At 62.2% G+C, this 57,533-nt stretch carries 53 protein-coding genes, 1 tRNA gene and 1 pseudogene (1 of these 55 running past the window's edge); 35 read left to right on the top strand and 20 right to left on the bottom strand.

What is annotated here, in order from left to right; genetic code table 11:
* Positions 1-910, top strand: the 3' portion of a protein-coding gene (locus F3J10_RS01150; protein ID WP_167240651.1) for a UbiD family decarboxylase. 662 nt of this gene lie to the left of the window's left edge; only the last 910 of its 1,572 coding nucleotides appear in the window; its start codon lies beyond the left edge, outside the window; the stop codon is at positions 908-910.
* 180 nt (positions 911-1,090) lie between these two features.
* Positions 1,091-1,765, top strand: a complete 675-nt coding sequence (locus F3J10_RS01145; protein WP_167240649.1) for a LysE family transporter — start codon at positions 1,091-1,093, stop codon at positions 1,763-1,765.
* Between the two features lie 79 nt (positions 1,766-1,844).
* On the opposite strand, the gene F3J10_RS01140 is transcribed toward F3J10_RS01145, so the two are convergent.
* On the bottom strand, positions 1,845-2,141 hold the full coding sequence (locus F3J10_RS01140) for a hypothetical protein (RefSeq protein ID WP_017920475.1): 297 nt from the start codon (positions 2,139-2,141) through the stop codon (positions 1,845-1,847).
* A 415-nt stretch (positions 2,142-2,556) separates the two neighbouring features.
* On the opposite strand from F3J10_RS01140, the gene F3J10_RS01135 reads away from it, so the two are divergent.
* Positions 2,557-3,486 (top strand): DUF2520 domain-containing protein, encoded by a 930-nt coding sequence (locus F3J10_RS01135; protein ID WP_167240647.1) that lies wholly within the window; start codon positions 2,557-2,559, stop codon positions 3,484-3,486.
* A gap of 75 nt (positions 3,487-3,561) precedes the next feature.
* Complete coding sequence (locus F3J10_RS01130; protein ID WP_013696880.1) at positions 3,562-4,125, top strand: YggT family protein; 564 nt, start codon at positions 3,562-3,564, stop codon at positions 4,123-4,125.
* A 105-nt stretch (positions 4,126-4,230) separates the two neighbouring features.
* Here F3J10_RS01130 and crcB read toward each other — a convergent pair whose 3' ends face one another.
* The 9 genes and pseudogenes from crcB to F3J10_RS01085 all read right to left on the bottom strand — a co-directional run bounded on the left by crcB (position 4,231) and on the right by F3J10_RS01085 (position 14,323).
* Entirely contained in the window at positions 4,231-4,617 is a 387-nt protein-coding gene (gene crcB, locus F3J10_RS01125) for a fluoride efflux transporter CrcB (RefSeq protein WP_013696879.1), read from the bottom strand.
* A 250-nt stretch (positions 4,618-4,867) separates the two neighbouring features.
* A complete protein-coding gene (locus F3J10_RS01120; protein ID WP_167240645.1) occupies positions 4,868-5,221 on the bottom strand; it encodes a hypothetical protein in 354 nt (117 codons plus the stop codon).
* A 169-nt stretch (positions 5,222-5,390) separates the two neighbouring features.
* Positions 5,391-6,317 carry an Imm72 family immunity protein gene (locus F3J10_RS01115; protein WP_167240643.1) on the bottom strand — a complete coding sequence of 309 codons (927 nt, stop codon included), beginning with the start codon at positions 6,315-6,317 and terminating at the stop codon, positions 5,391-5,393.
* Positions 6,318-6,563: 246 nt separating this feature from the next.
* Positions 6,564-7,013 (bottom strand): hypothetical protein, encoded by a 450-nt coding sequence (locus tag F3J10_RS01110; RefSeq protein WP_167240641.1) that lies wholly within the window; start codon positions 7,011-7,013, stop codon positions 6,564-6,566.
* Between the two features lie 102 nt (positions 7,014-7,115).
* Entirely contained in the window at positions 7,116-7,409 is a 294-nt protein-coding gene (locus F3J10_RS01105) for an Imm72 family immunity protein (protein ID WP_080630939.1), read from the bottom strand.
* A gap of 71 nt (positions 7,410-7,480) precedes the next feature.
* Positions 7,481-8,803: pseudogene (locus F3J10_RS01100) on the bottom strand (IS5 family transposase); the annotation flags it as partial.
* A 164-nt stretch (positions 8,804-8,967) separates the two neighbouring features.
* A complete protein-coding gene (locus tag F3J10_RS01095; RefSeq protein ID WP_167240638.1) occupies positions 8,968-9,837 on the bottom strand; it encodes a T6SS immunity protein Tli4 family protein in 870 nt (289 codons plus the stop codon).
* A gap of 80 nt (positions 9,838-9,917) precedes the next feature.
* Positions 9,918-11,648, bottom strand: coding sequence for an alpha/beta fold hydrolase (locus F3J10_RS01090; protein ID WP_167240637.1), 1,731 nt, complete (start codon positions 11,646-11,648; stop codon positions 9,918-9,920).
* On the bottom strand, positions 11,645-14,323 hold the full coding sequence (locus F3J10_RS01085; RefSeq protein WP_167240634.1) for a type VI secretion system tip protein VgrG: 2,679 nt from the start codon (positions 14,321-14,323) through the stop codon (positions 11,645-11,647). Before F3J10_RS01085 ends, F3J10_RS01090 begins: the two co-directional genes overlap by 4 nt.
* A 616-nt stretch (positions 14,324-14,939) precedes the next feature.
* On the opposite strand from F3J10_RS01085, the gene F3J10_RS01080 reads away from it, so the two are divergent.
* The 3 genes from F3J10_RS01080 to F3J10_RS01070 all read left to right on the top strand — a co-directional run bounded on the left by F3J10_RS01080 (position 14,940) and on the right by F3J10_RS01070 (position 17,581).
* Positions 14,940-15,014: transfer RNA gene (locus F3J10_RS01080), tRNA-Gly, on the top strand.
* Positions 15,015-15,122: 108 nt separating this feature from the next.
* On the top strand, positions 15,123-16,496 hold the full coding sequence (locus tag F3J10_RS01075) for a site-specific integrase (RefSeq protein ID WP_167240632.1): 1,374 nt from the start codon (positions 15,123-15,125) through the stop codon (positions 16,494-16,496).
* A 107-nt stretch (positions 16,497-16,603) separates the two neighbouring features.
* Positions 16,604-17,581, top strand: a complete 978-nt coding sequence (locus F3J10_RS01070) for a replication initiation protein (protein WP_167240630.1) — start codon at positions 16,604-16,606, stop codon at positions 17,579-17,581.
* Positions 17,582-17,711: 130 nt separating this feature from the next.
* Here the strand turns inward: F3J10_RS01070 and F3J10_RS01065 are convergent, their stop codons facing one another.
* The 3 genes from F3J10_RS01065 to F3J10_RS01055 form a co-directional block, all read right to left on the bottom strand.
* A complete protein-coding gene (locus F3J10_RS01065; protein ID WP_167240628.1) occupies positions 17,712-19,511 on the bottom strand; it encodes a hypothetical protein in 1,800 nt (599 codons plus the stop codon).
* 397 nt (positions 19,512-19,908) lie between these two features.
* Positions 19,909-21,207 carry an MT-A70 family methyltransferase gene (locus F3J10_RS01060; RefSeq protein ID WP_167240626.1) on the bottom strand — a complete coding sequence of 433 codons (1,299 nt, stop codon included), beginning with the start codon at positions 21,205-21,207 and terminating at the stop codon, positions 19,909-19,911.
* 70 nt (positions 21,208-21,277) lie between these two features.
* Positions 21,278-21,781: a hypothetical protein gene (locus F3J10_RS01055; RefSeq protein ID WP_167240624.1), complete on the bottom strand. Its 504-nt coding sequence runs from the start codon at positions 21,779-21,781 to the stop codon at positions 21,278-21,280.
* A 54-nt stretch (positions 21,782-21,835) separates the two neighbouring features.
* Here F3J10_RS01055 and F3J10_RS01050 point away from each other — a divergent pair, with 54 nt between their 5' ends.
* Complete coding sequence (locus F3J10_RS01050) at positions 21,836-22,654, top strand: hypothetical protein (protein WP_167240622.1); 819 nt, start codon at positions 21,836-21,838, stop codon at positions 22,652-22,654.
* Positions 22,655-22,656: 2 nt separating this feature from the next.
* Here F3J10_RS01050 and F3J10_RS01045 read toward each other — a convergent pair whose 3' ends face one another.
* Entirely contained in the window at positions 22,657-23,808 is a 1,152-nt protein-coding gene (locus F3J10_RS01045) for a hypothetical protein (RefSeq protein ID WP_167240620.1), read from the bottom strand.
* A 269-nt stretch (positions 23,809-24,077) separates the two neighbouring features.
* Here F3J10_RS01045 and F3J10_RS01040 point away from each other — a divergent pair, with 269 nt between their 5' ends.
* The 5 genes from F3J10_RS01040 (at position 24,078) to F3J10_RS01020 (ending at position 30,374) form a co-directional block, all read left to right on the top strand.
* Positions 24,078-25,379, top strand: coding sequence for a protein kinase (locus tag F3J10_RS01040; RefSeq protein WP_167240618.1), 1,302 nt, complete (start codon positions 24,078-24,080; stop codon positions 25,377-25,379).
* Between the two features lie 30 nt (positions 25,380-25,409).
* A complete protein-coding gene (locus F3J10_RS01035; RefSeq protein WP_167240616.1) occupies positions 25,410-26,516 on the top strand; it encodes an AAA family ATPase in 1,107 nt (368 codons plus the stop codon).
* On the top strand, positions 26,516-27,868 hold the full coding sequence (locus F3J10_RS01030; RefSeq protein ID WP_167240613.1) for a hypothetical protein: 1,353 nt from the start codon (positions 26,516-26,518) through the stop codon (positions 27,866-27,868). Before F3J10_RS01035 ends, F3J10_RS01030 begins: the two co-directional genes overlap by 1 nt.
* A 749-nt stretch (positions 27,869-28,617) precedes the next feature.
* A complete protein-coding gene (locus tag F3J10_RS01025; RefSeq protein WP_167240611.1) occupies positions 28,618-29,025 on the top strand; it encodes a DUF971 domain-containing protein in 408 nt (135 codons plus the stop codon).
* Positions 29,022-30,374: a relaxase/mobilization nuclease domain-containing protein gene (locus F3J10_RS01020; protein ID WP_167240609.1), complete on the top strand. Its 1,353-nt coding sequence runs from the start codon at positions 29,022-29,024 to the stop codon at positions 30,372-30,374. Before F3J10_RS01025 ends, F3J10_RS01020 begins: the two co-directional genes overlap by 4 nt.
* Positions 30,375-30,503: 129 nt before the next feature.
* On the opposite strand, the gene F3J10_RS01015 is transcribed toward F3J10_RS01020, so the two are convergent.
* The 3 genes from F3J10_RS01015 to F3J10_RS01005 are packed head-to-tail and all read right to left on the bottom strand — an operon-like array spanning position 30,504 to position 32,979.
* Positions 30,504-31,133: a hypothetical protein gene (locus F3J10_RS01015; RefSeq protein ID WP_167240607.1), complete on the bottom strand. Its 630-nt coding sequence runs from the start codon at positions 31,131-31,133 to the stop codon at positions 30,504-30,506.
* 50 nt (positions 31,134-31,183) lie between these two features.
* Entirely contained in the window at positions 31,184-32,101 is a 918-nt protein-coding gene (locus F3J10_RS01010) for a hypothetical protein (protein ID WP_167240604.1), read from the bottom strand.
* A gap of 26 nt (positions 32,102-32,127) precedes the next feature.
* Positions 32,128-32,979, bottom strand: a complete 852-nt coding sequence (locus tag F3J10_RS01005) for a hypothetical protein (protein ID WP_167240602.1) — start codon at positions 32,977-32,979, stop codon at positions 32,128-32,130.
* A 116-nt stretch (positions 32,980-33,095) separates the two neighbouring features.
* On the opposite strand from F3J10_RS01005, the gene F3J10_RS01000 reads away from it, so the two are divergent.
* Both F3J10_RS01000 and trmB read left to right on the top strand, forming a co-directional pair.
* Complete coding sequence (locus tag F3J10_RS01000) at positions 33,096-33,338, top strand: helix-turn-helix transcriptional regulator (protein WP_167240600.1); 243 nt, start codon at positions 33,096-33,098, stop codon at positions 33,336-33,338.
* A gap of 397 nt (positions 33,339-33,735) precedes the next feature.
* A complete protein-coding gene (trmB, locus tag F3J10_RS00995; RefSeq protein WP_060006038.1) occupies positions 33,736-34,512 on the top strand; it encodes a tRNA (guanosine(46)-N7)-methyltransferase TrmB in 777 nt (258 codons plus the stop codon).
* A 114-nt stretch (positions 34,513-34,626) separates the two neighbouring features.
* Here trmB and F3J10_RS00990 read toward each other — a convergent pair whose 3' ends face one another.
* From F3J10_RS00990 to F3J10_RS00980, 3 genes are all read right to left on the bottom strand, one after another.
* Complete coding sequence (locus F3J10_RS00990) at positions 34,627-35,457, bottom strand: undecaprenyl-diphosphate phosphatase (RefSeq protein ID WP_025102054.1); 831 nt, start codon at positions 35,455-35,457, stop codon at positions 34,627-34,629.
* 85 nt (positions 35,458-35,542) lie between these two features.
* Positions 35,543-36,130, bottom strand: a complete 588-nt coding sequence (locus tag F3J10_RS00985; protein WP_167240598.1) for a DUF1439 domain-containing protein — start codon at positions 36,128-36,130, stop codon at positions 35,543-35,545.
* A 14-nt stretch (positions 36,131-36,144) separates the two neighbouring features.
* Positions 36,145-36,441 (bottom strand): YkgJ family cysteine cluster protein, encoded by a 297-nt coding sequence (locus F3J10_RS00980; protein WP_025102056.1) that lies wholly within the window; start codon positions 36,439-36,441, stop codon positions 36,145-36,147.
* 169 nt (positions 36,442-36,610) lie between these two features.
* Between F3J10_RS00980 and hemN the strand changes: the two genes are divergently transcribed.
* From hemN to ureG, 20 genes are all read left to right on the top strand, one after another.
* Positions 36,611-38,002: an oxygen-independent coproporphyrinogen III oxidase gene (hemN, locus tag F3J10_RS00975; RefSeq protein WP_025102057.1), complete on the top strand. Its 1,392-nt coding sequence runs from the start codon at positions 36,611-36,613 to the stop codon at positions 38,000-38,002.
* Between the two features lie 67 nt (positions 38,003-38,069).
* The gene (locus F3J10_RS00970) at positions 38,070-38,327 is read left to right on the top strand and encodes a hypothetical protein (RefSeq protein WP_167240596.1); all 258 of its coding nucleotides are present in this window, start codon (positions 38,070-38,072) and stop codon (positions 38,325-38,327) included.
* 219 nt (positions 38,328-38,546) lie between these two features.
* Positions 38,547-39,200 carry a protein-L-isoaspartate O-methyltransferase gene (locus F3J10_RS00965; protein ID WP_025102059.1) on the top strand — a complete coding sequence of 218 codons (654 nt, stop codon included), beginning with the start codon at positions 38,547-38,549 and terminating at the stop codon, positions 39,198-39,200.
* A 28-nt stretch (positions 39,201-39,228) separates the two neighbouring features.
* Positions 39,229-39,552, top strand: a complete 324-nt coding sequence (locus tag F3J10_RS00960) for a rhodanese-like domain-containing protein (RefSeq protein WP_025102060.1) — start codon at positions 39,229-39,231, stop codon at positions 39,550-39,552.
* Positions 39,553-39,998: 446 nt separating this feature from the next.
* Positions 39,999-41,303 (top strand): urea ABC transporter substrate-binding protein, encoded by a 1,305-nt coding sequence (gene urtA / locus F3J10_RS00955; RefSeq protein ID WP_025102061.1) that lies wholly within the window; start codon positions 39,999-40,001, stop codon positions 41,301-41,303.
* A 75-nt stretch (positions 41,304-41,378) separates the two neighbouring features.
* Positions 41,379-42,992 carry an urea ABC transporter permease subunit UrtB gene (gene urtB, locus F3J10_RS00950; RefSeq protein ID WP_167240594.1) on the top strand — a complete coding sequence of 538 codons (1,614 nt, stop codon included), beginning with the start codon at positions 41,379-41,381 and terminating at the stop codon, positions 42,990-42,992.
* Positions 42,993-42,995: 3 nt separating this feature from the next.
* Positions 42,996-44,177 (top strand): urea ABC transporter permease subunit UrtC, encoded by a 1,182-nt coding sequence (gene urtC, locus F3J10_RS00945; protein WP_025102063.1) that lies wholly within the window; start codon positions 42,996-42,998, stop codon positions 44,175-44,177.
* Positions 44,174-45,040 (top strand): urea ABC transporter ATP-binding protein UrtD, encoded by an 867-nt coding sequence (urtD, locus tag F3J10_RS00940; RefSeq protein ID WP_025102064.1) that lies wholly within the window; start codon positions 44,174-44,176, stop codon positions 45,038-45,040. The genes urtC and urtD overlap by 4 nt, the downstream gene beginning before the upstream one ends.
* Before the next feature lie 23 nt (positions 45,041-45,063).
* Complete coding sequence (gene urtE, locus F3J10_RS00935) at positions 45,064-45,756, top strand: urea ABC transporter ATP-binding subunit UrtE (RefSeq protein WP_013696866.1); 693 nt, start codon at positions 45,064-45,066, stop codon at positions 45,754-45,756.
* A gap of 574 nt (positions 45,757-46,330) precedes the next feature.
* Positions 46,331-48,841, top strand: coding sequence for a family 20 glycosylhydrolase (locus F3J10_RS00930; RefSeq protein WP_167240592.1), 2,511 nt, complete (start codon positions 46,331-46,333; stop codon positions 48,839-48,841).
* A 302-nt stretch (positions 48,842-49,143) separates the two neighbouring features.
* Positions 49,144-49,485, top strand: a complete 342-nt coding sequence (locus F3J10_RS00925; RefSeq protein ID WP_025098772.1) for a PadR family transcriptional regulator — start codon at positions 49,144-49,146, stop codon at positions 49,483-49,485.
* Entirely contained in the window at positions 49,482-50,705 is a 1,224-nt protein-coding gene (locus F3J10_RS00920; protein ID WP_167240590.1) for a DUF1700 domain-containing protein, read from the top strand. Before F3J10_RS00925 ends, F3J10_RS00920 begins: the two co-directional genes overlap by 4 nt.
* Before the next feature lie 56 nt (positions 50,706-50,761).
* On the top strand, positions 50,762-51,532 hold the full coding sequence (locus F3J10_RS00915; protein WP_167240588.1) for a BPSS1780 family membrane protein: 771 nt from the start codon (positions 50,762-50,764) through the stop codon (positions 51,530-51,532).
* A gap of 181 nt (positions 51,533-51,713) precedes the next feature.
* Complete coding sequence (locus tag F3J10_RS00910) at positions 51,714-52,610, top strand: urease accessory protein UreD (protein WP_167234427.1); 897 nt, start codon at positions 51,714-51,716, stop codon at positions 52,608-52,610.
* 234 nt (positions 52,611-52,844) lie between these two features.
* Positions 52,845-53,147, top strand: coding sequence for an urease subunit gamma (locus F3J10_RS00905; RefSeq protein ID WP_025098768.1), 303 nt, complete (start codon positions 52,845-52,847; stop codon positions 53,145-53,147).
* A gap of 8 nt (positions 53,148-53,155) precedes the next feature.
* Positions 53,156-53,461: an urease subunit beta gene (locus tag F3J10_RS00900; protein WP_013696859.1), complete on the top strand. Its 306-nt coding sequence runs from the start codon at positions 53,156-53,158 to the stop codon at positions 53,459-53,461.
* A 76-nt stretch (positions 53,462-53,537) separates the two neighbouring features.
* Entirely contained in the window at positions 53,538-55,244 is a 1,707-nt protein-coding gene (gene ureC / locus F3J10_RS00895) for an urease subunit alpha (RefSeq protein WP_017919632.1), read from the top strand.
* A 20-nt stretch (positions 55,245-55,264) separates the two neighbouring features.
* Complete coding sequence (gene ureE, locus F3J10_RS00890; RefSeq protein ID WP_167240586.1) at positions 55,265-56,050, top strand: urease accessory protein UreE; 786 nt, start codon at positions 55,265-55,267, stop codon at positions 56,048-56,050.
* Positions 56,037-56,717 (top strand): urease accessory protein UreF, encoded by a 681-nt coding sequence (locus tag F3J10_RS00885; RefSeq protein ID WP_025098766.1) that lies wholly within the window; start codon positions 56,037-56,039, stop codon positions 56,715-56,717. Before ureE ends, F3J10_RS00885 begins: the two co-directional genes overlap by 14 nt.
* Positions 56,718-56,727: 10 nt before the next feature.
* Positions 56,728-57,372 carry an urease accessory protein UreG gene (gene ureG / locus F3J10_RS00880; protein ID WP_025098765.1) on the top strand — a complete coding sequence of 215 codons (645 nt, stop codon included), beginning with the start codon at positions 56,728-56,730 and terminating at the stop codon, positions 57,370-57,372.
* Positions 57,373-57,533: the final 161 nt, after the last annotated feature.

Here is a 57,533-nt window from a genome sequence, read left to right as displayed (position 1 = left end):
AGTGGCGGTGGTGCTCGGCGCCGATCCCGCCACCACGCTCGGCGCGGTGACGCCGGTGCCCGACACGCTCTCCGAATACCAGTTCGCCGGCCTGCTGCGCGGCGCGCGCACCGAGCTCGCCAAGTGCCTGACGCCCGGCGTCGACGGCCTGCAGGTGCCGGCGCGCGCCGAGATCGTGCTCGAGGGCTTCATCTACCCGCAGGACGGCACGCCCGAGCCGGCGCCGGCAGGCGCGCCGCCGCGCCCGAGCGGCACGCGCGGCGCGGCCGCCTACGAACATGCGCTGGAAGGCCCCTACGGCGATCACACCGGCTACTACAACGAGCAGGAGTGGTTTCCGGTGTTCACCGTCGAGCGCATCACGATGCGCCGCGACGCGATCTTCCACTCGACCTATACCGGCAAGCCGCCCGACGAGCCGGCCGTGCTCGGCGTGGCGCTCAACGAGGTGTTCGTGCCGTTGCTGCAGAAGCAGTTCGCCGAGATCACCGACTTCTACCTGCCGCCGGAAGGATGCAGCTACCGGATGGCGATCGTGCAGATGAAGAAGAGCTATGCCGGCCACGCCAAGCGCGTGATGTTCGGCGTCTGGAGCTTCCTGCGCCAGTTCATGTATACGAAGTTCATCGTGGTGGTGGACGAGGACGTCGATATCCGCGACTGGAAGGAAGTGATCTGGGCGATCACCACGCGCGTCGACCCGGTGCGCGATACCGTGCTGGTCGACAACACGCCGATCGACTACCTCGATTTCGCCTCGCCGGTGGCCGGCCTGGGCTCGAAGATGGGGCTGGACGCCACCAACAAGTGGCCCGGCGAGACGCAGCGCGAATGGGGCCGGCCGATCGAGATGGACGCCGCCGTGAAGGCGCACGTCGATACGCTCTGGAACGAGCTCGGGCTGTCCTGATCTGTCTCGCCTCGACAGGGCCGACTCGTCTTCTATATGGCGCCGGCTCGCTTCATCGCCCGATCCTCGCGGCGAGTGCCTGATAACAAGCAAGCCGCGGCTCGAGCGCGCTTGCCGAGCCGCGAGCGGCCCTGGTATCGCTCGCGGCCTCGATCATCCACACGTGTTTCCCGAATGACGATGGTGCCTCCTTCCGCTTCCATGCTGTCCGACGGCTTTTTCCTGTCGCTGTCCCTGTGTCTCGACATCGGCCTGGTCAACGTCGCGATCCTCTCGCTCACGCTCTCGCATGGCTTCAAGCCCGGCTTCTGGCTCGGCCTCGGCTCCTGCTTCGGCGATCTCGTCTATGCCGCGCTCGCGCTGGCCGGGATGGCCGTGCTGCTGCAGTTCGAGGCGGTGCGCTGGGTGGTCTGGCTCGGCGGCGGCGCCGTGCTGCTGTATCTGACCTGGAAGATGGCGCGCGAGGCGCTGTTCCCGCCGCCTTCGGCCACGGCAAGCGGCGATGACGCCGACGCCGCGCCCCAGGCCAGCTCGCCGCGCAGTTTCCTGCGCGGGATGTTGCTGGCGATGTCCTCGCCCTCGGCGATCCTGTGGTTCGCCGCCGTCGGCGGCGCGCTGATCGCCAAGGCCGGCGCCACCACCCCCGTCACCGCCTCGGTGTTCCTGGGTGGCTTCTTCCTCGGCGGCCTGGCCTGGACGCTGTTTCTCTGCGGGCTCGCCAGCCAGGGCCGCAAGCGCGCCGGCGCGGGACTGATGCGCGCCTGCCACGTGGTGTCGGCGCTGCTGTTCGCCTATTTCTCCTATAGCGTGATCGTCGGCGGTTATCGCGACCTGATCGTGCACGCCGGCGCCTGATTCCCGCGCCCCAAAAGCAAACGGCGCGGCACGGTTTCCCGTGTCGCGCCGTGTTCACGCGCATCGAGCGCGCGAGGGCTTACCAGCGGCGGCCGTAATAGCCGTGGCCGTAGTAGCCGTGATAGTGGTGCCAGTAAGGCCGGCCGTAGTAACCGCCGACGACCACCGGCGGCGGTGCGTAATAGGCCGGCGCCGGAGCATAGACGACAGGCGGCGGAGGCGGCGCGTAGACGACCGGGGGCGGCGCGGCATAGACCGGGTAGGCCGGGGCGATCGGCAGGCCGATACCGACGCCGATCGAAACGTGAGCCTGGGCGGCGCTCGCGACCCCGAGGCCGAGAGCGGCGGCTGCAACGAAAGGAATGAGCTTTTTCACTTCGATTCTCCTGGCGGCACGTCAAGTTGGCCGGCCACATGAACAGCAAGGAATGCGCTGTTGTATGGACTCCAATGTAGCGAAATCGCCTCCCGCGGACCAAGCGCATTTGTTGCAAATTGCAATTGCGCGGCGCCCTCGCGCCACGCCCGGCGGGGCTTTTCGCGATGCGCCCCGGCCCGCCGGGCGCGCCGGCCGGGCTTCGCGCCCTCGATCGACCCGGCAAATCGGTCAGGATTTCCGATAGACGGAGTCGAATGCGGCTCGTCCAGGGTAATGATTGATTACAAATTACCGCCCGATTCGGCACCAATCGAACGGCCGTTGCCCACGCTACCGAGCATTCGGGCGGGATCCCCGGCTGGCGGCGCAAATACGGGATACTGACGGCTTGCCGATCTTCGCTGCTTCGCCCATGTCACTTCCTCCCGTTCCCCGTCTCGGTTTCATCGGTGCCGGCCGCCTCGGCCGCTGCCTGGCACGACGCTTCGCGCAGGCCGCTTATCCCGTGGTGGCGGTGGCGAGCCGCTCGCCTGCCCCGGCGCGGGCGCTGGCCGAGCAGATCGACGGCTGCACGGCCGTCGAGAACGCACAGGCGGTGGTCGACGCGGCCGACCTGGTGTTCGTGGCCGTGTCCGACGACGGCATCGGGCCGGTGGCCGCCTCGCTGCGCTTCGATCCCGCGCGCGCGCCGACCCAGGCGCTCGTGCATTGCAGCGGCGCCTCGAGCGTCGACCTGCTCGCGCCGGCGGCCGAACAGGGCGTGCAGACCGGCGGTTTCCATCCGCTCTATCTATTTGGCGGCGGCGACGCCGACCTGGCCCGGATCGAAGGCTGCTCAGTGACGATCGAGGCCGGCGGCAGCCTGCGCCCGGTGCTGGAGGCACTGAGCGGCGCGCTCGGCTGCCATCCGCTGGCGATTCCGGCCGGTGGCCGGATGCGCTACCACGCGGCCGCCAACTACGCGGCGAGCTTCGTGCTGTGCGGCCTGGCCGAAGCGGTCGAGCTGTGGCGCACGCTTGGCATGGACGAGGCAGAGGCCTTGCGCGCCCTGCTGCCGATGCTGTCCGGCACCATCGAGACCGCGCGCGAGAAGGGCCTCTCCAATGCGCTGGCCGGCCCGGTCTCGCGCGGCGACGCCGGCATCGTCGAGCGCCAGCTCGACCTGCTCGACCAGATGGGCGGCGATCACGCCACGCTCTACGCGCTGATGACGCGCCGCGCCGTCGAGCTGGCCAGGCGCCGCGCGACGCCGCCAGCCGGGCTCGACGCGGTGGAACGGGGCGTGGACGCCCTGCTCGATCGGCGGCTCGCGCAGGCTGCCCCCGGGCGCCGCGAGCCGTGATAAGGTGACGCCCGATGCATGCCGCCACGATACGGCGGCCGCACGCTACCCGACTGTCAGACAAGGATTCCAACGATGCTCGGCGAGATCGCCCGCTTTCTGCTCAATACCGTATTCACGCTGTTCGGCGCGGCCCTGCTGCTGCGCGCCTGGATGCAGGCGGTACGCGTGCCGCCGTACAACCCCGTCACGCAGGCCGTGCTGCAGGCGACCAACTGGATCGTGCTGCCGCTGCGCCGCGTCATCACCGGTACACGCGGTATCGATTGGGCCAGCGTGGTGGCGGCGCTGCTGACTGCCTTCGTCTACGTGGTGCTGATGATGTCGCTGGCCGGCATGGACGTGCTGTCGATCCTGCCGACCATCGTGATCGTCGCGCTGCTGACCATCGCCAAATGGGCGCTCAACCTGGTGCTGTGGATGACGATCCTGATGGCGCTGCTGTCGTGGCTGAACCCGCGCTCGCCGGCCATGGCGATCCTGTTCCCGCTGACCGCCCCGCTGCTCAATCCGCTGCGCCGCGTGCTGCCGAATATCGGCGGGCTGGACCTGTCGCCGATCCTGTTGTTCGTGATCGTGCAGGTGCTGCTGATGGTGGTCACGCGCGTGGCGATCTCGATGACCTTGCTGACGATGTGATGGCTGCTTGAGCTGGTTTAGGTTTTGATGATCTGGAAAGCGCCGCTTCATGCGGCGCTTTTTGTTTGTTGCGGGTGCAAGTGCTTGGTTGTACGCCGGGCGGGTTCAGGCTGGGACCAGGAAAGTGCGCGCGGTCCAGATGCCCAGGAAGGTCAGCAGGAAGGAACCCAGCAGGTGCACGAAGGCGACCACGGCGGCCCAGCCCAGGCGGCCCTCCACGACGTGCGTCATGACCTCGGCGGAATAAGTCGAGAAGGTGGTCAGGCCGCCCATGAAACCGGTGATCACGAACAGGCGCCATTCGGGAGCCAGGCCAGTTTTCGCGCCGAATACGACGATCGCGACGCCGATCAGGTAGCCGCCGATCAGGTTCGAGGCAAGGGTGCCGAGCGGGAGTTCGGGGAGGATGAGGTTCATGCCCAGGCTCAAGGCCCAGCGGAGCAAGGCGCCCAGGCCGGCGCCGATGAAGATCGCGACGAGGGAGAGGAACAAGGGGGCTCCTGGGACGAGGCAGTGAACATGGGTGAAGCAGCGGCTCTCGCCACTTTAGGCGCTCGCGGCAGGATATGGCAATCCCGCCCAGAGGGCGACGCACAAGCCGACGCTTAAAGTTGCTCGATTGAGGTCGCGGCGGCCACTTTACTGGTGAGGCCAATCAAAAAGCCGCATGTCATGCACCTTGAAACCGCACTGACAAATCATCGCTTGGCTCGCATGGCTCAAGAAAGCTGGCGAAGCGAGTTCATTGCCTTTTACCCTTCGACTCAGGGCGCTCGTCGACGTACTCCCTGGATGCTTCGGCAAAAGCAGTTCCATCAGGATACACATGCACGGTGAGAACCTTGGCGTTGCCAGGTAACTCCGTCAAAACGGCCGTCGCATGAATTCTCTCGCCAAGCCTTGGCATGCCTTCCGAGCCTCCTAGAGAATATTCGATCCTTATCGGCCCCGGCTTGACTTTGATACAGCAGACAACCGAGCCCCCCGCCCCTCCTGGGTGGTAGGCCATGTAAGCACCGCCGGCGTACTGGCTATTCAGCGCGACATCGTAGATAGCGCGAGGCCAATAGTTGTAGATCGCGACATTGAGGTTCATGGATCTCTCGGAACAGGCGGCGAGCAGCAGGAAAGACATCAAGACAGTGAGCAAGCGACAAGCCACCGCATTGATTGTGATCCTTGGCCTCGTTTCCATATCGCAAATTCCGTAGGTAGATCGTCAATAAGCCGCGCCGACCATCGAGCGGTCATTCGTCGGGGACAGGTTAACGATCGCCGGTTTGGACCGGTGTGACGGCTGCAACGTCCGGCTGCGACACACGCGGCTGCACTAGAAAGTACTGCGATTCGTCAGGAATGATGCCATCCGAGTATCGCTTGTCCTCCCACAAAAGCCGCCAGTGCGTCTGGACGACTGTTCTCGATTCATGACTCCTCAGGCCCGGCGCCCTGATATCTCGAATGAGGTAATTGAAGCACCCACTGCCACGCAAGCTCCGGTTGCCGACTGGTACGATGCCCAGCAGCCTGGATCGCTCGACGGCAACGGGCTCCCAAATGCCGTCGCAGGGCACCTTGTCGCCGGACTTGATCACAGGGCCAACGGGTTCAGGCACTTGCTGCAACGCCTTCGGAAAAACCGGATATGGCAGCGTGTAGAAGTTGTGTTCGTAGGCATCTGGATTCAGCAGCGATCCTACTGATTGCAGTTGCGCCCCACGATGGGTCAACTCCGATGATTCAAACGGCGCGTATTCGATCTGATATTCCGATGCATGCAGCAGTTGAGCAAATGCGTCTATCTTCGGTGGATAAGCAGCATTCTGCGCACCACGATCCCAGTAATCAGGATGAGGGAAGAAGTACGCGTTGACGTGCCGATATCGATCAACCGCGTATCGCAGCGGTCCACCTCGCTTCCAGACGAAACGGTTCCCGCGTGACAGTTCAGGCAAGCCGTGATCGTAGGAAGCCAGTATTTCAAAGACAGTAGGCAGATTGTCTGCGGGCAAATACTCCGGGTCATCCTCGGGCCACGTCTTCAGGGCACTTTCATATGCACTCGCGAAGATCGCGAATGCATCGCGCTTGCGCTTCCAAAGCGAAAAACTGGTCACGCGCTGAAGCAGCCAGAAAACCTTGCGACGCGTCGCATCATCCGCCATGTCGTACTGCTTGATCGTATTCGTCATTACAGGCCTATGGTGCTTGCTGTCGAACCTGTCGTCACTGTGGTTTTCCGTGAGCGCGTGGATTTGGACAACCAACTTGCTCTTCTGGAAACCACGACTCCTATATATCGTCACTGGCCACTATGAACTCCCCGCTCGCAGTTTCGCTCCGAGGCGGACAGGAAGGAAGTTCTGAGGGATAGCTACGTTCAGGCGGTCAATCAGGTCATCCCGGTTTCGGCCCAACCATATCGAAAAATCAACTACTCATCTCTTATCCCCAAGCTCCGGCCGCTCGTCGACATACTGCCTAGATACTTCAGCGTACGCAGTCCCGCTCGGGTACACATGCATGGTGAGAATCTTGGAATTCCCGGGCAACTCTTGCAGGACGGCGGTTGCACGAATTCTCTCACCCAACCGCGTGGCGCCTTCCGGGCCACCTAGTGAATATTCAATTGAAATGGGCCCCGGCTTGACTCTCACGCAGCAGACAATTTTCCCTCCCACGTTGCCCGGCTCATACGCCATGAATGCTCCGCCTGCATACTGACCATCGACAGCAACATCATAGATTGCGCGTGGCCAATAGTTATAGATTGCGACATCAAGATTCATGCTGCGCTTCGAGCAGGCCGAAAACGACAATAGGATCATCAAGCCGACCAGCGAGCGATAGATCATTGCATTGATTTCGATTGCCCGTTTCGCTTTCATTTCACCAATTCGAATGGTGGATTGTCATGAAAATCGTCACCAGCGTTGGTGTCGCTTCATGGTCGCCCTCGAGCCTGTTACCCCAATCTTGCGCAAATCGACTCAGACTCCCGGTTGGGGATCGGCATAATGCCAGATGACCATACCCCATGAGGTGTGTCGAGGGCCGGGCATCGGCTCTCCAGCTTCGACGTACACCGAATCCTTCATGGCCGGGCTTTGCCAGTGACCAGTACGCTGACATGTTTCTCCAGGCAAGGCTCGCAGATTCTGCTGCATGACAGCTTGGGGAAAGTAGGTCGCCTCTTCCTCCGGAATGCTACCGTCCTGATAGCGCCTGTCTTCCCACAGTAGTCGCCACTGAACGACATGCTCATCATTCGTACCTTCCAGCATGTACTTAGTCGGACATGCGAAATTCAGGCGGCCGCTTCGAGCTGCGCGCAGGGCGACCTCGTCGCGAGTTGAATCGCGCGCAGCAACCAGCGCAGGTTGAAGCCCGTCGCGCACAGCACCGCATGCAACGCATCACCGATGGCACCCTTGAGCCAGCAGCGCCGCAGTCCGTGATCTTGTTTGACGTGGCCGATGATCGGTTCGACCGCCTGACGTCGCTTGAGCCACTTGCGCTACTTCTCGCTCAGCGTCTTGTACTTGCCGCGATGGATCAGCTTGACGGGCCCGAGCTCGGCGTCGACGCCGCGATAGCCCAGATCGGCCAGCACCGTCTTCGGCTTCGGTTCGCCGGGAACACCCTCCAGCAGGATGCGCGTCTGCTCGAGCTGGGCGGCCAGCGTGTGGCCGTCGTACGGGTTGCCCGTAAAGGTGCGGGCGCCGACGATCAGACCGCTCTTCTCGGTGATCGCCAGGCTCGTCTTCACGCCGAATTCGTAGGGCTGGCGTGCTTTGCCTTTCGAGATGCATTCGACTTCCGGCGCATGCAGGGCATACAGCTTGTTTTTGTCCTTCTTCTGTTGGCGGCAGATCCGCCAGGCCCGTTCGCGCCAAACCGTCAGCGTCGCTTGATACACTTCAGTGGCCGCCGCCATCTTGCGCTCGATGTCGCGCAACAACCGGCCGAGCACGGTGCGCTGTCGCTTGAGGACACGGCGCAGCCGCTTGTACTGCTTCGCGTGCGCGTAGCCGCCGGCGCGACGGCGCAGTATCTTGCCTTCGCGCTCGTACGTCTGCTTCAGCATCAGCCCGGCACGTTGTGCCAGCTTCGCACGCGCCATTTCCAGCAGCCGGCTGTCGGTCGGAAACGCGACCGCCTTCTCTTGCACGGTCGTATCAACGATCACCGCCTCGAATTCGGCGGGCTCGACCATCTTCATGTTTGCCGCCGCCGCGATCGTCGTGGCCAGCAGTTCCTCGACGCCGGCTTCGCCGAGCACCTGGCGAAAACGCCCCAGATTGGTCGGATCGCACGGCAGCCGCGGCTGAAAGTACTCCTCACCGCAAAAATACTGCCAATAGTTGTTCTCCGCCCAGCGCTCGCACACCGACTCGTCGCTCTCATTGAACACGTGCTTCAAGTAGAGCAACCCGAGCATCCGGCGAATCGGCAAGCGCGGTCGGCCCGCCGCACTCACGCCCGCGCCGGCAAGTTGTGCTGTCGCGCCGAACAGATCGTTCACCTCCGCAGCCATGCCCTCACGATTGCGATGGGCGAACAGCGGCGCCATCGTCGCTTCGAGCTGCGCCCACGGCATGCGCGTGGCGAGCACCGCAAGCGCATGGCGCAGGTCGATCATCGAATCAAGGCGGCTTCGGAAGAAATCCTCGGTCATGTCGGCGCGCTCTAGCTCCCAGCTTTTAAGTCAGATCGATATTCGTTCTGGGAGTTCGCAGCACATTCAGCTCCCGGCAACCCTTTGCAGTGCTTGGCTCCACTATGTTTCGCATGTCCGACTAAATAGAAACTTCCAAAATACCAACCAACGGCGTTCGCAATTCAACGACGCTTGAGCGAGTTCAAAATCGCATCCCACGCCGCAAGGAGTGAGCCGACTTCTTGATCTTTAACCGCCTCATAGGAATCAAGCGTTGCGTCAATCCCGGGCTCACGCACACCATCCTCACCAGGCATTGCGGACCATTCGAACGAAGCAGTCTTGGCTGATTTGTCGATGAGATCGTATTCATCACCCTTCCGACCGTCAATTTTTCGTTCTTCACGGCGGACAATCGTTGACGACTGGGACACAAAATTTGCCAGCGGCAGCGGTAGATTTGACATGCGAGAGATAATGTTTTCTTTGGTCCCCTGATCGCCCGAATCAAAGTCAACTCCAAATCTACTTTTGATTTCCGGCAGATTCACCACCATAGTCACAGATTCCATTTGTTCGCGGTCGCCAGAAATAAACCCGCGATCGATACAAATTCCAGCTTCCTTCGGGACATCTAGATTTTCTCGAGGACGAATTAATTGCATCAATTTCGATATAGCGGCTTTCGCCCCGACGACCGAGTCGGACAATACCTGAACGGTGAACGAATACAACACATCGCTCTTTATCATATAGCCATGTATCGTGTGCAAGTCTTGACCGTCTTCCGATATCTGGAAGATCGAAGATTCGGGAGAGCTATTAGGCGAGTCGATCAATTTCGACGCGGCTTTCCCGGTGCCAGGCTGCGCGTCCGCCGCAACTTTGTGCTTCAGCAATTCTGCGTCGGCCGGATACTGCACCTCGATTCGGATACCATTTATTTTCTGCCCAATTTTGAGATCGGTTGCAGATTTCGGAAGATCGATTGTGTAACGACCGACGCAAACAGTGCGCATTGATTCGGACATTGATTGGGATAGGTTACTCATGCTTGAATCCTGATGTCGATTGCAGGCAGCGAGTTGAACAAGAGCAATTGTGAAAATGATCTTGATGTACGCGTTAGCTCTCAAACGTCACCCCAGTCTGCCTTTTGGGCGATCTTCGCAATCGCATATTTTGTGACAGCCATCACGTTAGCCATCTCCGGAAGGTAGGCGCTTTGATGATCAAACCCGTCAAACGCAAATTGTTCGATCGCGCCACCACGTTTGCCCGGCGCTAGGCCCGATTCGTGCGGCACGGTACCATCACCGGGCGACTCTGCATCGCGGATCGAAAAACGGTCCCGTAGATCACCCATCCAAGACGAGTCCGCCACCCGCGCTTCTATTGTCCCGCTACCATTGTCGCTCGTCGGCAATCCGTCCATCGCAAGTTTCTTCAGCTCCGCGTTACTATCGAAGACAGACATGGGTCCTCGCATCGCGAAACGTAACGTCCCAATGTCCCACTGAATCTTACCCCACGCCTTGTGCTCGGAGTCGGAGCCAAAGAACGCGTATGTCACCGGGTGATAGTAGTCACCTAGCGACGCATGAAACTGCTCTGCGCTAGACAAACAGACCATATATTTTGCCCACGCGGGATCGGTTTTGGTGACCACCGTTCCGGATTCGTCATATCTCACGCCAGAGTCCCCGCCCGGATCTAGCCAATCTGGATTTACGAGCCTCCACCAGCGACTACGTTCACTATAAATCGTTTTGTAGGGGTTGCCCTCGATCGGGTAGCTGACACCGCCCGCTCTAACAGTAAGCCATCCACCCGGATAATTTTGGTTCGGGAGTAATTGCAACCCCCCAGGAGACTGGCCTAGAACGGGCGCCACATCCGGGCCATATGCGCCCAGGAACATCCACGTTGCGATTGACTTCAAAACTGTGATCGGGTTGATGGAAAATCCACCCGCCTCATTGCCAGCCCGCATGCGCTTGTAGGCCGCCGGCGCCCCGAGAGCAGGCATGGCTCCATGCAGAATGCCCAGCACCTTGTCTGAGGCATTACCCATCTTTGGATGAACCGCTGCCCGAGCTACCAAGCCTCCCATCGAGTGGGTTACTAAAATCACCTTTTGAACTGCTTTACCACCCCACTTGTCCCGGTAATGCTCGAGAATCGCGTCAATTTCCCGCGCTAGGTCTTTTCCAGACTGCTCATTCGATTGAAGCCAGTTGTACCCCACTGCATGCACGGGATACCAGTACTTCGCAACCTGCTCCAACTCTCGCTTCGTCAAGCGAAGAATCTGATCCTTACCATCCGATTTGACGGCAACGCCATGTGATATGTACGGCGTCCACGAACCATCAACGACGGCCTCATTCTTGGCCGAATCCCATCGCACGACATCGTTCAAATTCGACTCAAGATACTCGAGCAGAGGGCCATAGCTTCCCCAGAAAATAGTTCCCCAGCCACGGGACTGAATAAGCTTAGCCGGGAAACCATTGGTTGCATTTGCCAGACGTTGGCCACCTACATCGATGTCGCGATCCACCTGAACGTTTTCAGGATTAAAGACCTTTTTTCTTCCGGCAGGGTTCAATCCAATAATCTTTGTCACTGCTCCCGTGAGATCCGGCCGCCAGATATTGACGATCTTTTTCGATTGTGTGACGTCTTTCGATTTCAGGTTCGAACCCATGATGCCGGGGACAAAGATCACCGGAATGATCCGATCTGGATGCATCAAACATTCCGCACGAGTCGTCATACTCGTTGGCGATGTCTGCGAATGCCAGACCGGGAGGCCATCCTCGTCGTAGCTGCGCGCTACGGTCCTCGTCTTATCGTTCATCCCTCACCTTCGGGCAAAAATTTGAGGCGCATTCCTTCGATCATCGAACTTTTCTGTACTCCAGTTCCACCGTTCGGGTCGGTCCGGCCAGTAATCACGGACCCATCCGCACGCGTCAGTTCAAAGCGCCGGTTCGCCATCGGCTGACCGGTCGCGTGATGACGAAGTATGAACTCCTCGTCGTGCGGCATGTTGGGCCATTCGTTCATTGACTTCGACAAGGAGGTCGGTCCAGAGAAATTATGCGTGGTGCCCTTGATGTCGATCTTCCCCGGGGCATGAATCTCGATGTTGCCACCCGAGATGCGAATGTACGCACCGCCGGACGTCAGAAGTATCTCCTGTTTCGCAATGGCCTCGACGCTCTCGGTTGCCGCCAGCACCTTCACGGTTTTCTGCGCGGTGACTTCGACATTGTCCGCATGTGCCTGGATCTCAACCTTTCCTTTCGCGGCAAACAGCTTCATCCCGGCGTTCTGAACGAACAGGCTGATCTTCTCCGCAACACTTGCTACCAGCGACTTGCCACTCGAGATGAACGTGCTCTGGCCGCTAACGATGTTCGTTTGATGCTCGCTCGACACATGCGCGGAATCCTGCGTCGACAACGCGATGCCGGCAGGGGCCGCAATCAACATGACCGGCGATTTGAAAACATTCGCGCTGCCCGTACCTCCCCCCGCGGTTGTGCCGCCCGACGATGTTCCCTGCACACTATTCTGAGTCGCATCGGTAAAGGTTTTGAGCGCCTGGTGGCCTTCATCCAGGCTTTCCGCCTGGTGCGTTTGACTCGCCTGCGACATCGCCTCGACCACGGTTTCGGCATTGACGAGTTGTTGCTGGGCCTCGCGTACATCCAGGGGTTGGCTGCTAGCCGACTTGGGATGGGCGGTCAGATATAGACCTTGGGATGCGCGGATCGCACCATACGCATCTGACCTCAAATCGAAGCCAGATCCAAGATACGAACCTCGTGTATTGCCGCTCTGATCGATCAGATAGCCCAAATGCAGCATGCTGTTCGCGCTGCTGCTCATCAGTTGGACCCGGTTCTGACCGGTCGCGTCGTCCATCACCATCTGGTTGTAGCCGCTGCCGCCATATTCCTTGGAGCGGTTCCCGGACAGAATGCCGTTGCTGTGCCACTGCGGGCTAACTTTTCCGTTGTAGACGCGATGCAGGACGATCGGTCTATCGCAATCACCCCCTAGATAACCGACCAGTACCTCTTCACCGACGCGGGGCATATGGACACCACCGTAGCCGCCGCCCGTATCCGACTGGGCCACTCGAACCCAGCACGAAGCACCCGCGTCACCCTGATTCTGTCGGTCCCAGATGAACATCAGCTTCACGCGGTTGAGTTCGTCCGTGTACACCTCCTCACCCTGCGGGCCGGCGACGATTGCCGTCTCCAGGTGCATCTCCGGCTTCTTGTGTTCGAACGGGCTACGGTATGGAACCGTGGTACGTTGCGCCTCGACTTCGACTAGGTAGAAGCCCGCCGAACCGTCATCATGATTGACGAAGACTCCTGAGAATTCCGCTTTTGCCCGAGCCAACTCATCCTGCAAGCTGTGCGGGAAACTGGCCTCCTGATCCGACAGTGGCAGGTTGTTCTCGATGTAGCGCCATGCCTTGATCACGGCAAACTCTCGCTGGCTGGCAGGATCGCGATCATGCTCCGGATGACCGCTCAATTCGAATCGCAAACCCGCATCGATGCCGCGCACGCCACCCGCTCCGGTGAAACGCTTGGCGCGTGATTCCCATTCTTCCAGATGCACTTTGGAAAGATGCTCGCCTCGATCCTGTCGATCGTAGGTGTAGGCCCCCGTGTACTCGTAGACCTCGGTCTGCTCGGGCAGATTGCCCTGCCCAGCCATGGTCGGCAGTGTCGTGCCCTTGGGATTGGCACCCACTGACGGCGCCTTGTAGTCAAACGTGCGGGTTGTATGCACCGAACTCTGCAAAGTCCGTGAACCCGCCCACTGCGTAAACGCATCCACTTCACTGCCAGCGCCGGCTCTGTAAAACTCGACAGGATTGCTTTGTATCTGATCGAGCGAATGAACGTCGTCGGTCATGACCAAGGTATGCGATTTACCATCCTTGTTCTGCCGCCAGAAACCGAACAGACCTTCCTCCTCCATCAACCGATGGACAAAATTCCAGTCAGATTCGCTTTGACGACAATACGAACGCGATGGCAGCGGCTTCGACAATGCAAACTGGAACTGCCCGCTCGCCTGCGGATGGGCGTTGAACACATCGGCGATGATCGCGTCGACGCTTCGATCTTGCCAATACCGCATGTCACGACGGTATTTGAGGAAGTGCATCCAGGAAGCGAACGTCAGCTGATAGCTTGCCTGGCTGCCTTCAGCACCGAGTCGGCGAGCCGTATGGATGTAGCCGTTGATTGGCAAATAGGACTTGTCTGCCTGCAATATCCAAAGCGTCATCGGCTGCGCGATCAGCGTTTTCAGCTCGATGTCGCTGGCCGTCGACACCATATCCAGAGTGACGCGAAAATCACGGCCGAGCTCGGAATAGCTCACGGCGCGACGAGGCACGAGCGCGTTATCCGGCAACGACGGAATGTCCGTCTTCAAGAGACGATCTTGTTGGATCAGCCCACCCTGCAGTGACTGAATCAAATCGGTCAGGTTCATGTGCTACCCGGTTCTTGTTGACGGCAAGCCCGACGAGGCTCTTTCTCTCATAGGGATGCCCACACCCCTTGCTCTGCAATGGCGAGGGCGGCCGCTAGGGCCGTCGCAGCCACCCTCTGAGTATCGAAAGGCTTTTTTAATAATCCACTGCCAGCGATCAAAGCAGCAAACCGGCCACTGATACCTGCCGCCATCATATTGCAAGCGAAGAGAATTTGATTGCGCGTTAGCAGCGCAGGGGAACATTCAGAATCCATTCTGACAAAACATGACATTCATACGCCCCTGTCGGAATTGCGAGGTCATGGTTCGCCAAGGCATCCATCTACTGCCACTGCTGAGCGTCTGACAAGTATCGGAATCGGTTTTTCATGGGGCCAGCCCAACTACGGCAGCCTGGATTCTTATTTTCACGATAACGAAGATCAGGAACAACTCGATCAGCTAGGTGGCAATGCCAAGAAATCCATTCATGCAATTACGACATCTCCATAAGAATATCGCGCGCTTCGATCATGCCGCCCTCCCCCACCCACAAGAACCTCACGAGCCGCAAAACTCCCCGCCCGATCCCTCTTGCCCTCCCCACCCACCTCCCTGTACAATCCCCCGTTCTGCGGGCGTCGTATAATGGCCATTACCTCAGCTTCCCAAGCTGATGACGTGGGTTCGATTCCCATCGCCCGCTCCAAAACCGCCTCAGCCTTATCTGACAAGGCTTTCCGGGTGGTGCTGGAGAATCCAACCCACACGTAGCACCCACAGACTGCTCAATAAATAGGCACATGGAGATCATCCAGTGCCTGTCAAAATCCCTCGTCTCGTCCGCGACAGCAAGACGGGAATCTTCTATTTCCGCTACACCCTTCCCCGTCACCTGGCCGCCCAGATCGACCAGACGAGCATTTATACTTCGCTTCGGACCAGGAACAACAAACAGGCTCGCGCAATGGCCGCGATGCTCAACTATGGGATCGAAATGAGCAAGCCAATCGACCTGAGCAAGGTCAGGGAACTTCTCAAGATCAATATCGCCGAGGGTGTTTTCGAAGCAGATACCGAGAGCGAGCAGGAACGGGGGCTGAGAATCCTCGAACAGATGGCGAAACTGCGAAGCACAGCAGCGGTGAGCCCCAACCGGTCAGAAGAACGGCGCAGCGTGTCGGCCACGGTTATCGAGCCGGTCGCCCAGATCGAAAAGCGGAAATCCCGCAAGATGGGCGAAGTCGAGCCGTTCTATATTCAGGAAATCGACGCCACCTTGCGGCCGGCAACCGTCTACAAGCACAAGCAGACCCTCAAGCTTTTTCTCGGGCAGGCTGGCGATCAGCCGGTTGATGCCTACACGAAGGACGACATCAAGTCGTTCAAGACCCGCATGCTGAATGAAGGCAAGGTTGCTCATACCGTCAACCAGTGCCTTTCACATCTGCGAAGCTTTTTCGCCTTCGCCACGAATAACGGCTACGCCAAGATCGAACAAAATCCGGTAGACGATATGTTTATCAAGCACGCCAAAAACAACATCAAGAAGCGCGACATGTTCTATGACGACGACCTCGCAGTGATTTTCGACTGGACGAACTATCGCAAGCTCGCGATCAAGCCCGATTACTTCTGGGGCCCGCTTATGTGCCTCTACTCGGGCATGCGCATCGAGGAAGCGACCTCGCTCGAACTGAACGACATCAAGGAGCAAGATGGCGTGCACTTCTTTCGCGTGACCGATGCGAAAACAGAGGCCGGCAACCGCATTATTCCTATCCACTCCAAGCTGATCGAGCTCGGGTTTATGAAGTTCGTAAAATTGTCCCAGTCCGCCAAGAATCGCGAAAATGATCGACTGTTCTGGTATCTGGTGGATGGACACAACGGCACGAAGAAAAATTTGTCCCGGCGTTTTTCCGAGTATCTGGTCAAGATCGGCGTGAAAGACCCAACCACCTGCTTCCACTCGCTTCGGCACACTGTCATCACCCGCCTTTCGGCGAGGATGGTAAACGACAGTACCGTCTACCAGTTGACCGGGCACGTCGACAAGAAAAACGCGCATTTCGACTATCTGCATCCATTGCCAATGCTCACTCTTCAAGCCGGAATCGAGGCCCTCGACTTTCACGAGCGAATCGATCTAAACCAGTTCAATCCCTCCCTCGCCTTTACCGTGTTCTGAACGATCGACATGCAATCTCAAAGCCGTATAACGCGATAGTCTTCCAACGGCCTTGACTTCGAGGAAGAAATTTTGTTTGTTAGTCTTATGACTAACAAACAAAATGAATGAACCGACAACTAGAAGACTTCTATAACCATCTGAACGAGGCCGTAGTCACCACCAACGATTTCGCCGAAGGCACCAAGTTTCGCAAACGCGAGAAGGTCGATCAATTCGCCTACTGCGGCCTCAATCCCGTCTATCGGGCATACCTCAGCTTCGACCTAGACCAGCCCGCATCGGCGTTCCGGTTCGAAGATGTCGAACTGCCAGCACCCACAATCATCACGGTGAACAGGAAGAACGGGCATTGCCACATGCTCTACCGGCTCAATACGCCTGTTGCGTATCACAAGAACAGCCGAAGCGCCCCGCAGGACTATTTCGAGGCGATCCAGTTAGCGATGGAATCCCGCCTGTCGGCCGACACCGCCTTCAATCACGCCGTCACGAAGAACCCGCTGCATCCTGCCTGGGAAGTCATCACCTTCCCTACCAGCTTCGACTTGGCGGATTTCACCGAATGGATCGACCTGCCCCGATGGTCGGCCAAGCATTCGGTACCCGAGCACATACAGATCCAAGGACGAAACGACGAACTGTTCCACACGCTTCGCATGTGGGCATATAGTGCCGTGCGCCAGCACGACGACCTAGATGCCTGGTATCGATTCGCACTCGCCCAAGCAGAAGATATCAATGGGCATTTCGACCGACCACTGCCGTTTTCCGAAATCAAGGCCACTGCTCGATCCGTGGCGAAGTGGCATTGGAAAAACCGAAACACCGCTGATAGCCGTCGACATGTGCTGACTTTCACCGATGAAACGGCAACCGAACGCATGCGCAGCGGCGCAGACCACACCAACGCCGTGCGACGGCAAAAATCGCTGGACACGCTGGTCAAAGCAGCAACCGAGCTATATTCCCTCTACGGAAGCGAACTCAGCCGTCGCCTACTTATGGAACACACTGGCATGAACATCAAGACCGTCAGCAAATATTTCCGAGAAGCAACGGCACACCTCCGACTTGGAGATTGATCAACTTGGCATGCAAGTCCGTAGCTGACCCCTTGCCCAGACCGCGCAGATTAGCAAATCTCATACGGATGGGCGATACGTCTCGCTGACGAAAGTGCTGCCTAAGCGGCACGATAACGTGCACCACGCCTCATGCCTTTGCCTCGGCGTGCTCGATTCGATTCCAAAGATCATGAATATGCACAGTGGTGCCAGCTACCCCAAGCGAAGCTGGCATCGGTGTAATACTTGGCACGTGTCCATACTCTTCAACTAGCCGGGCGTGTATATCTCGCAAAGTGCGCTCTGCAGGCCCGATCTCCATCCGCGCGCGAACAAACTGTGGCCAGACTGCCATAGCCAGATCAGGCGCATCGGTCTTGATGCCATAACCTTGCGTTCGAACAGCCGACCTTGAAATGGCAAAGAGAAAAATACTTCGGACTGCTTCGCGGCGTTTTTGCTTTAGCCGCAGAGATTTGTCGAGCGCGGAAATGCCATTCTCTTGAATCCACGACTTCACCTTCCCGGACCAATCTATCAGCTCTGCGGAAAGGTTAACGGCCTTGCTTCGCAGCTGCCGGACATCGTTCGTGGAGTAGTCTTGCCACTTCAGTTGGAAGAGGCCAACGTCACCGGTAAGCCTGTCATACACGACTGCGTCAATGTCAGTCAGGATTGACGATGCGCGACGTAATTTGAGGTTGCCCGGGAAGCATGCATATCGTCCCCCTCTGAACATGCCGTACAGATTTGACCGCATCCAATCCTCTCGATCTGCGGCAATGGCGTGTTCAGTGCGCGAATCCAGCCATTGATGCTGAGTTTTGGCCGCCGTAAAAGGGTTGCGGGTCAGGCACGACACCGGGCGAAGGATAAAGCCGTTGCCCAAATCAAAGAGCAGCGGGATCAGGGGTGTCGAATGATTGGCCAATTTCTTCGCCTGGTCCGATGTCATTGCCACAGTACTGAACGCAGCGCGAACGACAGACTCCGGACGACCGCTCATGAGAGAGATCGACTCTTCTAGGTCAGACCTTGGCCCCCAAATAGTCAAGCTCTGAGGGACCGACACTTGGCTAAATAGGTTTTTGGCGACCGATACACAGCCAAAATGCTTTGCATGAAGGCTGATGAGCGCCGCGCAGACGCTTGCAATTTCCGACCCACGGATGGAGCCCAGCTGTGCGTCAGGATGAATGCCTGATTCCTCGCGCCAAGTCGTCGCCAAGGCCAATGCCTCCGCCATGTAGTGCTTGTCCACCTCGATGCGAGCGTCGTAGGCAACCATGACACCTCGTCCGGTGTCCCACGGTCTCACCAGGGGCTTAATGAGCTCCTCGATGTCTGGTCTGAGCCAACGCTTGACCGGTGCGTTGGCTAGAGCCATGTAGTTCCCCGGCATGTCGGGAAAGCGCAAGGCATCTCGCATCGAAGCCATGGTCCAGCCGGTGCCCGACGACGGCAATCCCGCTTCCGCAGCTTTGAGGCGGTCCAACTCGCTAGCATCGGTGAACTGAGCCCGCGCGTCCTCGTCCATGCTGATTTGGAATTCGTCGCCATCCCTAGCAATTTTCGCGATGCCCCGTTCGCTCATGTCAGCCAGTCTTCGCAGCAGCGAAACCTTGCCAAACTCTTGCATCAGCCCGACGGCGAGGCTGCGTGAATGCTGCGTACTCTCCATGAGAGGGAAGGCACCGCGCTGCTCCAACGGCTCGAAGAGCTCGGCGACGGACCGGTTCCATCCCCAGCACATGAGATCAAACGATTGCTCTTCCCCTTCTTTTCTTGCATTAGTGAGCTTGGAATATATGCTCCAATAGTCCATCGCACGGACGACTTCAATGAATAAAACGAAGCGGCCAAAGGCATCGCTGGGAAGCTGTTTTTGGATGGTCGCGAGGTGGGTATCAGCCAGCTCTCTAAGCGCTTGGGCGACTGAGTCGGTCATGATTCTGCTTCCTGAGGCTACGCTGAGCCTTAATCATATTTTGGTGAAACATTATGGCTCGAAGTCTAAAGCAGCGTGGACGGATTATGGGACTGTGACCGCTTATGGGCCGATTTCACCATTTTTCGACCGGAACGGCCCCAGTCAGGTAATTAGCCCGCATGCTCGGATCGCGTCCGCGCACAGCCGACGGCAGGACACCGCACGAGCGGCATGCAGATCAGCGGGAAATTGAAGTCCAGGACAGGACGACAAGGCAGAAACTCTAGCCCGAAGGGCAAACAGAAATAAAAAAATGGCCGAAGCACATTTCGACCATTCTTGTACTACCTCAATCATCAAGCTACTTATATTAACCGCTCTGCGATGTGCTCATGTGCAGAAGGGCTTTTTACCTCTATGCTGCCTGCGGCACCGGGTCATTGACCGCATCGCCTGCCTCATCCACTTCCACCAGCTCACCCGCCGTCGGCTCGACCGCCATAGCATCGACGATCTGCTGACCGAGCGGCACCGCTGGGCCGTGCTGCACTTCGTTACCCCAGCAGTGCCAACCGTCGCGCGGAACACCACGGCGGAACAGCTCCATTTTCGGCAGATCGGGGTACATCGCCTCGATCACCTCATAAAACTCGTCAGGCTTCTGACTGTGCACACGGCGATCAAACTGGAACACCGACGCAGATCGCGATTCCGCAGCAACTTGGGGCATGCGGTGACCGCGAAGCCCGAACAACAGCACCTCATGGTTCACACGGAAATACTGGCCCATCCCACTGGCCCCTTTGTGCCAGATCGCCTGCGTGATGTAGCGAAAGCCCCAAGCTTCGATAACCTTCAGCCCGTCGGCTACCAACGATGCAGGAACCCACAGAAACAGAGCCGCATCGTCAGCAACTGAATTGCTGTCGCGAAGCAGATCGCAGATCTCGCTCGTGGCCATCGTCGGATAGCCGAGGGTCGTTTCCGCCATATAGTCCCAAGGGGGATCGGCATAGACCACATTAAACGGCCCGACCGTGTGATCGAAGGGACGATTCAGATTGCGGATCGCCTGCACGGCGTTTGCCTGAAGCTTCCGCCTCTTTTCGCTTTCCTCTTTGCGGGCCCGTTTGGCTGCCTCGGTCAGTTTCTCTGCCGACTCCGTCACCAGCTTGTCCAGTTCGTCCTGCGACAGGGTAATCAAAGCCACGGCATTGCTCACATCGAGCCGACCGGAGTCAACTGCTTCGATCAAGCCATCATGCCCAGCCTTGATAACCTTGCTGGCCCGCTGCAACGAATCGACCGACACATCCAGATCGGCTGCGGCCTGCTTCTGGGATACCGCCTGAGCGGTATGCTGATTCGCACCCAAGCTCGTGTTCGTCAGCCTAGCAGCAATCATTGCCCTCTGGCTGTCATCGAGGTGACGACGATGCAGATTCTGACTGACGATATACGATTGCACGGACATTCCAAGAGACGGGACAGCCAGGAAGACCGGATCGATCCCAAGTTCGCGACAAGCCCGCAGCCGCTGGCGACCGTCAACGATCTGGTTGTGATGCACGAGGATCGGCATCTTCTGGCCATTATTCCTAATGTCCTGCTTGAGCTGCCAGAACTCCTCGTTGCGCATGGCCGGAAACAATCCGGTTGCCGGGTGGACTTCAATCTGTTCGTAAACATTCACTTCGTTATTAGTCGTTTTCATATATTTTCCTTTATATTATTTAGCATTCCTACTGTTTTAAACGTCTACTCGCTCTTGACCAGACGATTTCTTAGTTGAATGACACCGTGTCGCCGCGAAACCTAGTCATCATTTCCGCAGCCTCATCAATGATCTGATCGTGGAGCTTCCTCCAGCTCAGACCGGTGTGCCGCCGGTACTCTTCGGTCCGATCGAGCACGATCATGAAGGGTCGCTCCGCCTCAATCTCATCAAAGATCTCCCGATTTTTTTCTTCCATCAGAAGAGCCCCGATGCCAGACTTGTAACTTTCCACCTGAAACACCGGGAAGGATTGCCTCTTGTAAATAATCTGAAGACGCCGGACACGGATCCCCTCGCGGTAGCAATCTACGGCCACAATTTCATAGGTATCGTTCGGGTCGCCCACCTGAAAGGGATCAATTTGGGTTTTCCGATGTGTTTTTTTACTCATAAGATTTCTCCTGTAAGGTTGATGAATATCGCCACCTGATTCAAACCGGTCGGTTTTCCTTGCGTTGTGTCGATGGTGTTCATCATCCGCTGATCCCCCACGAAAACCCAATGCCAGCATGGGGTACCATGCGAGCATCAAAATCGATGGAATCCACTCAGGACGGGCATCTGCATGGCAAAAAAGACGATCGGTCTCAGCAAGTCAAAGCCAACTCAGCAGGGGCAGAAACCCCGAGCAATCTTCGACGGCATGCGTACCCAGGCATGGGTTGCAGACCTGTTCCGCAGGACAGAAGCAAAGGGATATGCGGCGCTTAACCGCACCCTGTTCGGCCACGAGGGAACGAAAAAGATGCCGACCAAGACTCCGGCAAAAAATGTCCCAAAGCTGACCTGGAGTCGTTATGGCAGCGGCGACCGCACGCCGGATGAAGCGGCGATCAAACTGGTCGAGCAACATCCTCTCGCTGCCGGTGCGCGGCGGGTACTTGAGATTGGCCCGGAAGAGAATCGGGACAATGTGCCTCTATGGCGGTTATTCGAGGAGCAGGCAGATTTCGCCCGGTATCTTGATGAAATGCTCTACGAGCAAGGTATTCCACATACGACCGTTTCGCGCACGCAAGCCGTGCTCCATGTTTTCGCTGAGCCTGCCGCATGGGCGGCAGCCAGCCAGAACAGCACTCTCGTCTGGGAAAAGAAAAACTTGATCTCGCAGTCGGCAAAATCCCGGCTCTTCACACCAACACTGTATGGATTCTCGCTTGCGCTAGCTGGTTGGCGTTACGCAATGGCAGATCGTCATCCGACGGAAGCGCTACAGTTTTTGGTGATCTGCCTGCTAAAGGGGCCGGCTGAGCCAGTGCTCAACCGGCACGGCATTCTGGATCGCATGCGCGATCTCGTCGAGGCCATGGCAATTGAATATCACCTGAGCCGACAGGATCTGCCTTCCGCTATCAGTGTTCGTAAGCAGATTGCCAGTACATAGCCCTATAACTTGACTGGCTTTTTGAAGGATTCGTTGCTTGCTTCCTCGTTGACCGGCAACTCACGATTGAGCTTGGTCTCAAGCTCAAAGCGGCTCAACACACGGCGGAACCAAGGACGCTCGCCTCCACGCACCTGTTCACCGATCTTTCTGGCCGTCAGCCTGTCACGGTTGGGGCGGTCGACCGCCAGCCCGTTTTCCAACAAGGAATAGAGCAGATCATCATAGCTATTCCGGCATGAGGCGTCCGGCGGCACAAGGTGAAAAATCCTTCCGTCCGTGTCGGCAAGCAGATGCGAAACAGTTCCGTGGAAGACGACCGTGCCGTCCGCCCTCTCGACAAACGCATTCATGTTGAGATCGTCACCTCGATCGATCAAGATCGCTTTCAACGAACCCAGATCGAGTCGCTCGAGTCCGTGTGCCAGCCACAATTCATACAACCATCTGGCAGGATTGACACGCTGCCGTATGTCGTCCGGCATCTCCTCCATGATCTGTTCGGCAATCCCTGATGCACTGCCCAGCGAACTCCGAAGGAACAGAAGCAGTGCATCCGGCGTTGCAGCAGTCTTCCATTTGTCATAAATGGCCTGCGCCTCGTCCGGCGACTTCTGGACAGTGTTCGCGAAGTCGTTGAGCGCATCCAGAACCCCATGCAGGCTGTCGAACTGATCACGAGTTAACGCTGTAGCTGAATAGGCAGAAATCGCTGGAGTGGCGATCCGCAGGACTTCGTAGCCGCCCGGTTCCATCTCCATTTCACCGAGACTGCCCCAAAAATCCTTTATCCACCCATCGATGATGACGGCCAGAAGCGGATCGCCCCATTCGTAAGTCTCGCCATCTATCTCAAACTGTTCCCTCTTCGCTTGCAAACCCGGCCATGTTGCACGGCGATACAGCCAGTCACGAACGTCACCCGCACGGTAACGAATGTGTCCACCGTCGCCCAAGATATGCCAGCTTTCCAGCGTCGACTGCGATTCGCCAAGCATGTCGGCTAGATCGGACTCCGTAAGCGGTCGCCCAGCAAGCGAGTCCGCTTGAGGAACAGACAGCAACACATCAGCCAGTCCAGCGACATGAGCAGCAGTCAGGGGTTGGCAGGATGGAATCCGATCGAGGCGAATGAGAATTTCGGGGGGTGTCATGTGGTACGTCTTCTGGCACAGATACAGTAGCCTACCGCCTGAGCGGCAAGCATGGCAACGGTCACAAGACGCCAATGCTGGCCTTATCCCCATACGCGATTCGCACCGGCCGGCAGTCGTGGGGCAGATGCACCTCTGCTATATTATCGCGACGTGGGAACCCAGTAACGTATGGTAACCGGCTAGATTGATTCAGGCTCCATCAACAATCGCGAATCGACCGCAAAGGTCGACAACATGACGGGGGTGCTGTGGCGAATGTCGAAAACTTGGCCGGTACCGAGATACAAGGATGGACACTTACTCGGGAGATTGGCCGGGGTGCGGACGGAATCGTCTACGCCGCCTCAAAGGATGGCGCGGAAGCGGCTGTCAAAATTTTTTTTCCTGAGGCGTTGGCGGAAAATGGTCTGCCCGCAGCTCGCGAGCGGTTGGAACTCCAACTCGGACTGATCGGGACGAAACATCATCCGAACTTGGTTGAGGTGTACGCAGGAGGAGAAGACTCATCCCTCGGCACGCTCTTCCTCGTCATGGAACTGGTCCACGGCATGTCCCTCGATAAGCTTATTGGTAAGGTGCCTTCGTCGGCCGTCTCTCGGCTGTTGGACCAACTGGCATCTGCCGCAGAATTTTTGGAAAAAGAGGAGCTTGTTCACCGGGACATCAAGCCCGCGAACATCGTCATCAGCGATGACTTTCAGACGCTAACGTTGCTCGACCTCGGCATCGTTTACCGACTGCCCGGCGAAGATGACCAAGGACGGCTTTCCGGCAAGGAGTTTGTTGCCACGTTACGTTACAGCCCGCCTGAGTTCGTCTGGCGCACCGAAGAAGGGAATGTGGACGGCGCGTGGCGTGCCGTAACTTTCTATCAGATCGGAGCCACGCTACATGACATGATCATGGGGAAGGTTCTATTTGCTGGTCATGACACGCCTAGGGCGTGTCTGTATGACGCGGTGCGAGAAATGACTCCGGTCATTGAATCGAGCGATGTAGACCCGAGGTTGGTGCAAATCGCGCAGGCATGCCTGCTCAAAGATTGGCGACAGCGGCTACAGTTCTTGTCTTGGGACAGTTTCCGTGAGTCAGTGCCTCAGGTAGACGCGCAGCAGCAGGAAAAGAAGATACGGCTACACCAACTGAGACGAGAAGAAGAGCGTCAGTCGTCCCTAAAACAGATGCCTAAGGCACCGGGTCCTACGCGAGAACAGCAGCTTTGGCAGTTGAACAATGCCCTATCACTCGAAATTCGAAACTACTTGCTAGATGCAACCATATTCCCGCTGAGCCAAATCAACGAAGACGCAACGTCGTCTCGCGAATACGTGATCAATGTGCATTTCGACAAAGACCAGTCACGAGGTTTTCAAGCAAATGTGACCTTCTCCGTTTCGACCTGCGTTGACGCTATGTTAGAAGATGCCACAAAGCTCTCCTTCACCGCTACGCAAGACGGCCAGACGTTTGCCTCCTCAGCGTGGACCGAGATGTTTACCGTCGATACTGCATTCACTACATGCAGGCAGGCGTTCCTCAACGCAGTCGAATCAATGTTGTCCATCTAACGGGGGACGCAAATGTCAACGATGTTTTGGGTGCGCACTGATCAGCTTGATGACGAGCAGAGACAGGCGGTGGAAAATATTCCCGCGTCCACGAGCTTTCTATTAACAGGGCCTGCCGGATCCGGAAAGACGAACATCCTCTTGCTCCGAGCAAAGTGGCTTACGCTGAAGAAGCAAAGTGATTTCAAGATCGTCGTATTTACGAACAGCCTCAAACAGTTCGTCGAGCATGGATGCGAGCACTACGGAATCGATCCATTGTCAGCGATCACGCAGATGACGTTTTTCAAGAACGTCCTGCGAGAGTATTCCGTTCCATTTGAGCTCTCCGACGATTTCGAGACCGATAGAAGCATGCTGGCCGGTAAGGTCATGTCGTTGATAGATTCGCAGCGCATATCAGACGATTATTGCGGAACACTTTTGATCGACGAAGCACAGGACTATACAGATACCGAACTTATAGTTTTCCGATCTCTAACCAAGAGACTGGTGCTCGCCTCAGACTCACGGCAAAGCATTTACAAAGTCACACACACGCCGGAACTGATGCAGAAACTCGTAAGCAACAATATCGTAAATCTGCGCTATCACTATCGCAGCGGACTGCGGCTGTGCAAAGTAGCGGATGCAATTTTGACAGACAAAGTCGCATACCCCCGACTACAGGGCGAATGCCGTTACGCTGAGGCAACGCTGCCATCGTCGGTCACATCCGTCCCTTGCCCTACGTTTAATGCTCAGCTTGGCGCTATTGTTGCAAATCTCGAGTCACAACTAGAACTCTACCCCGATGAAAGAATCGGCGTCCTCTTCCCCAAGCGTGATCAGGTAACACAATTTGAGGGACATTTAGCGTTGTCGTCAATCAGCGACCCCAATCAACGCATCTGGGTTGATACCCTTCATGGCGCCAAGGGTTGGGAGTTTCGCGCAGTTCATCTTGGTGGATGCGAAGTTCTTTACAGAATGGGGCCAGTTCAGAAGCGGTTGATTTATACCGGAGTGCTTAGAGGCAAGACGAGCGTTCATATGTATTACAGTGGTCACCTTCCTGGCTATCTCGAATCCGCTTTGGCTGTGCTACAACCTCCTCCGGCAGATCCAGATTTTGATGAATTATTTAGAGGCTCGTGATGTTAAAGCGTAACACTGAAGCCTTGTCCGAAATTTTAGGGCTGGACACAGCGACACAATCCACAGAGGGTGGCGATCTATTTTCGTCGAAGACATTTAACGCCCCCAAGTACCACGAAACACTTCGGACCAAACAGTCAGATAGCCTTCCCCTTCCGAATGTAGTCGTGCCTGCCAATGGAGATGTGGAAGATTTTTTCGCTACTCTAGCCACCTACTATCAAGACAGATCACCTCTGTCCGCGCTAGTGCACGTTCTGAATGGCGAAACCGCTGATTTGCTAACAAGGCGAATCAAGGGATCGGATTTTCAAAAAAAAGTGCCTCAAAAAACCTTTCGAATCGCAAGCGTCGGTGCGATGCTTGGCGAAGCCACCTTATCACGTCTCGGATTGCCGGATGGTGCAGAGGTGACGTACGCAGGATGCCGGAGAACACTTGCGTTTTCCCTTGCTCGCGCCACTCTACTGCATGGCCATACGTTGCCCCCCCATCTTGTCGCGGATAGGTGGATGAGGCTGAGAAAGATTGCCAGGCTGAGAGTATCCGACAGAGCAGTCGAGGCGGTCTTACTCATACACGGCCTTGTCTCTGGTGTTGATGCAACGCTGGACTCGTCCGGTATCACTCGACCGTTGTACGAAGCCCTGCAGGTACTCATCGAAGGTGATCTTGGTAACGATGAAATGCTTTCTGCAGCGCTAATTGAACTTTATCCGGCAATCAGAGTACATCTCGATGATCTTCGAGGTGCGTTCGATGGTCGGTTGAAGGCATTTATGCGTATCGTAGATGCCATTCAGACGCAGTCGCACGGCGTGAGGTCGGACGAAATCGCGGTCGCGTTCTTCTGCAATCGGATTCTCCCGGGATCGTTCTCACACGCCGGCCTTCTTGCGAAAATGATGGAGGTGTTTCCATCGGCGGTAATATGGTATGGATTCCTCTCTGCACTTTCCCCCGCATCGAACTCCAAACGAGTAGATCCAGGGTTGATCACGAAGCTGGAGCGTGATCTACTTGAACCGTTCTCTTTTGAGCAACGTCCTCGCTGCGACATCTCGCTAGAAGAGCTAGAAGTGTTGTCGCGCACTTCTATGAGGCCGGATTTGCTCAGACCAAGTCAGCAGCGGTCGCTTCTCGTTTCGCTTCTTCCCGGGATAGATGTCTATATGCGATTTGGAGGTGAGGACAACGTAGTGGTCGAACGTGTCCGACGGGAAGCTGAAGCTGACGAGCTAAATGCTCGCGCGTCTAGACTAATCGAGGAGGCACTTTACACATTGAAAAAGGCACGGGCAGTAAGTCACAGTGACGATCGTATCAACAAACTGCCACCAAAAAGGCGCTGATAATGCGGATGAAACATGCACACATTTGAGACCCTCTCATTTTATCGGGGCATGTCGAACAAATATAAGGCAGATCAACCTTCGCTGATCGCGCCCCGGCGCGATCGCCGACCCAAAAACTCGTCTGTGCAGTTTCATAACGTTGCCGATGAATGGTTCAAGAACCGCTTCGGCATTCCGTATAGGAGCCAAGGAGTTTTCCTCACTTCGAGGCTTATATCGGCGTCAACGTATGCGGCAACTTCAGCTCACGTGATGCGCATCGTTCCGATTGGCTCATACACTTACTGTTGGTCACCCAAAGTATCCGACCTCTTGTTTGCAGCAACCGACCTAGCGAATTCACCGCGAGACGCGATCGAATCCTACCTGGACTCCGCGCAATACTCCGACACCGAGCTTCAAGACGCACACGAATCGGGTCACGAAGTCATGCTACATTGTGAACGGTACATTGCAATCCCGATTCAGCTATTAGGTGTTACCGTTACCCGAGATAGCAACTCGATCATTTTGACTAGCTGATATCTTGGATACCGCTCAAGCGGTAACCTCACCGTTCGTCGGATTGCCCTTGCATTCCGTAAAAATTCCGGTATTGGTATAGGAAGCCGAACGAAGCAAACCGAAACAAGGTCAACGTTTCACACGATATATCTGGGGTTCCCCCAGTCCCCTGAAAGGCAACAACCGCCGGACAGGATGCGATGCACGGATCGGCTCAACAAAAACCATAACAAGGAGCCAATATGGAACATCAACAACATGCAGCATTAGTCCCAGCCATCAAGAAACAAGCCGGACAGTCCGGCATTGACGGTAACACGCAGCGCCGTGACCGCCGTGTCGAAATTCGCTTCAGCGACGACGAACGCGATCAATTGTCAGACCGGGCTATCGCCGCAGGCTATACCAGCCTCGCCCAGTATCTTCGCGAAACCGTGCTGAGCCCTTCACCCGTCTCAGCTACCAGCGACGAGATGGCATGGTTGCAGAACATCAACCTCATCGGAAATTACGTCGCCGAGATTGCCGTTCGCCTCAACGACGGACATCAGCCGGACGATGAAATCCTGCTCGTGCTCATGCAAACCCAGGAGTATGCGGAGGAAGTTTGGAAGGAAGTAAGACAGCGGAGAGCCACGGGCAAGGCATGATCGTCCGTGTGTTTAAAGCGGGGATTTCGCGTGGCGAGTCCCCAGTCAATTATCTACTGAGTGTCCGGGACCATACCGGTCAACCCCGCCCTGTCGCACCGGAAGTTCTCGAAGGCAATCCCGACGTCACTGTCGCCGTCATCAACAGCATCCAGCGAAAGCACAAATATGTGTCCGGTGCAATTGCTTTCCGCGACAACGAGCAACCCACACGCGAACAAATGCATGAAGTCATACGCTCGTTCAAGCAGACCATGTGTCCGGGACTTGGGCCCGAGAACTTCAATAGCCTCTTCGTCTTGCATCGTGATAAAGGCAACACTGAGATTCACTTCGTTGTGCCCATGATCGAAATGACAACCGGAAAACGGATGAACATCCACCCGCCGGGTCAGCTCAATATCCAGCTATACGAAGCGTTCACGCAGGTCATGAATCACCGACTCGGCTACGCGCAGGTGGTGCCCGACCCATTGAAGCTCGCCTTGAGTGATTTCGAGCGATGCACGGCCGAAGGCAAGACGGACCGCAGCAACAAGCTCTATCTACATAAACGACTGACGAAAGCTATCCGTTCTGGCGAAGTTGTCAACCGCAACCAGCTATGCGAATTCCTGACCGAACAATTTGGGGTCGAGATTACGCGTAAGGGTCAGGACTACCTTTCGATCAAGTTTCCCGGTAGCGAAAAGGCAAAGCGCTTTCGTGGCCCGCTCTACAACGCGTCAGCGGACTACGGCCGGTTGGTTCAATCCGCACGCGACGCGAAGCAGGAACACCGCCAGTCGCCGACCGAATACCGGCAGGCCCAAACAACATTGAATCAGCTTGTCGAGGCCCGTCGTCAGTTCAATATTCGGGCCTACCTGTCGCCGCACATGTTGCGCTCTCAACGCATGCAGATGAACCGACAACTACGACAAGGCAACCCGGCGCAACCCATAACCATAACAACAGAGGAGAATCCGATGATCAAGAAGCCAGTTCCAACAAAAGCCGCTGCTCGCCGTCAAACCGAAATTTCGCCGGTAACAGTTCCACCAGCAATCCGAGACAGATCGGCGGTTCTCGCCAGTATCCAGTCCATCCGTGAGCAAGCGATGAGCGGCAGCAATGCCACGATAGCGACCAGCGACGGCATTGCCGAAATCATTGGTTCGCTCGGCGAAATCGAGTCCGGCATCAACGCGGCTATTTCAGATATGAATCAGGCGAAGAATCCCAAACAGAGGGCCGCCGCTGAACGGCGTATGATTAAGCTCGTTGAACAAAAGCGCCGATTGGAAGTGCAGCTCGGTCAGGCAAAAGCCCGGCAGTTGAATCGTGCGTCCAAGGTGAAAGGCAAGTGACCAAGGAGAAAAAGGCACTCCAGACAGAATGTGAGAACGGCTTAACCACAGATTTCTCGCTCATGGCCTGCAAATGTGGCCGCTTCGAAATCTATGGATAAGCCGGTCATATAGAAAACTATAGCCGGTCTATCGCGAATTTGCCTTGCCTACCGTGGTGCCAGACGCAGGCTTGACCATAGCGACCTTCTTCAAACCACTTCCCACAGCCCGCACGAGCTTGATGAGCAACCACAGCACATTGACGAGCACGGCCCCGAAGGCAATAAACCGCACAGGAAGCGCGCCGATGTGGTGTCGCAGGATATAGTTGATGTCTGGATACGAGAGCAGGTAAACCAGCATCCCAAAGAAGATGATCCCGGCGAAGTTCCTGAGCACAAACCCAAGCATGGACATGGCGCGACGCACTAGCGGACCGACGACGCTTTTAGCCTTCTTTTTGGGAGTGTAGGCGGGCGTAGACATGCCATCATGCGGATAGCTCGATGCCCGATACGTGCCACCAGTAGGCCCGCGATATTGCAGAGGCTTCGCCGTGTTTGCAGTAGCCGTCCGGTTCACATTGGCATAGCTTTTCGCAATCTCGTTAGCGCGATGCACACCCAGCTTGACATGAGCCAGATAAGCGCTCTCACCAGGATTGATGCCAGCCGCCCGTTGCTCCGCATAGCTCGCGGTGATGCCTCCCGTTCCTGGGATGATCATCTGATTCCATTCGTTGTGTTGCACATCATACGGATTCTGGTTATTCGACATTCTCTGACCTCTTCGATCGCTGGATACTCAACACGACAAACGGAAATCCTTCAATACCATTCTTTGGGTGTGCCGCCCTTCGCCTGAGATTGAGCGGGAAACATTTCCTGATGGCTCAGATGAATGAGGGTGTCCAGATGGTAGACATCACCCCAGACCAAGTCCGCGTGATCGATTTCCACGAGAATGGTTGCATCCGAGCGAAGCGGATTGTCTGATTCCCACTTCGCTTTTTTCAAACGCACATAGAAAGTCACGGGGACTTCGAGGTTGCCATTCTGATCGCGAGACGCACCCACCAGATTTTCAATCTCGCGCGCTTTGCTCTCGCCCACTGCCTTCGTGAGCTGAGCCACGGGAGCATCATTGGGGTTCTCAAAATCGTATTCCCGTCTGATGGTATGAGCACCCGTGCCAAAGCTGATGCCAGCCGAGTTGTTCGTGCTCACCGGGATATTGATATGCACGAGGTAGATCCCCTTTGCCGGGTCAGCCAGGTTCAAGACGGCACCATGATTGACCGTGATCGCAACCAGCCCATCCTTGCCCCACGGCAAATCCTTGAGCTTGTCCGCGTTGGCCTTGATGATGTCCTGCTGCTTGTAGGCATTGTTTTCCTTCCACAACTCGGGAATGACAAGCCGGGCGACCTGAATCGGATCGACGTTAGGAATGCTTGCGAAATTGCGAACGAACACCCTTTCAAAATTGTCGATGTAGTCGGGCGGAATCTTGCCAAGACCGGAGCCGTCTTTCTTGTTGTAGGCCATATTGACGGAGGCGATGACATCACCCGAACCCGTATCCTGCTTCACGGCGACTTTCTCAACCGGCACGGTTGCTTGCGCCTGGATATTCGCGTTCATATTGCTATTACTATCGCCGGAAGTCTGCGTATCGTCTTTGTGCGAGCATGCCGACAGGGCGGCGATAACCGTAACAGCGATAGCGATTACCTTGAGTTTCATAGTGTTGTTTCCGGTGAATTGTGCTGTCATCGTGCAATTGCCATGTTCGCGATGACCGTCATCGGCGGATTCGCATACAGCGTTTTCAGAACGGGATAGGCCCGGTCGGTGCACAGAGCCCCGTTGCAGTTTCCGCCGCTGCCCTGACCAAAGCCATCAAAGTGATTCGTCAGCCCGAGCGCATGCAGCAGCTCGTGCTCAACGAGCGGCTCGAAGGGTGCGCAGTTCGCGTTGCTGAAATCGACATCCACGTTGAATGTCGTGCGCGGATTGATGAGCGGGCTGGAATCCACTTCGGCCTGCCAGTCGGAAGCCAACGGCGGATCGATGGAATAAGTCGGATCGACCCACAGGCCGAACATGTTCTGCCGGTTCGCGTAAACCTCGCCGCAATTGTTCGGCTCACTCGTGCCCTGCGTAGGCGGCGTCACATTGTTGAAGACGATGCCCCGAGTCACGGATGCGGAATTCGTCGTCGCCGGAAGCCGGTTGAAGAGCTTTCTGCCAGCCGCGTCTTCCAGATTGTTCAGTGCCGTGGTCAGTTCGGGACGATTACTGGTATCCAGAATCGGGATCAGGCCATCGCGCTCGATGTTCCAACGATAGGAATGCTGGCCGTCGACACCACCCTTGAACGGATTGCCGACCGAGCCGTAGGCCTGCGATGTATCCCAGATCGGCGTGTTTGTCGTCGTTCCTTGACTCGTGGCGATGTCGGTCAGGATCTGGGCATCGGTCGGGACAATCGGCGACGACGCGCCGCCTCCTTGTGAACTTGTCTGGTTGTTCCCACCGCCGTTGTTGCCGCTGCTACCGCTGCCACCGCCACCGCATGCGGCCAACGACACCGCCAGCACTGCTGCCACTGCCACTTTCACACGCATTTCGCCCCCCGATCCGATTGATTGCACTTATCTCTAGATCCTGCTCGGCCGGATATTAGCGCAAAATAGGCCGAAGTGGCCTATTTTGATGTAGCAGGGAGCATTGCGCCATGCTCCCCTCAATTCATCACCCTCGCTATGAGGCTCTTCGGGCGCACCTTAAGGTGTTGCGTAAAGATGCCGGTCTAACCCAGGTTGAGCTTGCCGCTCGCCTGAGCATAGATCAGTCGTATCTTTCAAAAATCGAACGCGGCGAACGCTACATGGATGTACTGCTTTATCTGGATTGGTGCCGGGCATGCGGAGTAGCGCCCGATCAAGCTGTCATGACGTTGGTTGATGCCGGGGTCTAGGTCAGCGGCCCGTCTCGCCCGGTTATTGATATACTTCGGCCCAGCTTGGGTTAAATACCCACGCTTTTCACCCACACTTTTTTGCCTATTTTTTGTGCACAGGTGTGTGTGGATGTAGGATTGGCGGGGGTTTGCGGGATTCTGGATAGGATTCCCATCGCCCGCTCCAGATTACGTACCTCTTCGCGGCTCTCTGTCAGGCAGCAGGCAACAGATAAAATAGCCCGAAGCGCGCGCGAAGCCGCCTCATGAAGGCGGCTTTTTCGTACCGGGCCGGCGCTCCCGAGCCTCGGCCCAAGCCGGCGATCGGCGATACGAACCACGCGACGAACCAGGCACACCGCCGCGCTGCGCCTCGCACCGGCAGCCAGCGCGCGACTCGTCCATTCTGAACACGATGATCCACGATCCCAACGACACCGGCCTGCCGCAAGACGGCACGCCCGACGATGACGGCAGCCATGCCGCCTCCGCCACGCCGTCCGACGACGTCAACCCGCTGCACCTGCGCCGCATCCGCAGCTTCGTGACGCGCGCCGGCCGCGTGTCGACGGGCCAGCGCCGCGCGCTCGACGAATTCGGCCCGCGCTATGTCCTGCCCTACCAGCCCGAGCAGCCCGACTGGAACGCCGTGTTCGGCCGCCAGGCGCCGCGCATCCTCGAGATCGGTTTCGGCATGGGCGGCTCGACGGCCGAGATCGCCGCGCATCGCCGCGACGACGATTTCCTCGGCGTCGAGGTGCACGAGCCCGGCGTTGGCGCGCTGCTGAAGCTGATCGGCGAACAGGATCTGAGCAACATCCGCATCATCCAGCACGACGCGGTGGAAGTGCTCGAGAACATGCTCGCGCCCGACAGCCTCGACGGCGTCCACATCTTCTTCCCCGATCCGTGGCACAAGGCGCGCCATCACAAGCGCCGCCTGATCCAGCCGCCCTTCGTCGCGCAGTTGGTGGCGCGCCTGAAGCCGGGCGGCTACCTGCACTGCGCCACCGACTGGCAGAACTACGCGGAGCAGATGCTCGAAGTGCTCGGCGCCGATCCCCAACTCGAGAACACCGCCGAGGGCTACGCGCCGCGCCCCGACTATCGCCCCGTCACCAAGTTCGAACGACGCGGCCTGAAGCTCGGCCACGGCGTCTGGGACCTGGTGTTCCGCAAGCGCGCCGGCTGAGCTTCATCCCGGCGCCCGCCCCTCGAATCGCGAGGAGCCCGAACGAAAAAAAAGCGGTCATGCATCGACAGGATGCATGACCGCTTTTTCATGCGCGGCAACTGCAGCGCCGGCTCAACTCCAGTCGAGCCAACCGCTGTAGCCGACCAGCAGGACCAGCAGCCCGAACACGATCCGGTACCACGCGAACGCCGTGAAATCGTGCGAGGCCACGTAGCGCAGCAGCCAGCGCACGCAGGCGAAGGCACTGACGAAGGCCGCCACCATCCCCACCGCGAACAGCCCGACCGAATCGACCGAGAACGCGTGCCAGTCCTTCACGGTTTCATAGAAGGTCGCGCCGAAGATGATCGGGATCGCGAGGAAGAACGAGAATTCGGTCGCCACGCGCCGGTCGAGGCCGGCCAGCATGCCGCCGATGATGGTCGAGCCCGAGCGCGAGACGCCGGGGATCAGCGCGCAGCACTGGGCGATGCCGACCTTCAGCGCGTCGAGCGGGCTCAGCGCGTCGATCGACATCACGCGGGCCGGCTCGCTACGATCGCGCTGGCGCGCCTCCGCCCACAGGATCACCAGGCCGCCGGCCACCAGCGCGAAGGCCACCGGCACCGGCGAGAACAGCAGGCGCTTGATCGCCTTCTCGAACATCAGGGCCAGCGCGATCGCCGGCAGCGTCGCGATCACCACGTTCAGCGCGAAACGGCGCGCCTCGGGCCGCGTCGGCAGCCCCGCCACCACGGTGCCGATCCGGCGCCGGTATTCCCAGCACACGGCGAGGATCGCGCCGAACTGGATCACCACGTCGAAGGTCTTCTCCTGCTCGGCGTTGAAGTCGAGGAAGCTGCCGGCGACGATCAGATGGCCGGTGCTCGACACCGGGAGAAACTCCGTCAGCCCTTCGACGACGCCAAGTATCAGCGCCTTGCAGATCAGTATCCAGTCCATCCTTCGCCCGTTCGTCAGAGTTGCAGAAACGGGTCGCCCCCCGTCGATCCAGCACGCGACCCGGCCGGCCGCGCGCTCGATGCCGTCATTTCTCGACGATCTCGACGCGTATGCCGTTTGTAAGGATCGTAATTGTACCGGGTTCGTAGTTAACCCCGGCAAATTGCAATTGTTCGGGCTTGAAGGTGTAGATCGGATAGTTGGTCAGCACCTGCGTGGCGAGCAGCCCGGCAGCCTGCCCGACCTGCGACGCATAGGCCTGCGCGTCGCCCTGCAGGTTCACGCTGTCCACGGCCGGCGCGCGCAGCACCACCGACAGGCTGGCCGGATCGTAAGCCAGTTGCGCGGAGACCGTAAACGTCCCGTTCACCGGCTCGCGCAGGAACGGGCTGGCGAAACGCGCGTCGAGCTGCACCGCAATGCGGTTCTGCTCGGGCAGCAGCCCCACCGCCGGGTTCGCGAGCGCCACGTCGAGCACCTGCGAGACGGTGCGCTGGTAAGGGAACTTGCGCGCCACCGCGCGCTGCACGTCGTTCTTCGAGAACGTGTAGTGGTTCGGGATGAACGGAAAGGTGGGCGTCGCGCCGCAGGCGGCCAGCGACGCCGATACGGCCATGGCCGCGAGCGCGGCCGTCACGAAACGACGACGGCCGTTCGCACGGGATGGGGTCATGCCAGATCTCCTGCTCAAGAGGCGGGGCGCGTCGCGGTCTCGAGCCGGGTCAGCCAGGCCAGCGCCTCGCCGCGCGAGGCCCCGCACATCTCGGCCTGCGGCTGCAGCCCGGCGCAGCACGCGGGGCGCTCGGGACGGCCGAAGATCGCGCAGCGCAGGTCCTCGCCCAATTGCACGCAAGGCACGCCGGCCGGCTTACCGTCGGGCATGCCCGGGATCGGGCTCGAAATCGAGGGCGCGATGCAACAGGCGCCGCATCCCTCGCGGCACGCATGCGCGGCATCCGCCCCTTGCTTGACTGCTACGTTCACGTCGAAAAACCCGCACTGATTCAACCAGGCGGCGAGGGCCGGCCCCAAGACCGGCTCCGCCGCGCGAACCCGCATTGTGCCATCGCAAACTTCGCCCAGATCGGCTTATCTCGTTAAGACGGGAAGCCACTAGACTGAACCGCGTCGCTCGTCGCCTGTCGATTCCTACATGACGTCCTGCTCATCCTCCCCCCTGTTCCGTCCCGATTTGCTGGCGAAATACACGGCGAACGGCCCGCGCTACACCTCCTACCCGAGCGCGCTGCAATTCGACGAGGCCTTCGGCATCGCCGACTACGAGCGCGCGGCGGCCGACCCGGGCGCGGCCTCCAGCGAGCTGTCGCTGTACGTGCACATCCCGTTCTGCGCGACGGCCTGCTTCTATTGCGGCTGCAACCGCATCGCCACCCGCAACCGCGCCCACGCGCGCCCCTACCTGGACCGCCTCAAGCGCGAGCTCGCGCTGCAGGCGCGCTGCTTCGATCCGGATCGCGTGATCACGCAGCTGCATTGGGGCGGGGGCACGCCCACCTTCCTGTCGGACGCGCAGATGGCCGAGCTGATGGCCGCCACCCGCGCCCATTTCCCGATCGCCGCGGACAACGAGGCCGAGATCTCGATCGAGATCGACCCGCGCACCGCCACGCCCGCCACCCTCGCCCACCTGCGCATGCAGGGCTTCAACCGGCTCAGCCTCGGCGTGCAGGATGTCGATCCCGAGGTGCAGCGCGCGGTCAACCGCGAGCAGCCGATCGAACTCACCGCCAGCCTGATCTCGGCCGCGCGCCTGGTGGGCTACCGCTCGGTCAGCGTCGACCTGATCTACGGCCTGCCGAAGCAGACCGTCGAGACCTTCGCGCGCACGCTCGCCGCCGTGATCGAGCTGGCGCCGGACCGGATCTCCGTGTTCGGCTACGCGCACCTGCCGCAGCTGTTCAAGATGCAGCGCCGCATCGACGCGGCCGGCCTGCCGCCGCCGGCCGCGCGCGTGGCCCTGCTGGGCCTGGCGATCGAGACGCTCACGCATGCCGGCTACATCTACATCGGCATGGACCATTTCGCGCGGCCCTCCGACGAGCTGGTCGCCGCCCAGCGCAAGGGCACGCTGCAGCGCAACTTCCAGGGCTACAGCACGCGCGCCGACACCGACCTGATCGGCGTGGGCATGTCCTCGATCGGCAAGGTCGGCGACGTCTACGCGCAGAACGCCAAGGATCTCGCCGCCTGGGGCGCGGCGATCGACGCGGGCCGGCTGCCGATCGCGCGCGGCCGGCGGCTGAGCGCCGAGGACCGGTTGCGCCGCGACGTGATCATGCGCCTGATGTGCCATGCCACCCTGCCCTTCGCCGAGATCGAGGTCACCTACGGGATCCGCTTCGCCGATCGCTTCGCCCGCGAACTGGCCGCGCTGCGCGAATTCGAGCGCGACGGCTTGGTCGCGATCGAACCGGGCTGCCTGACGATCCGCCCCGCCGGGAGGCCGTTCGTGCGCAATATCGCGATGTGCTTCGACGCCTACCTGTCGGACGCGATGGCCGGCCGCTGCTCGCGCACGCTCTGAACCGGGCCCGGCGGGCCGCCCGCCATCTGCGCTACAGTGGCGGTTTCCCGCTTTTCGCCGTTCCCCCATGCGCACGACCAAAGCGACCCACGCGGTCGAACGCCTGAAGACCCGCACCGGCAATCCGCGTTATGCCGCCGTCAGCGTGCCGGGCGACCTGTTCTACCTGACCGACCGCGCCAGCGGCAGCCTCGAGAAGCTCTGCGCGCCGCTGCCGCTCGACGAGTTCGTGGCCTTCGTCAACGGCCTCTCGCCGCCGGCGCCGCGCAAGGCCAGCAAGCTCGACGAGACCTTCGAGGACAAGATCCGCAAGGCCAAGGGCTGAGACGGGCGCCGCCGGCGCCCTGCCGATCCATGGCGCGGCGCGGTGCCGGCCCGCCGTGGCATGGCAGCCCCGCCCGCCTCGCTCCCCCGTCGTCCCGGGCGCCGCGCGGCCTTGCGCGATGGCATCCCGCCGCCGCGTCCGGGCGCAGCGATGGCGAGGCGTTTGGTACAATCGGTCACTCAATTTCCCCGCTGACGGCCGCCCCGCGGCAAGACCACCATGAACATCGACAATGCGCGTTTCAACATGATCGAACAGCAGATCCGGCCGTGGGAAGTGCTGGACCCTGAGGTCCTGAGCCTGCTGTCGGTCGTCAAGCGCGAGCTGTACGTGCCGAGCGTCTACCGTGATCTGGCCTTCGCCGATCTGGAACTGCCGCTGCCGGGCGGCCAGAAGATGCTGGCCCCGCGCGTCGAGGCGCGCATGCTGCAGGAGCTGGCGGTCAAGAAGCACGAGAGCATCCTCGAGATCGGCGCCGGCTCGGGCTACATGGCCGCCCTGCTGGCCCATCGCGGCCAGCACGTGGTGACGGTCGACATCGACCCGGCCCTGGTGCAGTTCGCCGCCGACAAGCTCCGCGACAACGGCGTGAGCAATGCCGAGGTGGTGCTGGCCGACGCCGCGCGCGGCCTGCCCGAGAAGGGCCCCTACGACGTGATCTGCGTCTCGGGCGGCCTGCCGGTGGTGCCGCAGGAGCTGCTGGAGCAACTGAAGGTGGGCGGCCGGCTGGCCGCCTTCGTCGGCTCGCGCCCGGTCATGAAGGCGCAGATCATCACGCGCATCGACGACAAGCAGTTCCGCGTCGCCGACGTGTTCGAGACCTACGTCGACCACCTCGTCAACGCCATGGAGCCCTCGCGCTTCAAATTCTGATCCACGCCACCCCGATATCCTCATGCCGATGCAGATCCTGACCGCCCCCGCCCTGGCCGCCTGGCTGGCCGATTCGTCCCGCCCCGCGCCGCTCGTGCTCGACGTGCGCGAACCGTGGGAGATCGCCACCGCGAGCATCGCGGGCAGCGTGTCGATCCCGATGCAGCAGATCCCCGCGCGCAGCGAGGAGCTCGACGACGAAGCCGAGATCGTCTGCGTCTGCCATCACGGCATGCGCAGCGCGCAGGTCGCGATGTTCCTCGAATCGCGCGGCTTCACGAAGCTCTACAACCTCCAGGGCGGCATCGACGCCTGGTCGCGCGACGTCGATCCGGCCGTCCCGCGCTACTGATCCGCCGGGCGGGCCCCGGCCCCTCGCGAGCCGAAGCAAGCCGTCCCGAGCGCCTCGCTCCCCAACGCCGCTGCCCTCCAGGCAGCGGCGTTCGTTTTTGTGCGCCGCCGATGCCCGCGCGCGGGGCGCCGCCCCGCCGCTCCCCCTTCCCGATACATCGCGGTGCGTGCGATGCGTCCCGAACGTGCGGGCGCCGCACGCATCGCGCACACGCATGATCGTCGGCTGTGCATCGCCCGCCGATGCACCACGATCGGCCGCGCCCTTGCACCGCCGCGGCTCATCGGCATGCCGCGCGCCTGCACCGCGACGGCTCGCCCGGCGAACAAAAAGCCCTGCCGAGCCCCGTCGCCTGGGGATTCCGGGCCCGCTGGCACATGCCTTGCGTTATCGCTCCTCGAAGCGCCGGCTCGGCGCAATCATGCCAACACGTCAAGGGGAACTCGATGAAGCGTCGCAGTCTGTTGAAGATCGGATCGATGGCCGGTGCACTCACGCTGGCGGGGCGCCTGCCGCTCGCCCACGCCGAGGACAAGGGGCCGATCAAGGTTGGCGTGCTGCATTCGCTGTCCGGCACGATGGCGATCTCCGAGACCTCGCTGAAGGACACCGCGCTGATGACCATCGCGGAAATCAACAAGGCCGGCGGCGTGATGGGCCGCCAGCTGCAGCCGGTGGTGGTCGACCCGGCCTCGAACTGGCCGCTGTTCGCCGAGAAGGCGCGCGGCCTGCTGACCCAGGACAAGGTGGCGGTGGTGTTCGGCTGCTGGACCTCGGTGTCGCGCAAGTCGGTGCTGCCGGTGTTCGAGGAACTCAACGGCCTGCTGTTCTACCCGGTGCAGTACGAAGGCGAGGAGATGTCGCGCAACGTGTTCTACACGGGCGCGGCGCCGAACCAGCAGGCGATTCCCGCCACCGAATACCTGATGAGCGCCGAGGGCGGCGGCGCCAAGCGCTTCTTCCTGCTCGGCACCGACTACGTGTACCCGCGCACCACCAACAAGATCCTGCGCGCCTTCCTGAAATCGAAGGGCGTGCAGGACGCGGATATTCAGGAGGTCTACACGCCCTTCGGCCATAGCGACTACCAGACCATCGTCTCGAACATCCGCACCTTCTCGCAGGGCGGCAAGACCTGCGTGATCTCGACCATCAACGGCGATTCGAACGTGCCCTTCTACAAGGAGCTCGGCAACCAGGGCCTCAAGGCCACCGACGTGCCGGTGGTGGCCTTCTCGGTGGGCGAAGAGGAGCTGCGCGGCATCGACACCAAGCCGCTGGTCGGCAACCTGGCCGCCTGGAACTACTTCATGTCGCTGCGCAACCCGGAGAACGCCAAGTTCAAGGCGATGTTCGCGGACTGGGTCAAGAAGAACAACCTGCCCGGCGGCGCCAAGCGCGTGACCAACGACCCGATGGAGGCGACCTATGTCGGCATCCACATGTGGAAGCAGGCGGTCGAGAAGGCCAAGAGCACGGACGTCGACAAGGTGCGCACGGCGATGGTCGGCCAGAAGTTCAACGCGCCCTCGGGCTTCGTGCTGGAGATGGACGGCAACCACCACCTGCACAAGCCGGTGATGATCGGCGAGATCCGCGCCGACGGGCAGTTCAACGTGGTCTGGCGCACCAAGACCACGGTGCGCGCCCAGCCGTGGAGCCCCTACATTCCGGGCAACGCGGGCAAGCCCGACGTGGTCAGCTCGATCGGCGACTTCCTGCGCCGCCGCCGCGCCGCCGCGCTGGCGTAATTCGCCGTACCGGGGCATGAGGCTCGGCTCGTGCCGCTCATGCCCCGCGATGTCCTCGCTCGACGGATCCCTCCCATGACACTGCGCCCCTTCCTGCGGATGCTGCTGGTTTGCGCGGCATTCGCGCTCGGCAGCCCCGCCGCCTTCGCCCTCGACGCCGCCGACACGGCCGCGCTGGCCGGCGACGACTTCGACGCGAAACTGGCGGCGATCGATCATCTGGCCGCGGCCGGCGACGCCGCCTCGGTCGGCCTGCTGCATGCGCTGGCCGACGGCACCGCGCTGGCCGCCGACGACGGCCGGCTGCTGCTGCAAGCCGACGACGGCAGCACCAAGGACGCCCTCTCGGGCGCCGCCGTGCAGCCCGGCGACGCGCAAGCCGTGACGCTCAACAACCTGCTGCGCAGCAAGGTCGCCAACGCGCTGTCGGGCCTCGACCTGGCCTCGCCCGATCTCGCCACGCGCACGGCCGCCGTCGATGCGCTGCTGAAGAATCCCGATGCCTCGCTCAAGCCGCTGATCGACAAGGCCCGCGCCAGGGAAAGCGATGCCACGCTCAAGCGCCGGCTCGACGCGCTGTGGGCGATCGCCGCGCTGCACGACGCCGATCCCGCCAGGCGGCTCGAGGCGGTCGACGTGGTGGCCGCGCGCCACGACCTCGACATGATCGAGCAGCTGCGCCCGCTGGTGGCCAGGCAGGCCGACGGCAGCTACGCCGAGCCCGATGCGCGGGTGCGCGCCGCCGCCCAGCAAGGGCTCGACGCGCTGCACTCGCTGCAGGAGCGCGGCGAGATCGCCAGCACCCTGTTCGCCGGCCTCTCGCTCGGCAGCGTGCTGCTGTTGGCCGCGCTGGGCCTGGCCATCACCTACGGCCTGATCGGCGTGATCAACATGGCGCACGGCGAATTCCTGATGATCGGCGCCTACGCCACCTACGTGGTGCAGACGCTGTTCCAGCGCTACGCGCCGGGCGCCTTCGACTGGTACCCGCTGGTGGCCGTGCCGGCCTCCTTCGCGGCGGCGGCGCTGGTGGGCATCGTGCTGGAGCGCACCGTGCTCAAGCATCTCTACGGCCGCCCGCTGGAAACGCTCCTGGCCACCTTCGGCGTGAGCCTGATCCTGATCCAGGCCACCCGCATGATCTTCGGCGCGCAGAACGTGCAGGTCTCGAACCCGTCCTGGATGAGCGGCGGCGTGACCCTGATGCAGAACCTGATCCTGCCGTACAACCGCATCGCGATCCTGGTGTTCTCGCTGCTGGTGGTGGCGATCGCCTGGGGCGTGCTGACCAGGACCCGGCTCGGCCTGTTCGTGCGCGCCGTCACGCAGAACCGCCGGATGGCGGCCTGCGTGGGCGTGAAGACCGCGCGCGTCGATTCCTATGCCTTCGCCTTCGGCGCCGGCATCGCGGGCCTGGGCGGCTGCGCGCTCTCGCAGATCGGCAACGTCGGCCCCGACCTCGGCCAGAACTACATCATCGACTCCTTCATGGCGGTGGTGCTGGGCGGCGTCGGCCAGATCGCCGGCACCGTGGTGGGCGGCTTCGGCCTGGGGCTGGTCAGCAAGGCGATCGAACCGTTCTGGGGCGCCGTGCTCGCCAAGATCGCGGTGCTGGTGATGATCGTGCTGTTCATCCAGAAACGCCCGCAGGGCATGTTCGCCCTGAAGGGCCGCAGCGCGGAGGCCTGAACCATGACCTCGATCACTTCCTCTTCCTCGCTGGCGCCGGCCACGGTGCCCACGCCCGTCGCGGGCGGCGCGCCCGGCTTCGCGCTGGGCCTGCCGCCGCGCGCGGCGCTGCTGTCGCGGCGCGCCTGGCTCGCGCTGATCGCGCTGTGCATCGCGATCGGCATCGGCGTGCCGCTGGCCGCGCTGGTGGTGCCCGAATCGAGCGCCTTCCACCTGTCCGCCTATGCGATGACGATCGCCGGCAAGTTCATGTGCTACGCGATCGGCGCGCTCGCGCTCGACCTGGTATGGGGCTACTGCGGGATCCTGAGCCTGGGCCACGGGCTGTTCTTCGCGCTCGGCGGTTATGCGATCGGCATGTACCTGATGCGCGAGATCGGCCACGACGGCGTCTACGGCAGCAGCCTGCCCGACTTCATGGTGTTCCTGAACTGGAAGTCGCTGCCCTGGTACTGGAGCGGCTCGGACCACCTCGCGGTGGCGCTCGCGCTGGTGGTGCTAGTGCCGGCCGTGGTCGCCTGGGTGTTCGGCTTCTTCACCTTCCGCTCGCGCGTGAAGGGCGTCTACCTGTCGATCATCACCCAGGCCATGACCTTCGCGGCGATGCTGCTGTTCTATCGCAACGAGACCGGCTTCGGCGGCAACAACGGCTTCACCGACTTCAAGCGCCTCGCCGGCTACGGCATCACCTCGCCCGGCATGCGCACGGTGCTGCTGCTCGCGAGCTTCGCCACCCTGGTGCTGGCCTTCCTCGCCGCGCGCGCGATCGTCACCTCGAAGCTCGGCCGGGTGGTCACCGCCGTGCGCGACGGCGAAACGCGCCTGATGTTCCTCGGCTACAGCCCGCTCGCCTACAAGCTGTTCATCTGGACCGTCTCGGCCGTGCTGTGCGGCATCGCCGGCGCCTTGTACGTGCCGCAGGTCGGCATCATCAACCCCAGCGAGATGTCGCCGGGCAACTCGATCGAGATGGCGATCTGGGTGGCGGTGGGCGGGCGCGGCACGCTGATCGGGCCGATCGTCGGCGCCTTCGCGGTGAACGGCGCGAAGAGCTTCTTCACCGCCTACTTCGCCGAATACTGGCTGTTCTTCCTCGGCCTGATCTTCGTGCTGGTGCCGCTGCTGATGCCGCGCGGCATCGTCGGCCTGGTCGATTCCCTGATCAAACGCGGAGCGCGTCGATGAACGAGAACGGCATGATGCCCGACCTGGCCCAGCCCGACGGCGGCGCCGAGGCGCTCACCCTCAGCGGCGTGGCCTCGATGGCGCGCGTGGTCGAGCCCGGCGCGATCGATACCTCGCACGGCACCATCCTCTACCTGGAGGACATCGAGGTCAGCTTCGATGGCTTTCGCGCGTTGAGGAAGCTGTCGCTGTCGATCGACGCGGGCGAGCTGCGCTGCGTGATCGGCCCGAACGGCGCCGGCAAGACCACCATGATGGACGTGATCACCGGCAAGACCCGGCCCGACGCGGGCAAGGTGTTCCTCGGCCAGACCCTCGACCTGTCGCGCATGAGCGAGCCCGAGATCGCGCGCACCGGCATCGGCCGCAAGTTCCAGAAGCCGACCGTGTTCGAGGCGCACCCGGTCTGGGAGAACCTCGAGCTGGCGATGAAGACCGACAAGGGCTGGCTGGCCTCGCTGCGCGCGCGGCTCGACCGCTCGGCGCAGCGCCGCATCGAGGACACGCTCGCGCTGATCAAGCTCGAGGACAGCGCCTACCGCCTGGCCGGCGAGCTCTCGCACGGCCAGAAGCAGCGGCTCGAGATCGGCATGCTGCTGATGCAGCAGCCGGCCCTGCTGCTGCTCGACGAACCCGCGGCTGGCATGACCGACCACGAGACAATGGAGCTGGCGCAGTTGCTGAACGCGCTGCGCGGCAGCTGCTCGATGATGGTGGTCGAGCACGACATGGAATTCGTCGCGGCGCTGGCCGGCGAAACCGGCTGCGTGACCGTGATGGCCGAAGGCGCGGTGCTCGCGCAAGGCACGCTCGATCAGGTCAAGCGCGACGAGGCCGTGATCGAGTCCTACCTCGGCCGTTGACGAATCTGAAGGACAACTAGCTTATGCTGAAGATCGATTCCCTCAACCAGTTCTACGGCGGCAGCCATATCCTGCGCAACGTCAACCTGAGCGCCGAGGAAGGCAAGCTGACCGTTCTGCTCGGCCGCAACGGCGTGGGCAAGACCACCCTGCTGCGCTGCCTGATGGGCGTGGTGGCCGCGAAGAACGGGCAGATCGCCTGGCGCGGCAAGCCGCTCGACGCGCTGGCGCCGCATGCGCGTGTCGCCGCCGGGCTCGCCTACGTGCCGCAGGGCCGCGATATCTTCCCGCGCCTGACCGTGGAGGAGAACCTGCTGGTGGGCGCGGCCAGCCGCAAGGCACCCTCGAAGGTGCCGGATCGCATCTACGAATTGTTCCCGGTGCTGCGCGAGATGCGCACGCGGCGCGGCGGCGATCTCTCCGGCGGCCAGCAGCAGCAGCTCGCGATCGGCCGCGCGCTGATGAGCGAGCCGCAACTGCTGATCCTCGACGAACCGACCGAGGGCATCCAGCCTTCGATCATCCAGGACATCGGCCGCACGCTGCGGCAACTGGTCGACGAAACCGGGATGACCGTGCTGCTGGTCGAGCAGTATTACGACTTCGCGAAGTCGATCGCCGATCATTACTGGGTGATGAGCCGCGGCGAGATCGTCGCCGGCGGCGCCGCCGACGAGATGGACGCCAAGGGCGTGCGCGAGCTGATCGCCGTCTGAGCCTTCCCCGCCTCCCCGTCTCCCCCCGCTCCCGGGGCGCCCCCCGCGCCCCGGATTTCCACGACAAGCCCGCCGATCGCGAGCGCCTCGCCGGCCGCGGCCCCGCCCGCTTCCCCCTTGCCCGTCCCCTCCCCGCCCCGATTCTTTCCCAGGCATTCGGGTTAATGCCAGTTCAATTCCAAATCAATACCACTTGAACACCAATTGGAGATTTCGTAATATTTCGCGCAAGGCTGACGACAGGCCGCGTCCCACTGAGAGGGGGAGACATGAAGAATTCCGCTTCGGCGCGCCGCGTTGCGCCCCAGGCTTGCCGGCATGCCGGCGGCCGACCCTGCCCCACGCCATTCCCGTAGTTCCGCTGCCGCCGGCACGCGCGCGAGCGCGCCCCGGCGTCCAGCCCGCCTCAGCACCTGCTGCATCCGCCGCACCCGTTTGACGATTGCCGCGCCACCGATCCGCGATGCCCATCGGGCATCGCGCGTGCCGTCGCGCGCCCGTTTCCTGGACACACCGGCCGCCACGATCCCGGGCTCCCGGGCCTTGATTCGCCGCATCCTCTTGGGGAAATCCGATGAACCGAACGCTGCTCCTGAAGGCCGCCCTGATCGCGGCCGCCGTGCTACCGGCCGCCGCCGGCGCGCAATCCGCCCAGACCTTCAACGCGCCGATGCCGGGCGCACCTGCCACGCCCGGCGCGCAGGCCCGGCCTCCCGGCGGCATCCTCAGCCCGTTCCTGCTGTCGGCCCAGCTCGGCCGCGACCTGATGCTGCATTACGCGATCGACAACAACAACGCGAACGCGGCCGGCGTGCCCTGTGCCGATCTCGGCGCCGATTCGGCGAGCTGCGCCACCGGCCGGCTGATCCTCGAGAACCGCGGCCAGGCGCGCATCAGCGGCGACGGCTGGAAGCTCTACCTGCACAGCATCCGGCGCCTGCTGCGCATCGACCATCCCGGCTTCACGCTGCGCCACCTGACGGGCGACCTCTACGAGCTGACGCCCAAGCCCGGCGCGGTCACGCTCGCGCCCGGCGCACGCCTGACCGTGCCCTTCGTGGCCGAATACTGGTTCCTGCGCTACAGCGATCTGCTGCCGCGCCCCTACGTGATCGTCTCGGGCGCGCTGCCGACCGTGCTGCGCCACAACGACACCGACGACGAGACGCGCTACGTCGATTCGCTGCCGGCCGACGCGCAGAGCAGCTCGACTGGCAACGCGCCGCCCGTCGCAGTCCAGCCGGTGGCGTCGCGCGCCCTGCCGAGCGTGAAGCGCGAGCGCCTCGGCAACGACACGGTGGAGCTGCGCGGCGTGCAGCTGGCACTCACCGGCCTCGCGGCCAACCACGTGGCGGCCCTGCGCGAGCGCGCCGGCGAGCTGGGCCTGGGCGGCTCGGGCCTGCCGGTGCGCGGCAGCATCGTGCCGCAACAACTGCCCGCCGACATCGCGATCCCCGGCGGCTACCGGCTCTCGATCACGCGCCAGGGCGCGAACATCGAGGCCTACGACCAGACCGGCCTCTACTACGGCGTGCAGACGCTGTTCTCGCTGACGCCGGCCGGCGGCGGCCGGATCCCGGCCATGCAGGTGGAGGACGCGCCGCGCTTCCCGCATCGCGGCATGCACGCCGACCTGGCGCGCAACTTCAAGCACGCCGACACGCTGCGCAAGCTGATCGACCAGATGAGCGCCTACAAGCTCAACCGCCTGCACCTGCACCTGTCCGACGACGAGGGCTGGCGCATCGAGATCCCCGGCCTGCCCGAGCTGACGGCGGTGGGCTCGCGCCGCTGCCACGATCCGAGCGAGACGCTGTGCCTGCTGCCGCAACTCGGCTCGGGGCCGGACAACCGCTCGGGCGGCGGCTACCTGCGTCGCGACGAATACGTCTCGCTGCTGCGCTACGCGGCCGAGCGCTTCGTCGACGTGATCCCCGAGATCGACATGCCGGCCCACGCGCGCGCCGCGGTGCAGTCGATGGAGGTGCGCTACCGGCTGTTCCACGCGCTCGGCCGCGAGCGCGAGGCCAGCGAGTACCGGCTGGTCGATCCGCAGGACACCTCGAACACGCTGTCGGTGCAGTTCTACGATCGCCGCAGCTATCTCAACCCCTGCGCGCCCGGCTCGCTGAAGTTCGCCACCAAGGTGATCCGCGAGATCGCCGCGATGTACGCCGATGCGCAGGCGCCGCTGCCGATCTGGCACTTCGGCGGCGACGAGGCCAAGAACATCCTGCTCGGCGCCGGCTTCCAGCCGCTCAACGGCACCGACCCGAACAAGGGCCGCGTCGACCAGGCCGCGCAGGACCTGCCCTGGGCCCGCTCGCCGATGTGCACCGCCCTGCTGCAGCGCGGCGAGATCAAGTCGACCGAGGAGTTGCCGACGCGCTTCGCGCAGCAGGTCAGCGCGCAGGTCGCGGCCAACGGCATCGGCACCATGGCGGCCTGGCAGGACGGCCTCAAGCATGCCAACGGCCCGCAGGACTTCAGCACCCGCAACACCATGGTGACGCTGTGGGACACGCTGTTCTGGGGCGCCGCCGACAGCGCGCGGGACTGGAGCGCGAAGGGCTATCGCACCGTGCTGGCCCTGCCCGACTACCTCTACTTCGACTTCCCCTACACCACCAACCCGCGTGAGCGCGGCTACTACTGGGGCTCACACGCGACCGACGAGTACAAGGTGTTCTCGTTCGCGCCGGAGAACCTGCCGCAGAACGCCGAGGTGATCGGCGACCGCGACGGCAATCCGTTCGAGGTGACCGGCACCGGCGCCGCGCCGCGCCTGGAAGGCATGCAGGGCCAGGCCTGGGGCGAGGTGATGCGCAACGACAGCGAGTTCGAGTACATGGTGTACCCGCGCCTGCTGGCACTGGCCGAGCGCGCCTGGCATCGCGCCGACTGGGAGCGCCCGTACGCGGCCGGCGTGCGCTACAAGCTCGGCGACACGCACCTGGTCGACAAGGACGCGCTGAACCAGGACTGGGCCGGCTTCGCCACCGTGCTCAAGCAGCGCGAGCTGCCGAAGCTGGGCCGCGCCGGGATCGGCTACCGCTCGCCGACCTTCAGCCTGTCCGGCAGCTGATCGGCTCCGATCGGCACGGCGCCGGCCGGCTCCCGGCCGCCGGCGCCATGCAGGTCACCCCGATGGCGGGCGGCGCTCGATGCCCGCCATCGCGCCCCCGTATTCTTCCCTCGCCCGCCCGGCAAGGCCGTCGCGCTTGCCGGGCGCGGTTTTTCCCGCCTCCGCTGTCGTGCATGAAACAGTACCTTGCATAAAACAATACCGGCTGCTACATTGCAGCCCATGGCTCGACGGAACAAGTCCCGCCAACAATCGTGCATTGCAAGGTACCCTGCAATGCACACCAAAGCAGACGGATTCGCATGAAGACCCAGTTGAAAAAGGGAACGCTCGACATGTGCGTGCTGGCCGTGCTGGCACGCGGGGACAGCTACGCCTACGAACTCGTCTCGACGCTGTCGGAAACCATGGAAATCAGCGAGGGCACCATCTACCCGCTGATGCGGCGCCTGCAGGCCGAGGCCTGGGTGTCGACCTACTTCGTCGAGTCGAGCTCGGGGCCGCCGCGCAAGTACTACTCGCTGACGGCCGCGGGGCGCAGCAGCCTGGCGGGCATGGAACAGGAATGGCGCAGTTTCGTCAATGAAGTCAACGGCGTGCTCGGCTTGCCCGGCGTGCCAACCGCGACAGGGGAGCAGCAATGACGCAGGACGCATTCATCGAGCAATTGCGGCATGAACTGCGGAGTTTGCCGAAGCACGTGGTCGACGAGATCGTCGCCGACTACCGCGAGTACATCGGCGACGCGCTGGCCGCCGGCCGAAGCGAGGCCGAGGTGGTGGCCGCGCTGGGCGAGCCCGCCAAGCTCGCCCGCGAGCTGCGCGCGCAGGCCAACTTCCGCCAGTGGGAGACGCGCCGCTCGTTCGGCAACCTGATGCGCGTGTTCGCCTCGATCGCCGGGCTGGGCCTGCTGCAATTGCTGCTGCTGGTGCCCTTCATGTTCTACCTGCTGCTGCTCACCGCCGCCTATGCGCTGTCGGCGGGGCTGTTCGCCGCGGGCCTGGCGATCGTGCTGATGCTCGGCAGCCATCACCTGTTCGGCTGGCCCTCGGCCGACTTCATCCCGTTCAGCATCGAGGCCGGCTCCGACGACGGCCGCGCCGGCGCGAAGGCCGCCGCCCGTCGCGACGCGGACGAAGACGACGACGATGACGACGAGAAGTCCGCCGCCGCGAGCGCGCCACAGGCTCCGCCCGCCCCCGAGGCACCGAAGGCGAGCCAGGCCGGCACCGCCGCGGCGAGCACCGAAGCGCTGCTGGCGCACCTGAACGTGCCCGACCTGCGGGTGGACGGCGAGCGCTTCGTGCTGCGCCCGCAAGCCGGCACGCATGTATCGATCGTCACCACGGCGGGGCCCCTCGAGCTGAACAATCGCGACGGCAAGCTGCACGTCGAGGCGGTCGGCGGCTCGCGCGCGCTGTTCACCGTCGAGGGCGAAAGCTGGTCGATCCGGCGCATCGACGTGGTGGCGCTCGAGCTGCGCGACAAGCAGGGCGACAAGGTCTCGGCCGCGCGCGTGGGCGGCAAGCCCGAGTCGATGGCCTGGGACATCCGGGACCGCGACGGCAGCATGTCCTTCGTCGCGGGCGACACCCCGCACCTGAGCCTGAAGAGCGGCGATGACTCGATCGAGATCGACCGCAACCACGTCGCGCTCGGCAGCGGACGCGACCGGCTGGTGATCGTCGGCTCGCACGGCGAGCGCATCGGCACCCTGCTCTACGGCTTCGCGATGCTGGTCAGCGGCCTGCTCGGCCTCTGGCTCTGCCTGCTGCTGACCCGCGCCACCTGGCGCGGCCTGGTGCGCTACGTGCGCCGCCAGGCCGAACGCATCACCGAACGACTCGACACCGGCGCGGCCTGACGCGGCGCGCCATCCCCCTGACTCATGCAGTGTTTTTTCATCGAGAGGAAACGGTCATGAACCGGCACATCGCTTCCAGCGCGGCAGCCGTCGCGCGCCCCTACGATCCGCGTCGCCGCGGCACGCCGCGCGGCGTATCGATTCGCCAATTGCCCGGCTGGCTCGCGCACGGGCTGTCGATCGCGCGCCAGCGGCCCGTCTGGTGGCTGTTCGCGCTGCTCGCCTGCGCCGACACGGCCACCCTGTTCGAACTCGCGCCGCGCCTCGCGCTGCTCGCGCCGATGGCCGCGCCGCTGGCGGCCGCCGTGCTGGTGCTGATGCAGGAACGCGCCACCCATGCGCGAGCCTGGTCGTTCGGCGAGGCCTGGCTCGCGGTGGCCGAGCATCGCAACACGCTGCTGGCGATCGGCTGCGCGACGGCCGCGATCGCCGGTGCCGGCTACGCGGCCGCGCATGGCCTGCGCCAGTCGCACCTGGTGCCGGCCGACCCGCTCGAGGCCGAGGCGCTGTCACTGCTGGTGGCGCTGCCCTGCTACGCGCTGGCGCTCGCCCTGTTCTGGTTCGCGCCGGCCCTGGTGGTGCTGCGCCGCGCATCGGCCGGCGAGGCGATGCTGGCGAGCGCGCGCGCCGTGCTGCGCAACCTGCCGGTCGCGCTGGTCCATGCCCTCGCGCTGGGCGCCGACGCGCTGGCCGCGCCGTGGCTGCCGGTGGCCCTGCGCGCCCTGGTGGTCACGCCGCTGCTGGCCGCGCTGGTCGTGTTGGGCATGTACGCGAGCTACCGCGCGCTGCTCGGCGATCGCTGGACCGCCTCGCCGGCACGCGGCTGAGCCGGGGCCGCAATATTGATCCGCGCGCGCCGGCATGGCCGCCTGAGGTAGCATGTCGGCGCGCGGCAGGAGCCGCGCCGGAACGCAGTCGAAGCGCAGCAGCCAGGCGGCCGGTTCCGGATTGTCCGGATCGCGCGGCTCGCTCGCCCGGTCCCTTGCCCGATGCCTTTCCGTTCGTTCGATGTCCGCTCACGATCCGCACGCCCCCGCCTCACCCGATAGCGCCACCACCGGTGCCGCCGCGAAGAAATCCTGGCGCGCCACGCTCGAGCTCGGCTTCGAGCGGCAATCCGCGCAACGCACGGCGCTGGTACACCGCCGCCACGACGGGCCGCTGCGGATCCAGCGCCCGCTCTATCCCGAAGGCGACGCGATCTGCCACGCGGTGATCGTGCATCCGCCCGGCGGCGTGGCCGGCGGCGACCGGCTCGACATCGCGGTGCGCGTCGGCGCCGGCTCGCATGCGGTGATCACCACGCCGGGCGCCACCAAGTGGTACAAGTCCAACGGCCTGGACGCGCGGCAGCGCATCGCCGTCGAGGTGGGCGACGACGCACGCCTGGACTGGCTGCCGCAGAACAACCTGTTCTTCGACGCGGCCCAGGCCTCGCTGGAGTTTTCGCTGACGCTCGGCGAACGCGCCAGCGTGATCGGCTGGGACGTCTCGCAACTGGGCAGGCAGGCCGCCGGCGAAACCTGGTCGGTGGGCCGCATCGCCTCGTATGCGCGCATCGTCGGTGCCGACGGCCAGCCGCTCTGGGTCGAGCGCGCGCACCTGGGCGCGACCGAGCCGCTGCGCGAGACACCGCAAGGGCTGGCCGGCTTCCCCGTATACGGCACGCTGTGGGCGATCGGCGACGCTTGCACCGACGCGCTGGCGGAATCGCTGGCGCCGACGCTGCCCTTCACCGACACGCTGCGCGCCGGCGCCACCTGCGTCGCGCCGCGCGTGATGCTGGTGCGCGCGCTGGCCGGCTCGGTCGAGGCGCTGCAGCAGTTGTTCGTCGAGCAGTGGACGCGGCTGCGCCCGGTGGTGCACGGCGTCGAGGCGAAACCGCTGCGGCTCTGGCAGACCTGAGGCTCTCCTCCCCCTTCCCTCTCTTCCTCGCACCATCTCGATGCACCGCGCCGGCCCCGCGCACCGGCGCGGTGAGCGCGCGCACGCAAACGGGCCGCGCAGCGCACTACCGCATGGCACACGGCTTGCATTCAGACAGAACCTCATGCGGGCCACCGGTCGCGATGCTAGGATCGCTTGCCATGTCTGCAACACACGCGCGAATCATTACGTCTAGCTAAACATTAGGCTTTCATGAAGCTGACCCCACGAGAGAAGGACAAGCTGTTGATCTTCACCGCCGCGCTGCTGGCCGAGCGCCGCCGCGCCCGCGGGCTGAAGCTCAACTACCCGGAGACGGTCGCGTTCATCACCGCGGCGCTGATGGAAGCCGCCCGCGACGGCAAGACCGTGGCCGAGGTGATGCACTACGGCACCACCCTGCTCACGCGCGAGGACGTGATGGACGGCGTGCCCGAGATGATTCCCGACATCCAGGTCGAGGCGACGTTTCCCGACGGCACCAAGCTGGTCACCGTCCATCACCCGATTCCCTGAGGCCCACCATGATCCCCGGCGAAATCCTCACCGACGACGGCGAGCATGAGCTCAACGTCGGCCGCGCCACGCTCACGCTGGCGGTCGCCAATACCGGCGACCGGCCGGTGCAGGTCGGCTCGCACTACCACTTCCACGAAGTCAACGACGCGCTGTCCTTCGATCGCGCCGCCGCGCGCGGCTACCGGCTCAATATCGCCGCCGGCACCGCCGTGCGCTTCGAGCCCGGCCAGACGCGCACCGTCGAGCTGGTCGAGCTGGCGGGGGATCGCATCGTCTACGGCTTCCAGGGCAAGGTGATGGGCAAGCTCTGAGCCCGCCAGGCCGGCCCCCGCGCCCTCCCATCGTTCGCAGCCCGGCCCCGGCCGGGCGCCCCAAGGATTCGACACCATGACACTACGCTTGAGCCGCCGCGCGTACGCGGAAATGTTCGGCCCGACCACCGGCGACCGCATCCGCCTCGCCGACACCGAACTGCTGATCGAGGTCGAGCGCGACTGCACGATCTACGGCGAGGAAGTGAAGTTCGGCGGCGGCAAGGTGATCCGCGACGGCATGGGCCAGTCGCAGCGCGTCGCGGCGGAAGTGGCCGACACGGTGGTGACCAATGCGGTGATCCTCGATCACTGGGGCATCGTCAAGGCCGACATCGCCATCAAGGACGGCCGCATCCAGTCGATCGGCAAGGCCGGCAACCCCGACATCCAGCCCGGCGTGACCATCGCGATCGGCGCGGGCACCGAGGTGATCGCCGGCGAGGGCATGATCGTCACGGCCGGCGGCATCGACACCCACATCCACTTCATCAGCCCGCAGCAGATCGACGAGGCGCTGGCCTCGGGCGTGACCACCATGATCGGCGGCGGCACCGGGCCCGCGGCCGGCACCAATGCCACCACCTGCACGCCGGGGCCCTGGCACCTCGAGCGCATGCTGCAGGCCGCCGACGGCTGGCCGATCAACATCGGCTTCCTCGGCAAGGGCAACGTGAGCCTGCCGCAGCCGGCCGAGGAACAGATCGCGGCCGGCGCGATCGGCCTCAAGCTGCACGAGGACTGGGGCTCCACGCCGGCGGCCATCGACAACTGCCTGACGGTTGCGGACGCAACCGATACGCAGGTGGCGATCCACACCGACACGCTCAACGAGGGCGGTTTCGTCGAATCGACGGTGGCCGCCTTCAAGGGCCGCACGATCCACACCTATCACACCGAGGGTGCCGGCGGCGGCCATGCGCCCGACATCCTGAAGGTCTGCTCGGAGCTGAACGTGCTGCCCTCGTCGACCAACCCGACGCGGCCCTACACGATCAACACGCTCGACGAGCACCTCGACATGCTGATGGTCTGCCATCACCTCGATCCGTCGATCGCCGAGGACCTGGCCTTCGCCGAATCGCGAATCCGCCGCGAGACCATCGCCGCCGAGGACATCCTGCACGACCTCGGCGCGCTGTCGATGATGTCCTCGGATTCGCAGGCGATGGGCCGGGTGGGCGAGGTGATCATCCGCGCCTGGCAGACCGCGCACAAGATGAAGGTGCAGCGCGGCCGGCTGCCCGAGGACGGCGCGCGCAACGACAATTTCCGCGCCAAGCGCTACGTCGCGAAGTACACCATCAACCCGGCGCTCACGCACGGCATCGCCCACGAGGTCGGCTCGATCGAGCCGGGCAAGTGGGCCGACCTGGTGCTGTGGGAGCCGGCCTTCTTCGGCGTGAAGCCGGCCATGATCCTCAAGGGCGGCATGATCGCGGTGGCCCAGATGGGCGACCCGAACGCCTCGATCCCGACCCCGCAGCCGGTGCATTTCCGCGAGATGTTCGCCACCCGCGGCGGCGCGCTCGGGCGCACCTCGCTCACCTTCGTCTCGCAACTGGCGGCCGATCGCGGCGTGGCCGCGCGCTACGGGCTGGCCAAGCAGGTGGTGGCGGTGCGCGGCTGCCGCACGGTGACCAAGGCCGACATGATCCACAACGCCTGGCGGCCGAGCATCACGGTCGACCCCGAAACCTACGACGTGGTGGCCAACGGCCAGTTGCTGACCTGCGAGCCCGCCACGGTGCTGCCGATGGCGCAGCGCTACTTCCTGTTCTGACCGAATTCCGATTACGTTTCATGCGCACTCTCGACAAACGCATTGCCCCGAACGTGAAGCTGGCCGCCTCGCTGGTGGCCCGCGCGCCGACCCTCACGCTGGCCTACGACGCGCGCTGCCGCAGCCGCTTCGCGGCCACGCTCGACAGCGGCGAGGAGCTGGCCGTGGTGCTGCCGCGCGGCACCGTGCTGGCCGACGGCGACGTGCTGGTGGCCGACGACGGCGCGCTGGTGCGCGTGGTGGCCGCCGCCGAGGCGGTGATGCGGGTACGCGCGCCCGATGCGCTGACCTTCACGCGCGCGGCCTACCATCTCGGCAATCGCCACACGCCGGTCGAGATCGGCCTGGACACGCTCAAGCTCGAATACGATCCGGTGCTGGCCGACATGCTGACGCGGCTCGGCGCGCGCGTCGAACGCGTCGAGGCGCCGTTCCAGCCCGAGGCGGGCGCGTATGGCGGCGGTCATCGGCACGGCCACGACGCGAGCTTCGCGGAAGACTACGCGCTCGCGCAGCAGGTGTATGGCGAGCATCACGGACATGCGCACGGGCACGGCCACGATCACGACGATCATGCGCACGGGCACGATCATGCGCATGCGCACGGCGCGCACACGCATCAGCATGGCCATGACCACGCCCACCACGGGGCGGCTCACGAACACGGCCACGCCCATTCGCATTCGCACGACCACGAACATGCCCACGGCGCGGCCTCGCACACGCATCCGCACGAACATCGGCACGATCACGAGCACCGGCACGGCGACGACTGCAAGCATTGCCACGACCATGGACACGACTGAACTCGTCGCGCTGCTGCACCTGGCCTCGCCGGCCCTGCCGATCGGCGCCTTCAGCTATTCGCAGGGTTTCGAGGCCGCGCTCGACGCCGAGCTGATCCGCGACGCCGACAGCGCGCGCGACTGGATCGCCAGCGGCCTGGCCGACGTGCTCGCGCTCGGCGAGCTGCCGCTGGTCGCGCACCAGCTCGAACGCTGGCGCCGGCACGACACCGAGGCGCTGCTCGACGCCAATGCGGAATTCATCGCCAGCCGCGAATCGGCCGAACTGCGCCGCGAGACCGAGCAGATGGGCTGGTCGCTCGCCCAGCTGTGCGGCTCGCTCGAATGGGGCGACGCCGCGCAGCGCGCCACGCTGGCCGCGATGCGCCCCATCGCGCTGCCCACCGCCTATGCCTTCGCGGCCGCCGCGCACGATGCGGCGCCCGACGCGACGCTGACCGCCTATGCCTTCGGCTGGGTCGAGAACCAGGCCGCCGCCGCGCTCAAGGCGGTGCCGCTCGGCCAGCTCGCCGGCCAGAAGATCCTGGTCTCGCTGCGCGGCACCATCGCGGCCGCGGTGCGCCGCGCGCTGGCCACGCCGCCCGAGGCGATCAACACCTTCGCGCCGCTGCTCGGCATCCTGTCGGCGCGGCACGAAACCCAGTACTCCCGACTGTTCCGCTCCTGAACGCACGACCATGAACACGCCCTCCGCTTCCTCCCGCCGTACCAAGAAACTGCCGCCGCTGCGCGTGGGCATCGGCGGCCCCGTCGGCTCCGGCAAGACCACCCTGCTCGAGATGCTCTGCAAGGCGATGCGCGAGCGCTACGACCTGGTGGCGATCACCAACGACATCTACACCAAGGAAGACCAGCGCCTGCTGACCGTGGCGGGCGCCCTGCCCGAGGAACGCATCATGGGCGTCGAGACCGGCGGCTGCCCGCACACGGCGATCCGCGAGGACGCCTCGATCAACCTCGAGGCCGTCGATCGCATGCTGGGCCGCTTCCCCGATGCCGACATCGTGTTCATCGAGTCGGGCGGCGACAATCTCGCGGCCACCTTCAGCCCCGAGCTGTCGGACCTGACGATCTACGTGATCGACGTGGCCGGCGGCGAGAAGATCCCGCGCAAGGGCGGCCCCGGCATCACCAAGTCGGACCTGCTGGTGATCAACAAGACCGACCTCGCGCCGCTGGTGGGCGCGAACCTGGAGATCATGGCCTCCGACACGCGCAAGATGCGCGGCGAGCGCCCCTACGTGATGACCAACCTGAAGGCGCTGGAAGGCGTGGCCGAGGTGATCGCCTTCATCGAGAAGAAGGGTTTGCTGAACGCGTAAACGTGCGAACGGCCGGCAATGCCGACCGTCTTCGCTCGGGGCGATGCGCCCCTCCGATGGCGCGCGCTCAGGCCGTCCAGGCCTCGTCGCGCGCGGCGGCGCCAGGCGGCGGCAGCAGCGCCGTCAGCACGTCGACGGTGCGCGCCGTCGCGCCGCGATGA

This window comes from Burkholderia sp. Cy-637 (assembly GCF_011753175.1).
Lineage (GTDB): Bacteria > Pseudomonadota > Gammaproteobacteria > Burkholderiales > Burkholderiaceae > Burkholderia > Burkholderia gladioli.
The sequence above is the reverse complement of the archived record's forward strand: the minus strand, read 5'-3'. Positions and strand labels throughout refer to the sequence as shown.

Excerpts from the sequence above, each read along its gene's own strand:
- F3J10_RS01145 (WP_167240649.1), top strand. The coding sequence starts at position 1,091 with ATGGTGCCTCCTTCCGCTTCCATGCTGTCCGACGGCTTTTTCCTGTCG.
- F3J10_RS01135 (WP_167240647.1), top strand. The coding sequence starts at position 2,557 with ATGTCACTTCCTCCCGTTCCCCGTCTCGGTTTCATCGGTGCCGGCCGC.
- F3J10_RS01130 (WP_013696880.1), top strand. The coding sequence starts at position 3,562 with ATGCTCGGCGAGATCGCCCGCTTTCTGCTCAATACCGTATTCACGCTG.
- F3J10_RS01120 (WP_167240645.1), bottom strand. The coding sequence starts at position 5,221 with ATGAACCTCAATGTCGCGATCTACAACTATTGGCCTCGCGCTATCTAC.
- F3J10_RS01115 (WP_167240643.1), bottom strand. The coding sequence starts at position 6,317 with ATGACGAATACGATCAAGCAGTACGACATGGCGGATGATGCGACGCGT.
- F3J10_RS01110 (WP_167240641.1), bottom strand. The coding sequence starts at position 7,013 with ATGAAAGCGAAACGGGCAATCGAAATCAATGCAATGATCTATCGCTCG.
- F3J10_RS01105 (WP_080630939.1), bottom strand. The coding sequence starts at position 7,409 with ATGCTGGAAGGTACGAATGATGAGCATGTCGTTCAGTGGCGACTACTG.
- F3J10_RS01095 (WP_167240638.1), bottom strand. The coding sequence starts at position 9,837 with ATGAGTAACCTATCCCAATCAATGTCCGAATCAATGCGCACTGTTTGC.
- F3J10_RS01090 (WP_167240637.1), bottom strand. The coding sequence starts at position 11,648 with ATGAACGATAAGACGAGGACCGTAGCGCGCAGCTACGACGAGGATGGC.
- F3J10_RS01085 (WP_167240634.1), bottom strand. The coding sequence starts at position 14,323 with ATGAACCTGACCGATTTGATTCAGTCACTGCAGGGTGGGCTGATCCAA.
- F3J10_RS01070 (WP_167240630.1), top strand. The coding sequence starts at position 16,604 with ATGAACCGACAACTAGAAGACTTCTATAACCATCTGAACGAGGCCGTA.
- F3J10_RS01065 (WP_167240628.1), bottom strand. The coding sequence starts at position 19,511 with ATGACCGACTCAGTCGCCCAAGCGCTTAGAGAGCTGGCTGATACCCAC.
- F3J10_RS01060 (WP_167240626.1), bottom strand. The coding sequence starts at position 21,207 with ATGAAAACGACTAATAACGAAGTGAATGTTTACGAACAGATTGAAGTC.
- F3J10_RS01055 (WP_167240624.1), bottom strand. The coding sequence starts at position 21,781 with ATGCTGGCATTGGGTTTTCGTGGGGGATCAGCGGATGATGAACACCAT.
- F3J10_RS01050 (WP_167240622.1), top strand. The coding sequence starts at position 21,836 with ATGGCAAAAAAGACGATCGGTCTCAGCAAGTCAAAGCCAACTCAGCAG.
- F3J10_RS01045 (WP_167240620.1), bottom strand. The coding sequence starts at position 23,808 with ATGACACCCCCCGAAATTCTCATTCGCCTCGATCGGATTCCATCCTGC.
- F3J10_RS01030 (WP_167240613.1), top strand. The coding sequence starts at position 26,516 with ATGTTAAAGCGTAACACTGAAGCCTTGTCCGAAATTTTAGGGCTGGAC.
- F3J10_RS01025 (WP_167240611.1), top strand. The coding sequence starts at position 28,618 with ATGGAACATCAACAACATGCAGCATTAGTCCCAGCCATCAAGAAACAA.
- F3J10_RS01020 (WP_167240609.1), top strand. The coding sequence starts at position 29,022 with ATGATCGTCCGTGTGTTTAAAGCGGGGATTTCGCGTGGCGAGTCCCCA.
- F3J10_RS01015 (WP_167240607.1), bottom strand. The coding sequence starts at position 31,133 with ATGTCGAATAACCAGAATCCGTATGATGTGCAACACAACGAATGGAAT.
- F3J10_RS01010 (WP_167240604.1), bottom strand. The coding sequence starts at position 32,101 with ATGAAACTCAAGGTAATCGCTATCGCTGTTACGGTTATCGCCGCCCTG.
- F3J10_RS01000 (WP_167240600.1), top strand. The coding sequence starts at position 33,096 with ATGCTCCCCTCAATTCATCACCCTCGCTATGAGGCTCTTCGGGCGCAC.
- trmB (WP_060006038.1), top strand. The coding sequence starts at position 33,736 with ATGATCCACGATCCCAACGACACCGGCCTGCCGCAAGACGGCACGCCC.
- F3J10_RS00990 (WP_025102054.1), bottom strand. The coding sequence starts at position 35,457 with ATGGACTGGATACTGATCTGCAAGGCGCTGATACTTGGCGTCGTCGAA.
- F3J10_RS00985 (WP_167240598.1), bottom strand. The coding sequence starts at position 36,130 with ATGACCCCATCCCGTGCGAACGGCCGTCGTCGTTTCGTGACGGCCGCG.
- hemN (WP_025102057.1), top strand. The coding sequence starts at position 36,611 with ATGACGTCCTGCTCATCCTCCCCCCTGTTCCGTCCCGATTTGCTGGCG.
- F3J10_RS00970 (WP_167240596.1), top strand. The coding sequence starts at position 38,070 with ATGCGCACGACCAAAGCGACCCACGCGGTCGAACGCCTGAAGACCCGC.
- F3J10_RS00965 (WP_025102059.1), top strand. The coding sequence starts at position 38,547 with ATGAACATCGACAATGCGCGTTTCAACATGATCGAACAGCAGATCCGG.
- F3J10_RS00960 (WP_025102060.1), top strand. The coding sequence starts at position 39,229 with ATGCAGATCCTGACCGCCCCCGCCCTGGCCGCCTGGCTGGCCGATTCG.
- urtA (WP_025102061.1), top strand. The coding sequence starts at position 39,999 with ATGAAGCGTCGCAGTCTGTTGAAGATCGGATCGATGGCCGGTGCACTC.
- urtB (WP_167240594.1), top strand. The coding sequence starts at position 41,379 with ATGACACTGCGCCCCTTCCTGCGGATGCTGCTGGTTTGCGCGGCATTC.
- urtC (WP_025102063.1), top strand. The coding sequence starts at position 42,996 with ATGACCTCGATCACTTCCTCTTCCTCGCTGGCGCCGGCCACGGTGCCC.
- urtD (WP_025102064.1), top strand. The coding sequence starts at position 44,174 with ATGAACGAGAACGGCATGATGCCCGACCTGGCCCAGCCCGACGGCGGC.
- urtE (WP_013696866.1), top strand. The coding sequence starts at position 45,064 with ATGCTGAAGATCGATTCCCTCAACCAGTTCTACGGCGGCAGCCATATC.
- F3J10_RS00930 (WP_167240592.1), top strand. The coding sequence starts at position 46,331 with ATGAACCGAACGCTGCTCCTGAAGGCCGCCCTGATCGCGGCCGCCGTG.
- F3J10_RS00925 (WP_025098772.1), top strand. The coding sequence starts at position 49,144 with ATGAAGACCCAGTTGAAAAAGGGAACGCTCGACATGTGCGTGCTGGCC.
- F3J10_RS00920 (WP_167240590.1), top strand. The coding sequence starts at position 49,482 with ATGACGCAGGACGCATTCATCGAGCAATTGCGGCATGAACTGCGGAGT.
- F3J10_RS00915 (WP_167240588.1), top strand. The coding sequence starts at position 50,762 with ATGAACCGGCACATCGCTTCCAGCGCGGCAGCCGTCGCGCGCCCCTAC.
- F3J10_RS00910 (WP_167234427.1), top strand. The coding sequence starts at position 51,714 with ATGTCCGCTCACGATCCGCACGCCCCCGCCTCACCCGATAGCGCCACC.
- F3J10_RS00905 (WP_025098768.1), top strand. The coding sequence starts at position 52,845 with ATGAAGCTGACCCCACGAGAGAAGGACAAGCTGTTGATCTTCACCGCC.
- F3J10_RS00900 (WP_013696859.1), top strand. The coding sequence starts at position 53,156 with ATGATCCCCGGCGAAATCCTCACCGACGACGGCGAGCATGAGCTCAAC.
- ureC (WP_017919632.1), top strand. The coding sequence starts at position 53,538 with ATGACACTACGCTTGAGCCGCCGCGCGTACGCGGAAATGTTCGGCCCG.
- ureE (WP_167240586.1), top strand. The coding sequence starts at position 55,265 with ATGCGCACTCTCGACAAACGCATTGCCCCGAACGTGAAGCTGGCCGCC.
- F3J10_RS00885 (WP_025098766.1), top strand. The coding sequence starts at position 56,037 with ATGGACACGACTGAACTCGTCGCGCTGCTGCACCTGGCCTCGCCGGCC.
- ureG (WP_025098765.1), top strand. The coding sequence starts at position 56,728 with ATGAACACGCCCTCCGCTTCCTCCCGCCGTACCAAGAAACTGCCGCCG.